This window comes from Streptomyces sp. NPDC046122 (assembly GCF_056429965.1).
This window is the reverse complement of sequence record NZ_JBWKLQ010000010.1, coordinates 114,246-170,080: the sequence shown is the minus strand read 5'-3', so window position 1 is coordinate 170,080 and position 55,835 is coordinate 114,246. Positions and strand designations below refer to the sequence as shown.

The 55,835-nt window shown below is 73.3% G+C and carries 51 protein-coding genes (2 of these 51 cut by a window edge); 31 read left to right on the top strand and 20 right to left on the bottom strand.

Annotation, left to right across the window (positions count from 1 at the left end; translation table 11 throughout):
* The 3 genes from crtI to AC07FK_RS24770 all read right to left on the bottom strand — a co-directional run.
* Positions 1-827 carry the 5' portion of a phytoene desaturase family protein gene (gene crtI / locus AC07FK_RS24780; RefSeq protein ID WP_479107127.1) on the bottom strand. Its footprint begins 655 nt before the window's first position, so the window shows 827 of its 1,482 coding nt (coding positions 1-827); its start codon is at positions 825-827; its stop codon lies beyond the left edge, outside the window.
* A complete protein-coding gene (locus tag AC07FK_RS24775) occupies positions 824-2,008 on the bottom strand; it encodes a polyprenyl synthetase family protein (protein ID WP_479107126.1) in 1,185 nt (394 codons plus the stop codon). Before AC07FK_RS24775 ends, crtI begins: the two co-directional genes overlap by 4 nt.
* A gap of 92 nt (positions 2,009-2,100) precedes the next feature.
* The gene (locus AC07FK_RS24770; protein ID WP_479107156.1) at positions 2,101-2,637 is read right to left on the bottom strand and encodes a Dps family protein; all 537 of its coding nucleotides are present in this window, start codon (positions 2,635-2,637) and stop codon (positions 2,101-2,103) included.
* Between the two features lie 335 nt (positions 2,638-2,972).
* On the opposite strand from AC07FK_RS24770, the gene AC07FK_RS24765 reads away from it, so the two are divergent.
* Entirely contained in the window at positions 2,973-3,587 is a 615-nt protein-coding gene (locus tag AC07FK_RS24765; protein ID WP_479107125.1) for a sigma-70 family RNA polymerase sigma factor, read from the top strand.
* A 38-nt stretch (positions 3,588-3,625) separates the two neighbouring features.
* Here AC07FK_RS24765 and AC07FK_RS24760 read toward each other — a convergent pair whose 3' ends face one another.
* Positions 3,626-4,846, bottom strand: coding sequence for a spore photoproduct lyase family protein (locus AC07FK_RS24760; protein WP_479107124.1), 1,221 nt, complete (start codon positions 4,844-4,846; stop codon positions 3,626-3,628).
* 3 nt (positions 4,847-4,849) lie between these two features.
* Positions 4,850-5,746, bottom strand: coding sequence for an SDR family oxidoreductase (locus AC07FK_RS24755; protein ID WP_479107123.1), 897 nt, complete (start codon positions 5,744-5,746; stop codon positions 4,850-4,852).
* A 193-nt stretch (positions 5,747-5,939) separates the two neighbouring features.
* On the opposite strand from AC07FK_RS24755, the gene AC07FK_RS24750 reads away from it, so the two are divergent.
* From AC07FK_RS24750 to AC07FK_RS24715, 8 genes are all read left to right on the top strand, one after another.
* Positions 5,940-7,451, top strand: a complete 1,512-nt coding sequence (locus tag AC07FK_RS24750) for an ABC transporter substrate-binding protein (protein WP_479107122.1) — start codon at positions 5,940-5,942, stop codon at positions 7,449-7,451.
* A gap of 86 nt (positions 7,452-7,537) precedes the next feature.
* Positions 7,538-9,319 (top strand): ABC transporter permease subunit, encoded by a 1,782-nt coding sequence (locus tag AC07FK_RS24745; RefSeq protein ID WP_479107155.1) that lies wholly within the window; start codon positions 7,538-7,540, stop codon positions 9,317-9,319.
* Positions 9,316-10,392 carry an ABC transporter ATP-binding protein gene (locus tag AC07FK_RS24740; protein WP_479107121.1) on the top strand — a complete coding sequence of 359 codons (1,077 nt, stop codon included), beginning with the start codon at positions 9,316-9,318 and terminating at the stop codon, positions 10,390-10,392. Before AC07FK_RS24745 ends, AC07FK_RS24740 begins: the two co-directional genes overlap by 4 nt.
* Positions 10,389-11,204 (top strand): ATP-binding cassette domain-containing protein, encoded by an 816-nt coding sequence (locus AC07FK_RS24735; RefSeq protein ID WP_479107120.1) that lies wholly within the window; start codon positions 10,389-10,391, stop codon positions 11,202-11,204. The genes AC07FK_RS24740 and AC07FK_RS24735 overlap by 4 nt, the downstream gene beginning before the upstream one ends.
* Complete coding sequence (locus AC07FK_RS24730) at positions 11,201-12,214, top strand: succinylglutamate desuccinylase/aspartoacylase family protein (RefSeq protein WP_479107119.1); 1,014 nt, start codon at positions 11,201-11,203, stop codon at positions 12,212-12,214. Before AC07FK_RS24735 ends, AC07FK_RS24730 begins: the two co-directional genes overlap by 4 nt.
* Before the next feature lie 310 nt (positions 12,215-12,524).
* Positions 12,525-14,423 carry an ABC transporter ATP-binding protein gene (locus AC07FK_RS24725; RefSeq protein ID WP_479107118.1) on the top strand — a complete coding sequence of 633 codons (1,899 nt, stop codon included), beginning with the start codon at positions 12,525-12,527 and terminating at the stop codon, positions 14,421-14,423.
* 190 nt (positions 14,424-14,613) lie between these two features.
* Positions 14,614-15,066, top strand: coding sequence for an aspartate 1-decarboxylase (gene panD / locus AC07FK_RS24720; RefSeq protein WP_479107117.1), 453 nt, complete (start codon positions 14,614-14,616; stop codon positions 15,064-15,066).
* Between the two features lie 37 nt (positions 15,067-15,103).
* Positions 15,104-15,811, top strand: a complete 708-nt coding sequence (locus AC07FK_RS24715) for an aspartate/glutamate racemase family protein (RefSeq protein ID WP_479107116.1) — start codon at positions 15,104-15,106, stop codon at positions 15,809-15,811.
* Positions 15,812-16,433: 622 nt separating this feature from the next.
* Here the strand turns inward: AC07FK_RS24715 and gndA are convergent.
* Positions 16,434-17,876 (bottom strand): NADP-dependent phosphogluconate dehydrogenase, encoded by a 1,443-nt coding sequence (gndA, locus tag AC07FK_RS24710; RefSeq protein ID WP_479107115.1) that lies wholly within the window; start codon positions 17,874-17,876, stop codon positions 16,434-16,436.
* A gap of 242 nt (positions 17,877-18,118) precedes the next feature.
* On the opposite strand from gndA, the gene AC07FK_RS24705 reads away from it, so the two are divergent.
* Positions 18,119-19,342, top strand: a complete 1,224-nt coding sequence (locus tag AC07FK_RS24705; protein WP_479107114.1) for a transglycosylase family protein — start codon at positions 18,119-18,121, stop codon at positions 19,340-19,342.
* Here AC07FK_RS24705 and AC07FK_RS24700 read toward each other — a convergent pair.
* Positions 19,312-20,301 (bottom strand): DMT family transporter, encoded by a 990-nt coding sequence (locus AC07FK_RS24700; protein ID WP_479107113.1) that lies wholly within the window; start codon positions 20,299-20,301, stop codon positions 19,312-19,314. The genes AC07FK_RS24705 and AC07FK_RS24700 overlap by 31 nt on opposite strands.
* A gap of 198 nt (positions 20,302-20,499) precedes the next feature.
* Here AC07FK_RS24700 and AC07FK_RS24695 point away from each other — a divergent pair, with 198 nt between their 5' ends.
* From AC07FK_RS24695 to AC07FK_RS24675, 5 genes are all read left to right on the top strand, one after another.
* Positions 20,500-21,255 carry a (2Fe-2S)-binding protein gene (locus tag AC07FK_RS24695; protein WP_479107112.1) on the top strand — a complete coding sequence of 252 codons (756 nt, stop codon included), beginning with the start codon at positions 20,500-20,502 and terminating at the stop codon, positions 21,253-21,255.
* A 33-nt stretch (positions 21,256-21,288) separates the two neighbouring features.
* Positions 21,289-22,455, top strand: a complete 1,167-nt coding sequence (glgA, locus tag AC07FK_RS24690) for a glycogen synthase (protein WP_479107111.1) — start codon at positions 21,289-21,291, stop codon at positions 22,453-22,455.
* A 17-nt stretch (positions 22,456-22,472) separates the two neighbouring features.
* On the top strand, positions 22,473-23,690 hold the full coding sequence (gene glgC / locus AC07FK_RS24685) for a glucose-1-phosphate adenylyltransferase (protein WP_479107110.1): 1,218 nt from the start codon (positions 22,473-22,475) through the stop codon (positions 23,688-23,690).
* Between the two features lie 172 nt (positions 23,691-23,862).
* On the top strand, positions 23,863-25,356 hold the full coding sequence (locus tag AC07FK_RS24680; RefSeq protein WP_479107109.1) for an SDR family NAD(P)-dependent oxidoreductase: 1,494 nt from the start codon (positions 23,863-23,865) through the stop codon (positions 25,354-25,356).
* A 366-nt stretch (positions 25,357-25,722) separates the two neighbouring features.
* Positions 25,723-25,902: a hypothetical protein gene (locus AC07FK_RS24675; protein WP_453406212.1), complete on the top strand. Its 180-nt coding sequence runs from the start codon at positions 25,723-25,725 to the stop codon at positions 25,900-25,902.
* Between the two features lie 57 nt (positions 25,903-25,959).
* Here AC07FK_RS24675 and AC07FK_RS24670 read toward each other — a convergent pair whose 3' ends face one another.
* Genes AC07FK_RS24670 through AC07FK_RS24660 form a run of 3 tightly spaced genes read right to left on the bottom strand, consistent with a single transcriptional unit; the run spans position 25,960 to position 28,427 of the window.
* Positions 25,960-26,433, bottom strand: coding sequence for a hypothetical protein (locus tag AC07FK_RS24670; RefSeq protein ID WP_479107108.1), 474 nt, complete (start codon positions 26,431-26,433; stop codon positions 25,960-25,962).
* 42 nt (positions 26,434-26,475) lie between these two features.
* A complete protein-coding gene (locus AC07FK_RS24665; RefSeq protein ID WP_479107107.1) occupies positions 26,476-27,897 on the bottom strand; it encodes a lipase maturation factor family protein in 1,422 nt (473 codons plus the stop codon).
* Between the two features lie 8 nt (positions 27,898-27,905).
* Entirely contained in the window at positions 27,906-28,427 is a 522-nt protein-coding gene (locus AC07FK_RS24660) for a DUF1990 family protein (RefSeq protein WP_479107106.1), read from the bottom strand.
* Positions 28,428-28,753: 326 nt separating this feature from the next.
* On the opposite strand from AC07FK_RS24660, the gene AC07FK_RS24655 reads away from it, so the two are divergent.
* The 3 genes from AC07FK_RS24655 to AC07FK_RS24645 all read left to right on the top strand — a co-directional run bounded on the left by AC07FK_RS24655 (position 28,754) and on the right by AC07FK_RS24645 (position 33,027).
* Positions 28,754-30,703 carry a SpoIIE family protein phosphatase gene (locus AC07FK_RS24655; RefSeq protein ID WP_479107154.1) on the top strand — a complete coding sequence of 650 codons (1,950 nt, stop codon included), beginning with the start codon at positions 28,754-28,756 and terminating at the stop codon, positions 30,701-30,703.
* Positions 30,704-30,817: 114 nt separating this feature from the next.
* Positions 30,818-32,152 carry a wax ester/triacylglycerol synthase family O-acyltransferase gene (locus AC07FK_RS24650; protein ID WP_479107105.1) on the top strand — a complete coding sequence of 445 codons (1,335 nt, stop codon included), beginning with the start codon at positions 30,818-30,820 and terminating at the stop codon, positions 32,150-32,152.
* Positions 32,153-32,166: 14 nt separating this feature from the next.
* Positions 32,167-33,027: an Fpg/Nei family DNA glycosylase gene (locus tag AC07FK_RS24645; protein ID WP_479107104.1), complete on the top strand. Its 861-nt coding sequence runs from the start codon at positions 32,167-32,169 to the stop codon at positions 33,025-33,027.
* Between the two features lie 86 nt (positions 33,028-33,113).
* Here AC07FK_RS24645 and AC07FK_RS24640 read toward each other — a convergent pair whose 3' ends face one another.
* Positions 33,114-33,803, bottom strand: coding sequence for an anti-sigma factor family protein (locus AC07FK_RS24640; RefSeq protein ID WP_479107103.1), 690 nt, complete (start codon positions 33,801-33,803; stop codon positions 33,114-33,116).
* Between the two features lie 288 nt (positions 33,804-34,091).
* Between AC07FK_RS24640 and AC07FK_RS24635 the strand changes: the two genes are divergently transcribed.
* From AC07FK_RS24635 to AC07FK_RS24615, 5 genes are all read left to right on the top strand, one after another.
* Positions 34,092-34,868: a LytR/AlgR family response regulator transcription factor gene (locus AC07FK_RS24635; RefSeq protein WP_479107102.1), complete on the top strand. Its 777-nt coding sequence runs from the start codon at positions 34,092-34,094 to the stop codon at positions 34,866-34,868.
* Between the two features lie 232 nt (positions 34,869-35,100).
* Complete coding sequence (locus AC07FK_RS24630) at positions 35,101-35,379, top strand: hypothetical protein (protein ID WP_479107101.1); 279 nt, start codon at positions 35,101-35,103, stop codon at positions 35,377-35,379.
* Between the two features lie 40 nt (positions 35,380-35,419).
* Positions 35,420-35,818, top strand: coding sequence for a hypothetical protein (locus tag AC07FK_RS24625; RefSeq protein WP_479107100.1), 399 nt, complete (start codon positions 35,420-35,422; stop codon positions 35,816-35,818).
* Complete coding sequence (locus AC07FK_RS24620; protein WP_479107099.1) at positions 35,819-37,564, top strand: sodium/solute symporter; 1,746 nt, start codon at positions 35,819-35,821, stop codon at positions 37,562-37,564.
* Entirely contained in the window at positions 37,561-38,805 is a 1,245-nt protein-coding gene (locus AC07FK_RS24615) for a sensor histidine kinase (RefSeq protein WP_479107098.1), read from the top strand. Before AC07FK_RS24620 ends, AC07FK_RS24615 begins: the two co-directional genes overlap by 4 nt.
* On the opposite strand, the gene AC07FK_RS24610 is transcribed toward AC07FK_RS24615, so the two are convergent.
* A complete protein-coding gene (locus AC07FK_RS24610; RefSeq protein WP_479107097.1) occupies positions 38,806-39,267 on the bottom strand; it encodes a hypothetical protein in 462 nt (153 codons plus the stop codon).
* A gap of 239 nt (positions 39,268-39,506) precedes the next feature.
* Positions 39,507-40,049 (bottom strand): sigma-70 family RNA polymerase sigma factor, encoded by a 543-nt coding sequence (locus AC07FK_RS24605; protein WP_479107096.1) that lies wholly within the window; start codon positions 40,047-40,049, stop codon positions 39,507-39,509.
* 304 nt (positions 40,050-40,353) lie between these two features.
* On the opposite strand from AC07FK_RS24605, the gene AC07FK_RS24600 reads away from it, so the two are divergent.
* Positions 40,354-41,502, top strand: a complete 1,149-nt coding sequence (locus tag AC07FK_RS24600) for a CapA family protein (RefSeq protein ID WP_479107095.1) — start codon at positions 40,354-40,356, stop codon at positions 41,500-41,502.
* A 94-nt stretch (positions 41,503-41,596) separates the two neighbouring features.
* Here the strand turns inward: AC07FK_RS24600 and AC07FK_RS24595 are convergent, their stop codons facing one another.
* Both AC07FK_RS24595 and AC07FK_RS24590 read right to left on the bottom strand, forming a co-directional pair.
* Positions 41,597-43,030, bottom strand: a complete 1,434-nt coding sequence (locus AC07FK_RS24595) for an amino acid permease (protein ID WP_479107094.1) — start codon at positions 43,028-43,030, stop codon at positions 41,597-41,599.
* Positions 43,031-43,141: 111 nt separating this feature from the next.
* The gene (locus AC07FK_RS24590) at positions 43,142-43,603 is read right to left on the bottom strand and encodes a universal stress protein (protein ID WP_479107093.1); all 462 of its coding nucleotides are present in this window, start codon (positions 43,601-43,603) and stop codon (positions 43,142-43,144) included.
* Between the two features lie 107 nt (positions 43,604-43,710).
* On the opposite strand from AC07FK_RS24590, the gene AC07FK_RS24585 reads away from it, so the two are divergent.
* The gene (locus AC07FK_RS24585) at positions 43,711-44,562 is read left to right on the top strand and encodes a polysaccharide deacetylase family protein (RefSeq protein ID WP_479107092.1); all 852 of its coding nucleotides are present in this window, start codon (positions 43,711-43,713) and stop codon (positions 44,560-44,562) included.
* A 58-nt stretch (positions 44,563-44,620) separates the two neighbouring features.
* Here AC07FK_RS24585 and AC07FK_RS24580 read toward each other — a convergent pair whose 3' ends face one another.
* Positions 44,621-45,280, bottom strand: coding sequence for a class F sortase (locus AC07FK_RS24580; RefSeq protein WP_479107091.1), 660 nt, complete (start codon positions 45,278-45,280; stop codon positions 44,621-44,623).
* A 310-nt stretch (positions 45,281-45,590) separates the two neighbouring features.
* Here AC07FK_RS24580 and AC07FK_RS24575 point away from each other — a divergent pair, with 310 nt between their 5' ends.
* On the top strand, positions 45,591-46,073 hold the full coding sequence (locus AC07FK_RS24575; RefSeq protein WP_479107090.1) for a hypothetical protein: 483 nt from the start codon (positions 45,591-45,593) through the stop codon (positions 46,071-46,073).
* A 102-nt stretch (positions 46,074-46,175) separates the two neighbouring features.
* On the opposite strand, the gene AC07FK_RS24570 is transcribed toward AC07FK_RS24575, so the two are convergent.
* From AC07FK_RS24570 to AC07FK_RS24560, 3 genes are all read right to left on the bottom strand, one after another.
* On the bottom strand, positions 46,176-46,721 hold the full coding sequence (locus tag AC07FK_RS24570) for a hypothetical protein (protein WP_479107089.1): 546 nt from the start codon (positions 46,719-46,721) through the stop codon (positions 46,176-46,178).
* Positions 46,722-46,950: 229 nt separating this feature from the next.
* Positions 46,951-47,715, bottom strand: a complete 765-nt coding sequence (locus AC07FK_RS24565; protein WP_479107088.1) for a bestrophin-like domain — start codon at positions 47,713-47,715, stop codon at positions 46,951-46,953.
* Between the two features lie 15 nt (positions 47,716-47,730).
* Positions 47,731-48,273: a hypothetical protein gene (locus AC07FK_RS24560; RefSeq protein WP_479107153.1), complete on the bottom strand. Its 543-nt coding sequence runs from the start codon at positions 48,271-48,273 to the stop codon at positions 47,731-47,733.
* A 263-nt stretch (positions 48,274-48,536) separates the two neighbouring features.
* Between AC07FK_RS24560 and AC07FK_RS24555 the strand changes: the two genes are divergently transcribed.
* The 3 genes from AC07FK_RS24555 to AC07FK_RS24545 all read left to right on the top strand — a co-directional run bounded on the left by AC07FK_RS24555 (position 48,537) and on the right by AC07FK_RS24545 (position 52,773).
* The gene (locus tag AC07FK_RS24555) at positions 48,537-49,529 is read left to right on the top strand and encodes an SCO0930 family lipoprotein (protein ID WP_479107087.1); all 993 of its coding nucleotides are present in this window, start codon (positions 48,537-48,539) and stop codon (positions 49,527-49,529) included.
* 224 nt (positions 49,530-49,753) lie between these two features.
* Positions 49,754-50,566, top strand: a complete 813-nt coding sequence (locus AC07FK_RS24550) for an SAM-dependent methyltransferase (RefSeq protein WP_479107086.1) — start codon at positions 49,754-49,756, stop codon at positions 50,564-50,566.
* Entirely contained in the window at positions 50,563-52,773 is a 2,211-nt protein-coding gene (locus AC07FK_RS24545) for a putative bifunctional diguanylate cyclase/phosphodiesterase (RefSeq protein ID WP_479107085.1), read from the top strand. Before AC07FK_RS24550 ends, AC07FK_RS24545 begins: the two co-directional genes overlap by 4 nt.
* On the opposite strand, the gene AC07FK_RS24540 is transcribed toward AC07FK_RS24545, so the two are convergent.
* Positions 52,743-53,660 (bottom strand): LysR family transcriptional regulator, encoded by a 918-nt coding sequence (locus tag AC07FK_RS24540; RefSeq protein ID WP_479107084.1) that lies wholly within the window; start codon positions 53,658-53,660, stop codon positions 52,743-52,745. The genes AC07FK_RS24545 and AC07FK_RS24540 overlap by 31 nt on opposite strands.
* A 92-nt stretch (positions 53,661-53,752) precedes the next feature.
* On the opposite strand from AC07FK_RS24540, the gene AC07FK_RS24535 reads away from it, so the two are divergent.
* Complete coding sequence (locus AC07FK_RS24535) at positions 53,753-54,457, top strand: succinate dehydrogenase (protein ID WP_479107083.1); 705 nt, start codon at positions 53,753-53,755, stop codon at positions 54,455-54,457.
* A gap of 1 nt (position 54,458) precedes the next feature.
* Positions 54,459-55,835, top strand: partial view of a fumarate reductase/succinate dehydrogenase flavoprotein subunit gene (locus AC07FK_RS24530; RefSeq protein ID WP_479107082.1) — the 5' portion only. The gene runs 600 nt beyond the window's last position; only the first 1,377 of its 1,977 coding nucleotides appear in the window; its start codon is at positions 54,459-54,461; the stop codon falls past the right edge of the window.

Below are 55,835 nucleotides of genomic sequence, written 5' to 3'. Positions count from 1 at the left end.
CAGGCCAGTTCCTCGCCGTCGCCCAGGCGTACGGCGGTGACGCGGCCCGCGCGGACCCGCAGGTCCGTCACCTCGCTGCCGTAACGGAACCGCGCCCCGGCGTCGCCGGCGGCGTCCGCCATCGCCACGGGCAGCGCGTGCATGCCGCCCTTGGGGAAGTAGACGCCCGCGACGGTGTCCATGTAGGCGATCACCGCGTACGCCGCGAGCGCCCGCGCGGGCGGCACCCCGGCGTACAGCGACTGGAAGGAGAACACCCGGCGCAGCCGCGGGTCCTTGATGTACCGGCCGATCTGCGCGTCCAGCCGGCCGAAGCCGCGCAGCGCGGCCAGCCGCGCCAGGTCGGGGTGCAGCAGCTGCACGGGGGAGTCGAAGTTCGTGTCGATGAACCGGCGCATCTGCGCCGCGTAGAGCGACCGCAGCCACTGCCTCAGCCTGCGGTACCCGGCCGCCTCCGCCGGCCCGGCGAAGGCCCGGACCTCCTCGGCCATCGCGTCGCCGTCGGTGTGCACGTCGAGCCCCGAGCCGTCCGCGAACAGCGCGCGGTAGGCCGGGTGCAGCTCCACCAGGTCGACCCGGGCGGCCAGCGAGTCGCCCACCGCCGCGAAGGCCTCGTCGGCGAGGTGCGGCATGGTGAGCACCGTCGGGCCGGTGTCGAGGCTGTAGCCGCCCAGGCGGGTGCGCCCCGCCCGGCCGCCCGGCTGGTCCGCGCGCTCCACCACGGTCACCTCGCGGCCGCTGCCCAGCAGATGCAGGGCGGCGGCGAGGCCGGAAAGGCCGGCTCCCACGACGACCACGCGGTCCGTGCGGCCGGGAACGGTTCTCATCGCGCGCTCTCCTCGCTGGGCGCGTCCACGCCCGCCGCCGTACGGACGAGTTCGCCGAGCGCCGCGACGGCCGCCGCGTCGCCGGGCAGGGAGGCCAGCCGGCGTTCGCCGGTACGCACCAGCCGGCCGATCTCGGCCTCGACGACGCGCCGGGCGCCGGTGCTCTCGAGCGCCGCCCTGGCCCGCCGCACCTGGGCGTCGGTCGGGTGCGGGGCCGTCGCGCGCAGTGCGTCGCCGGCCGGCGCGTCGCCGGACGCGTCCGCCAGCCGCAGGGCGACGGCGCGCACGTACGTCAGCTTCCCGTCGCGCAGATCCTCGTCGACCGGCTTGCCGGTGCGCCGCGGATCGCCGAACACGCCCAGCAGGTCGTCGCGCAACTGGAAGGCGAGCCCCGCGCAGCGGCCCGCCGCCCGCAGCGCCCGCGTGGTCGTCTCCGCGGCTCCCGCGAGCGCCGCGCCGAGCGCGAGCGGACGCTCGACGGTGTAGAGCGCGCTCTTGAGCCGGGCGATGCGGAGCGCCTCGTCGGGCTCGGTCGCACCCGTGGCGGCCGCGCGCACGTCGAGGTACTGCCCGGCGACCATCTCGGTCCGCATGGCACGCCATTCGCCGTACAGCCGGCCGCCGTGCCCGCCGGAGAGGGCGGTGGCGGTCACCAGGTCGTCGGCCCACGCGAGGGCGAGGTCGCCGACGAGGACCGCCCCCGCGGTGCCGTAGAACTCCGGCGAACCGCGCATCCCGGCCCGGTCGTGCCGCCGTGCGAAGTCCTCGTGCACGGCGGCGGCGCCCCGGCGCACCGGGGAACGGTCCATGACGTCGTCGTGGACCAGCGCGCACGTCTGGATGAGTTCGAGCGCCGCGGCGACGTCCAGCACCCGTGCCACGTCTCCCGCTCCGGCCGGACCGCCGCAGGCCCGCCAGCCCCACCAAAGGAACTGCGCCCGCAGGCGTTTGCCGCCGCGCAGGGCGACGTCCCGTACCCGCGCGGCCAGTTCGGCCGCGAAGACGGCGTCCGTCGCGGCCGCCTCGGCCAGCCGTTCGTCCAGACGGGACCGCAGGACGGCCTCCACGGCGCCGGTGACGGCGGAGTCGACCCGCGTCACCGCCGGGAAGTCACCGCCGGCCGGTCCTCCGCCGCCGTCCGTCGTGTGCGTGTCGTCCTCCGTCGTCCGGATGCCGGGCATGCGGCCCCCTTTCCGAGCGTCGCGACTGCGTCGGACACCGCTTCTTCCGCTCCGGGGGCGCATCCGGATGCGGTGATGGGTACGCCCCGTTCTCACGGCCGCCCGCGCGCCTGCTCCGCGGCCTGCGCGGCGGCCCCGCGCTCGGTCGAGGCGCCGGCGGTGCTCAGCCGCCCGCCGCTGCTCTCCAGGTGGGCCCGTACGAACCACTGGAACAGTTCGAGTCCGCGCAGCTGCTCGATCAGCATGTCCTGAGTGACCGGGTCCGGCTCGTCGGTGGCCTTCATCGCCGCCCGGTGGTCCTCGATCAGCGACGTGTAGACGACGTCGAGCGCGCCCAGGTGCTCGATGGCCTCGGCGCGGCCGATGGAGTAGTCGTCCCACGTCCGCTCGGCCACGAGCGCCCCGGGGGTGCCGTGCGGCTCGCCGCCGAGGGTGGAGATGCGCTCGGCGAGATCGTCGGTCATCGCCCGGACCTGCTCGACCTGAGGGTCGATCATCTCGTGCACGGCGATGAAGTGCGGCCCCACGACGTTCCAGTGGATGTGCTTGAGGGTCAGGGCCAGGTCGTTGAGTGCGTGCAGACGCGTCTGCAGCAGCTCGATGACCGCGCCGCCGTCCTGCGTCGTCATTCCCGGCACGGTGTAGTCGGGGTCCTTGTGGGTCACGGTCGCTCCTCGCTCGGTGGCTGCCTCCCGCCAAGGCAACCACCGGTGGTCGTGGCGCGCCCGCCCGCAGCGGGGTGCCGGTACGCCGTTGAGGTGACGGCTGCGCAACCGGTCGGCCGTGGCGGGCCGAAGCCCGCGTGACCGCGGTCCGCGACCCTCGCCGGACGTCCGTACAGGGGGGCATACGACGCACAATCGACGCGTGTTGCCCGCGTCGTTTCCGGCTGCCGAGACTGGCCCCCACCCGAGAGCGGGGCCGCCACCGGGCCGCCCGGACCCCGACGCGGAGGGAGCACATCATGACCGCCACGCCCGTGCAGGACCCGGTCAACGCTGCGCCCGCGCCCACGGACGAGACGTACGACGGCGAAGGGCTGGGCCGGAGGCTGCGGCTCGGGGACGAGCGGGCGTTCGCGGCCGTCTACCGCAGATTCGGCGCGCTCGTGCACGGCCTGGCCGCACGCTCTCTGGGAGACGTCAGGGAGGCCGAGGACGTCACGCAGCAGGTCTTCCTGGCCGCCTGGCGCGGGCGGGCCGGCTTCCGGCCCGAGCGCGGCCCCCTCGGCGCCTGGCTGGTCGGCATCACCCGCCGCAAGACCGTCGACGCCCTCGCGGCGCGCACCCGCAGGACGGAGATCGCCGGCGCCGCGGCCGCCGTCCTGCCGACCGTCGTACCGGCCGGGCAGACCCCGGAGGCCGTACTGGACCGGGTCCTCGTCGCGGACGGGCTGCGCAGGCTGCCCCGGGCGCAGCGGGAGATCCTCGGCCTGGCCTTCTACGCCGACCTCACGCAGACGCAGATCGCGCAGCGCACCGGACTGCCCCTCGGCACCGTGAAGAGCCATGCGCGCCGGGGCATGCACCAGCTGCGCCGCGGCCTGGAGGAGGCGGAGCGCGGGGCCCCTCCGGGGTGACGCGGCCCGCGTGCGGGCGCCGACCGGTCCCGCCGGGCTCAGAACGCGTAGCGGATGGTCAGCCAGGGCGCGTGCCGGTCGACGAGGGCGCGTACGGTCTCCACCGCGGCCTGCTTCGCGGCGTTGCGGTACCGCACGTTCCAGCTGCCGTTCTCGGAGCGCTTCGCCTGCTGGAGGTCGGGGCGCCAGATGGCGTCCTCCGCGCGCGGGTGCCAGGCCATGTTGACCTCGTGCAACTCCCGGTTGTGCGTCAGCATGATCACCTCGGCGGCCGCCTGGTCCTTCGCCCGGGCCGGCAGGACATCGTCCATGTGCCGGAGCAGCTCGCCCCAGGCCGCCTCCCAGCCGGGCCTGATGACGACGGGCGACATGTTGAAGTGCACCTCGTACCCGGCGTCGAGGAAGTCGCCGGCCGCGGCGATGCGCTCCTCGACGGGGCTGGTGCGGATGTCCAGCAGCCTGGAGTCCTCCGGCGGCATCACGGAGAACCGGATACGCGTCCGTCCGCGCGGTTCGAGCAGCAGCAGGTCGGGGTTGACGAACTTGGTGGCGAACGACGCCTTGGCGGTCGGCCAGCGGGTGAACGCGTGCACGAGATCGGCGGTGTTCTCGCAGATCAGCGCATCGACGGAGCAGTCGTTGTTCTCTCCGATGTCGTAGACCCAGGCGCTCGGATCGCACTGGTTCGGCTCAGTCTTGGGGCCCTGGGCGGCGACGTGGCGGGCGAGGCGGGCGACGATGCGGTCGATGTTGGTGAAGACGGTGACCGGGTTGGCGTAGCCCTTGCGCCGCGGCACGTAGCAGTACGCGCACGCCATGGCGCATCCGTTGGCGGCCCCCGGCGCGATCCAGTCCGCCGAGCGGCCGTTGGGCCGTACGGTGAGCGTCTTCTTCTCGCCCAGCACCAGCACGGTGCTCTTGACCCGCACCCACCGCTCCGCGTTGCCCTCGTTGCCGTGCAGGTCCGGGATGCGCCAATGGGAGTCGACGGGCACGACCTTCGCGTCGGGGAAGTCCGCGAGGATCCGGCGGCCGCGCGGCGAGGCCGCCGCACCGGGCTCCGCGTGGATCTCCCGTACCGACAGCATCCGCCGCGCCTGCGCCGAGTCGCGGAACAGCGGCCCGGCCGGCCGTCGCGCCTCCGGGCCCGTCCGGATCTCCTCCACGCCGAACAGCGCGTCGGGCTCGTCGTCCGGTACGCCGCCGGACGGCGCCGGGGTGTGCCTGTCCGCTCCGGGATCCGTCCTGTCCTCAGCCATCGCTCACGTCCCGCCGCCCGGGACCCCCGGACCGAGCGCGGCCGCCCGGCCGCCGGCCCCCAGCAGTCCGGTCGCCGCGAGCGGCGACTCCTGTTGCAGCCGGGGCAGCTCGCGCTTCGCGAGCAGCGTGACCACCGGGGGCATCGCCGCACGGACCGCCTGGGCGGCGCGGAGCCAGCCGGGTACGTACACGGCGGCGCGGCGCCGTTCGACGGCCCGCACCAGGCGCGCCGCCACCGTCTGCGCCGGGTAGACCTTGCGCGCGGGCTTCGGCATGTGCGCCCGCAGCTCCCGCAGGACGGGGTGCTGGTCGGCGTCGCGGACCATGTCGGTGTCGGTCCAGTTGATGTACGCGATGCCGACCCCGACGCCCTCGTGCGCGAGCTCGGCACGCAGCGTGTGGGCGAACGACTCGACGCCCGCCTTGGACGCGCAGTACGCGCTCATCATGGGCGCCGCCCCGATGGAGGCCAGCGACGCGATCTGGAGGTAGTGGCCGCCGGTCGCCCGCAGGTGCGGCAGGAAGCTGCGGGCGGTGACCGCGCTGCCGATCAGGTTGACCTCGATCACCCGGCGCCAGAGCGCCGGGTCCGACTCCGCGAAGGGCCCGCCCTCGGCCACCCCGGCGTTCGCGACCACCACCGAGGCGGGCCCGAGGCGCTCGCGGACCTCCGCCGCCACCTGCGCCATCCCGTCGTCGTCGGTGACGTCGACGGCCCAGCACACCGCCCGCCCGTCCAGCCTGTCGCGCACCTCGGCCAGGGTCGACTCCTCCCGGCCCAGCAGGGCCACGGTGGCCCCGCGCCGGGTCAGTTCCAGTGCCATCGCGGCACCGAGGCCGCGGGCGGCGCCGGTGACGACGGCGGTGCGGCCCTGCAGAGGACGTGCGGTGCCTCTCACGTGTTCCTCCTGGCTGGGAAGAGCCGCCGGGACGGCGGGTCCGGTCCTCTCACCATAGGCAGCGGACGCGCGGCCCGCCGCTGCACGTTGCCGGGGCGGCGGCGGTGGGCCACGACGCGTTAGTTGAATATGATTATCATCTGCTACTGTCCCCGTCGCGTACGACACCCGTTCGACGGAGATGGAAAAGTCCTTGCACAGCCCCAGGGCCCTGCCCCTTGCCGTCCCGGCGACGCTCGCCTCCGCGCTGCTCCTCACGGGTTGCTTCGCGCCCGGCCCGTCCGGGGGGTCCGACGGGTCCGGCCGGTCCGCCACCGGTGACAAGCGCGTCAGGGTGGCCATGATGCAACCGCCGCGTTCCGGCCTGTCGCCCCTCAGCGACGACGCCTTCAAGCTCTCCCGCTGGAGCACGGCCGAGACGCTGGTGACCCTCGACACGAACGGCGATCCGAAGCCCGCCCTCGCCGAGAAGTGGCGCAGGACCGGCGAGAAATCCTGGGCTTTCACCGTCCGCGACGGCGTCACCTTCCACGACGGCACCGAGCTCACCGCCCGGGACGTCGTACGGTCGCTCGACGAGGCCGCCCACGCGGCCCCCAAGCCGCGCATCCTCGACGGCGTGGACCTCACGGTCACCGCCCGGGGCGACACCGTCACCGTCACCACCGCCGACGCGGACCCGCTGGTCCCGCAACGGCTCTCCTCGCCGCAGCTGTCGATCCTGGCGGCCAGGGCGTACCGGGGACGTACGGTGAATCCGGTCGGCGCCGGCACGGGCGCGTTCGTCCTGAAGAAGGTGAACGGGACCAGCTCGGCCTCCCTCGACCGCTACGAGGACTACTGGGGCGGCAGGGCGAAGGCGGCGGGAATCGACGTGCGGTTCGTGCCGGACGGCACCGCGCGCGCCGCCGCGCTGCGTACCGGCGAGGCCGACATCGTCGAATCCGTGCCGGTCTCCCAGGCGTCGCTCCTGGAGGAGGACCGGATCACCGAGGTGCCGATGCCACGCACCAACACGCTGTACCTCAACACCCGGCGCGGAGCGTTCACCGACCCGGCGCTGCGCGCCGCCGCCCGCGAGGCGCTCGACCCCGCGGCCCTGGTCGAGGGCGTGTACGAGGGGCGGGCGGACGTCGCCGAGGGACTGCTCGGCCCGGCCGTCCCGTGGGCCAAGGAGCGCGCCGGACGCACCCGCGCCGCCGCACCCGCCGACCCCGGAGGGAAGACCGTCGTCATCGGCACCTTCACCGACCGGGCGGAGCTGCCCGAGGTCGCCGCCGTGCTCCAGCAGCAGCTCCAGAAGGCGGGCTTCAAGGTGAGGCTGGAGATCCGCGAGTACGCCAACATCGAATCCGACGCCCTCGCCGGGAAGTTCGACGCCTTCGTCCTGTCCCGCGCCACCGTGCTGGACTCCGGTGACCCGGCGGCCTACATGTACAGCGACTTCGCGAGCGACGGCTCCTTCAACGTCTCCCAGCTCGACGACGAGAAGGTCGACGCGGCGCTCGACACGGCCACCGCCGCCTCGTCCGGCGCGGCGCGGCGCAAGGCCGTCCTGGCGGCGGAGACGGCGATCCTGAACACCGACGCCGCGATTCCCATGCTCCACGAGCGCGTCGTCCAGGGCGACGCCGAAGGTGTCGTGGCGTCGGCGAAGGACCCCCGCGAGCGGCTGCTCGTGACGGTCGACACGTACGTCAAGTGAGGACCGCGCGACAGGTACGCCGAGTGAAGACCGTGCGACACATACGCCGAGTGAAGACCGTGCGACACGTACGTCGGAACGGGACCCTGCGACACCCGCGCGTCGCGGGGACCGCCGCCCGTACGGCCGCCGCCCGCGTTTTGACCCTCGCCGCCGTCGTGGCGGCCGTCGGACTGCTGCCCTGGCTGTCCGGCAAGGACCCGGCGCTCAGCGTCCTGCGCGCCCGGTCCGCCGAGCAGGAAGCCACCGCGGAGGCGTTGGCGGCCGTCCGCGACGACCTCGGACTCGGCTCCGGTCCGCTGTCCCACCTCGGTGGCCGGCTCGCCGGGGCGGCCCGCGGGGACCTGGGCGCCTCCTGGGTGTCCGGGACCGACGTCCTGCCGTCGGTGCTCTCCGGACTCGGGGTCTCGCTGACGCTCATGGCGGCCTCCCTGGCCGTGGCGCTGCTCGTCGCGGCCGCCCTGACCGCGGCGACACTGGTACGCGGTGCGCGCGGCATGCCGCGCGGCCGGGCCGCCACCGGCGGGGCGCCCGCGGCGATGCTGGCGTCCGTCCCCGAGTTCCTGCTGGCGACCGTGCTGCTGATCGTGCTCGGCGTGTGGCTGGGCCTGCTGCCCACCTCCGGCTGGCAGGGCCCGCGGTCCATGGTGCTGCCCGCGCTGGCCATGGGCCTTCCCGCCGGAGGTCTGCTCGGCCGGCTCGTCGACGACGCCCTGCCCGCCGTGTTCGCCGAGCGGTGGGCCGGTCTGTGGCGCGCCTCGGGCGTCTGCCCCCGGCGCATCGCATGCGCGGCGCTGCGCCGTTCCGTGCCCGCCGTCGTACCGCAGTTCGGCCTCGTCGCCGTCGGCCTGACCGGTGGCGCGGTCGCCGTGGAGACCGTCTTCGCGGTGCCCGGCATCGGCCGGTCGGCGCTGGGCGCCGCCAAGGCCCAGGACCTGCCCCTGCTCCAGGCCGCGGTGCTGGCCCTGCTGCTGCTCGGTCTCGCGGCGGGCGCGCTCGCCCATCTCGTACGCGCCCGGCTGCTCGGCCCCGGACTGCGGGACGCCGCTCTCGCGCTGCCCGCCCCGCCGCGGGTCCGCGCGGGCAGGGCGGCGCGGGCCGTGCCCGTGGTTCTCGCGGCCGTCCTGCTGGCCGTCACCGGGTGGGGGCTGCTCCGGGACCCGCTGACCGTCGACGCCGCCGCCCGGCTGACCGCGCCCTCGTGGGCGTACCCGCTGGGCACCGACGGCCTCGGCCGGGACGTGCTCGCACGGCTCGGGCACGGCGCGGCCTCGACCCTCGCGGTGGCACTGGCGGTCTGTCTGAGCAGCTACCTGTTCGCACTGTCGATCGGCTTCCTGCCCGCCTTCTCGGCCGGTGCGGCCGACATCGCCAACGCCCTGCCGCCGGTCGTCGCGGGCATCCTCGTCGCCGCCGTCCTCGGACCGGGCGCCACCGGGGCGTCCGTCGCCGTCGCGCTGGTCTCCTGGCCGCCGCTGGCCGCGCACGCCGCCGCACTCGTCCAGGAGACGCGGGCGGCCGGCTTCCTCACCGCGCAGAAGGCGATCGGGTCCACCCCGCGCCGCATCCTGACGCACCACATCCTTCCGGCCGTCGCCGGGCCGGTGGCCCGCCACGCGGTCCTGCGCCTGCCCGGCATCGCCCTGGCCCTCGCCTCGCTCGGCTTCCTCGGCCTGGGCGCCCAGCCGCCCGCCCCCGAATGGGGCCTGCTGCTGGACGAGTCACGGGCGTACGTCGAACGCGCGCCCTGGGCCGCGCTCGCTCCGGCGGCCGCCCTCGCGCTGCTGGCCGGCTGCGCGGTGTCGCTGGGCGCCTGGACCGGAGCCGGCCCGCGCGCCGGCGCCCCGCGCGCCGGGACGGCGTCATGAGCGCCCGCCCCACGCTCCTGAGCGTGCGCGACCTGCGCGTGGCGTTCCCCGCCGCCGGGCGGGACGTGGCCGCGGTGCGCGGTGTGTCGTTCGACGTGCACGAGGGCGAACTGCTGGCCGTGGCCGGCGAGTCGGGGGCCGGCAAGTCGCTGACCGCCGCGGCCGTGCTCGGCCTGGCGCCGCACACGGCCCGGATCAGCGGCAGCGTCCGGCTGCGCGAGCGCGAACTGCTGCGCGCGCCCCGCTCGGTGTACGCCGGGCTGTGGGGGCGAAGCCTTGCCCTCGTACCGCAGGACGCGCTCTCGGTGCTCAGCCCCGTGCACACGGTCGGCCACCAACTCGCCTCCGCCGTGCGTTCCGTGCGGGGTCTCGGCCGCAAGCAGGCGCGGGCGGCCGCCGTGGCCGCGCTGGACCGGGTGGGCATCGCGGACGCCGAGCGCCGGGCGGACGCGTACCCGCACGAGTTCTCCGGCGGCATGCGCCAGCGCGCCGTCATCGCGATGGCCACGGTCAACGAACCGGAACTCGTCGTCGCCGACGAGCCGACCACCGCGCTCGACCCCGTAGTGCGGGAACAGGTCCTCGGCGTACTGGCGACGCTGCGCGAGACGACCGGCACGGCGGTGCTCCTGGTCACGCACGACCTGGCGACCGTGGCCGGGTACGCCGACCGGCTCCTGGTGATGTACGCCGGACGCGTGGCCGAGTCCGGGCCGGCCACCCGGGTGCTGACGAGGCCGCGCGCCCCGTACACCGCGGGACTGCTCGCCTCCCTGCCGCCCGCCGAACCGGCCGCCGACCGGCGCCTGCCGGCCATCGGCGGCACCTCGCCCGCGCCCTCGGACCTCGCGGAACTCTCCGGCTGCGCCTTCGCGCCGCGCTGCCCGCTGGCGGGGGAGCGGTGCCGTACGGACGAACCGGAACCCGTGGCGGTGACCGGCGACGCGGGGCGCCTGGTGGCGTGCCATCGCTGGCCGGACGTACCCGCCCGCGCGCGCGACCTGTTCGTAGCGACCGGTGGCGACGTACCCGCCCGGTCGCGCGACCCGCTCGCCGGGACCGGTGGCGCATGAGCGACGCACTGCTGACCGTACGCGGACTCACGGTCCGTTATCCCGTACGCGCGCGCCGCGCCGCACCGGTGCTCGCGGTCGACGACGTCTCCTTCGACGTGTCCGCCGGGGAGACTCTGGCGCTGATCGGCGCGTCGGGCTCGGGCAAGTCGAGTACGGCGGCCGCCGTGCTGATGCTGCGCCGCCCGGACGCGGGGGAGGTCAGGTTCGACGGACACGAGCTGACCGGGCTGGACGAGCGTGAACTGCGCCCCCTGCGCCCGCGGATCCAGCCCGTCTTCCAGGACCCGTACGGCTCGCTGAGCCCCCGGCTGCGGATCCGCGACGCGGTGGCCGAGCCGCTGCGCGTCCAGGGGCGGTGGGACCCCCTGACCGGCCCGAGACGTGTGAACGAACTGCTGGAGACGGTGGGCCTGGACCCCCGGCTCGGCGACCGGCTGCCGCACGAGCTGTCCGGCGGGCAGTGCCAACGGGTGGGCGTCGCCCGGGCGTTGGCCTGCGAACCGCGGCTGCTGGTGCTCGACGAGCCGGTGTCGGCGCTGGACCCCTCGGTACGGGCCGGCGTGCTCAACCTGCTCACCGACCTCCAGGAACGCCTGGGCCTGGCGTACCTGTTCATCTGCCACGACCTCGCCCTCGTACGCCACTTCGCCCACCGGGTCGCCGTGATGCACGGCGGCCGGATCGTGGAGACCGCGCCCGCCGGGGCCCTGTACGACGCCCCGGCCCACGCCCGCACACGCCGGTTGCTCGAGGCCGGCGCCGCCCGGCCGGCCACCCCTGCGCCGGATCTTCCCCGAGGAGCGGCATGAGTACGCCGACGGGCCCGCCCGCAGCCCTGGCCGTCGGCACGCTCAGTGCCGCGCCCGGAACCACCACCCGCGGCTCAGTCCGGGCCGACCTCGGCGTCCGCACCGTGGACGTTCCGCTGACCCTGGTCAACGGCGCCCGGCGCGGGCCGCGCGTCGTCGTCACAGCGGGCATGCACGGCGGCGAGTTCACCGGAATCGAAGCGGCGACCGAACTCTCGGCGTCGCTGAGGCCGCAGGAGGTGAGCGGCCAGGTGATCGTCTGCCCGGTCGCCAACCCCCCGGCCGTGTACGGGGGACGGCTCGGCGTCTCCCCGCTCGACGGCGTCAACATCAACCGCGTCTTCCCCGGCGAAGCGACGGGCGCCCCGACCGAGCGGCTCGCGGCCCGGCTCTTCACCGACCTGATCACGGGTGCGGACGCGTACGTCGACCTGCACTCCGGCGGCATCGACGAGACTTTGCGCGACTTCGTCGGCTACCGGCTCACCGGCGACCCGGGGCTCGACGAGCACACCCGCCGGCTGGCTCACGCCCTCCGCATACGGGACGTGATCCTCGGCCCGAACGCCGACGGCGGCAACAGCCACGCGGCCGCCGCCCGCCACGGCATCCCCGCCCTCCTCGTCGAGACGGGACAGCGGGGCGACCGCGATCCGGCCGTCGCCCGCGGCCTGACGGATGCCCTGTACGCGCTCCTGTGCGAACTGCGCGTACTGGACCGGCCGGTACGAGAGCCGGCCGAGGCAACCGAATGGGTCTGGGCCGGAGCCGCCACCGCCCCGACAACCGGCCTCTGGTACCCGGCCTGCACCGCCGGGGACGACGTGACGGCGAACGAGATCATCGGCCGGATCACGGACCCGGCCACCGGCCGCGACCACCCGGTCCCCGCCCCGGCGACCGGCCGCGTCTTCTACGCCATGCACGCCCTCACGGTCGCGCCCGGCGCCGAACTGGCCGCCGTAGCCGCGCCACATCGCCCCGACCCGTCCACGGCCGGGTCGGCGTGAGCGGAGTTCGGGGGGAGCACGGAATGCATCTGTGATGACCGCGGAGAATCGGCCATCGATCTCCTGCTTCGGTGCTGACGATGCGTTCCGTCTGTGCGATGGACGCAGTACCCGGTGAGACCACGTCAGGGTTACCGCTGCTTGAGGCGCCACGGGCAGTGCCGGAATGCGCTCGCGGAACTCATGGACGGATGCGTCCGCTGCGTACGTTGCACGCAGTGTGTCCGGTTCTCGCCCGTCCGCGTTAAATGCCTGGACTGAGGACCTCCCCCGACGGGACACTTCCGACTTCCGAGCCACGGGGAGCGTGATGGGGACAACAGGTACGCGGGGGCCTGCGCCGAGCAGGGGCGCGGTCGTTCTGGCTCTTCGCCGCTACGGCCGGGAACTGCTGCGACTGCGACGGCTCGCTCTTCCCGCGCTGCTGCTGCCGGCCGTGGGCAACATCGGCATCCGCTACGTCGCCCCCCTCCTGATCGCCAAACTGGCAGGACAGGCCGCCGACGAAGGCGGTCTCACGCTCAGCTCGGCGCTGCCGTACGTGCTGGGCTTCGGCGTGACGCTGCTGCTCGCCGAGGCCGTGTGGCGGGTCGGCCAGCACTGTCTGAACCGCGTGGACGCCCGCGGCATGGAACACCTGTACGTGAGCGGCATGGACGAACTCCTCGCCAAGGACGCGGCGTTCTTCCACGACAACTTCACCGGCTCCCTGACCAAAAGGGTGTTGAGCTTCGGCAAGCGCTTCGAGGACTTCGTCGACACTGTGACGTACCGGATCGTGGGCAGCCTCGTACCCCTGTTGTTCGGCGCCGTGGTCCTGTGGAGCTACGAACCGATGCTCGTCGTCGGCCTCCTCGTGATGATCGCGCTGACCGTGGTGGCCGCGACACCTCTGATCCGTCGTCGGCAGAGGCTGGTCAACGACCGTGAGGCGGCGATCGCCCGGGTCTCCGGCCACGTCGCCGACAGCCTCGTGAACATGGAAACCATCCGGGCGTTCGCGGCCGAGCGACGGGAGGCCGACGAACACCGCAGCCGTGTGGCGGACTCCCGGCGCCTGACGCTGAAGTCGTGGGACTACGGCAATCTGCGCGTCGACACCCTGATCGCTCCCATGGCCGTTCTGACCAATGTGCTGGGCCTGTTGGTCGCCATCGCCTTCGGTGGCCCGGGCCAGGGAGTGGAGGAGGTGGTCGTCGCCTTCACCTACTACTCCCACGCGACCCAGATCATGTTCGAGTTCAACCAGATCTACCGGCGTCTGGAAAGCTCGATGACCGAGGCCGCTCAGTTCACGGAGCTGCTGCTGGATCCGCCCACCGTGCTCGATCCGACGGACCCCGAACCGCTCGCACAGCGGCACACGGGCATCCGCTTCGAGGCGGTGACCTTCGCCCACGCGGGCGCGAAGCCGATCTTCCAGGCACTCGACCTGGACGTGCCCGCAGGCGCACGGATCGGTCTGGTCGGCCGGTCCGGCGGCGGCAAGACCACACTCACCCGGCTCCTGTTGCGGATGTCGGACATCGACGACGGACGCATCCTGATCGGTGGTCAGGACATCAGCCGGCTGCGTCAGACCGACCTGCGCTCACTGATCGCCTACGTCCCGCAGGAACCCGCCATGTTCCACCGCAGCCTGCGGGACAACATCGCCTTCGCCCGGCCCGGTGCCACTGACAGGGAGATCCACGCCGCTGCCGCGGCCGCCCACGTCACGGAGTTCGCCGACCAACTCCCCGACGGCTTCAGCACTCTGGTGGGGGAGCGGGGAGTGAAACTCTCGGGCGGCCAGCGCCAGCGCGTCGCCCTGGCCAGGGCCATCCTGCGCGACGCCCCGATCCTGCTGCTCGACGAGGCGACCAGCGCGCTGGACTCGGAGAGTGAGCTCCTCGTCCAGGACGCCCTGTGGCGGTTGATGGACGGACGTACGGCCCTCGTGGTCGCCCACCGTCTGAGCACGGTCGCCGGCATGGACCGTCTCGTCGTCCTCGACCGCGGAAGCGTCGTCGAGCAGGGCACCCACGAGGAGCTGCTCACGGCGAAGGGTGCCTACGCCAAGCTGTGGCAGCACCAGTCCGGCGGCTTCCTCGGCGAGAGCGCCGAGTCGGCCCTTGGGCGCACCGCCCCAGGGGCCGGCCCTAGCGGGGTGCCCGGCCCGGCCGGCCCGGCGCCGGACGGGGACCGCAGGACGGCAGTGTCCGGGTAGGCGCACGCACACCCACCCCACCACCGGCCGATCGCCGGCGTCCGGGCTCAACGTGTGGGCCGCTGCGTCCTCCGCGGAAGAGCGAAGCGATGTTCCTCACACTCTCCGAGTCGGGCGCGTGCCGGTTGTAGAGTGGGCACCGCCTTTGACCAGCAAAAAGCTGGCAGGGAGCCGCCTTACAGGAGTGCAAATGCTGCGCACCATGTTCAAGTCCAAGATCCACCGGGCCACCGTGACGGAGGCCGACCTCCACTACGTCGGTTCCGTGACCATCGACGCCGATCTGCTCGACGCCGCCGATCTGCTGCCCGGGGAACTCGTCCACATCGTCGACATCACCAACGGCGCACGCCTGGAGACGTACGTCATCGAGGGCGAGCGCGGTTCCGGTGTGATCGGCATCAACGGGGCCGCCGCGCATCTGGTCCACCCCGGCGACCTGGTCATTCTGATCAGCTACGCCCAGGTCGACGACGCCGAGGCGCACGCCCTGGAGCCGCGCATCGTGCACGTCGACGCGGACAACCGGATCGTCGCGCTCGGCGCCGACGCGTCCGAGCCGGCGCCGGGCGGCGACACCCTCCGCAGCCCGCACGCCGTCGCGCGCGCCGGTGCGCGGGAGGCGTCCGCCATCACGGCTTAGCGGCGAAGCCCAGCACAGCCCGGCCTAGCATCGCGGCATGCTGACCCTGCTGCACACCTCCCCGGTCCACGTCCCCGTCTTCGACACCCTGTGCGACCGGGAGCACCCCGGCCTCGCACTGCGCCACGTCGTCGACGAGGAACTGCTGGCTCTGGCCCGCTCCGGCAGGCCCGGCGCCGCGGACCGCGCCGTCGGCGCGGCGCTCACCGAGGCTGTGCGGGCCGGGGCCACCGCCGTGCTGTGCACCTGCTCCAGCATCGGCGCGGCGGCGGAGGGGTACGCCGCACGGCTGGGCGTTCCGGTGCTGCGGGTGGACCGCCCGATGGCGGCGGCCGCCGTAGCCGCCGCCCCGGAGCGCGAAACCGTCCGCGTCGCCGTCGTCGCCTCCGTGGACAGCACGTTCGGGCCGACGTGCGACCTCGTACGCCAGGAGGCGGACGCGGCGGGACGGTCCGTCGCCCTCCGCACCGTGCTGGTCGACGGCGCCTGGCGGTACTTCGAGGCTGGCGACCGGACGCGCTATGTCGACCTCGTCGCCGAGGCCGTGGACGCCCTCACCGACGTGGACGCGGTGGTCCTGGCCCAGGCGTCCATGGCGGACGCCGCCGCCCGCACCCGGGCCCGCCCGGCCGTACCCGTACTCTCCAGCCCCGCACCCGGTCTGCGCGCGGCGGCGGCGGTCGCCCGGCCGGACCGCGCGGCGCGGGGGCCCGCCACCGCGCTGGCGGGCGGAAGCCGGCCGTAGCGGCCGTCGCGTCCCGCGCGCCGGTGGAAATGCGATGCGCACGAGGCGCGGGCCGTTGTCCGTGGGGCCGCTGGGGCTGCGATGCGTACGGCGCCCCGGGCCGTGTGCGCGGCCGCTGGACCGCGATGCGCACGAGGCCCGGGCCGTTGTCCGTGCGGCTGCTCGGGACGCGGTGCGTACGCCGCTCGGGCTGTGTCCGCGCAGCCGCTCGGGTCGGGATGCGTATACCGCCCGTGCCTGATCCGCGCGGCCCACCAGGTGTGGCCCCGGCGGGCGAGGGCAGTCGCAGCGGGAGAAAGTGGTCTTGATCCCGTCACCCGACGGCCACTCAGGGAGGCCAGCCATGACGCATCCGCAGCCGGTACCACCGTCCCCCACGCCGCCCCCCGGCCCCGTACCCGGACCGGGCCCCGGCCCGCTCCCCGACCCGGGGCCCCTGCCCCACCCCGGCCCGGGACCCGGACCGGGCCCGGAGCCCACTCCCGACCCCGGCCCCGCCCCCACGCCGGAGCCCGGCCCCGGGCCGGTTCCGCCGGGACCGGCGCCGGATCCGATCCCCAAGCCGCCGGGGCCCGACCCCGTACCCGACCCGGAGCCCCAGCCGGGACCGGCCGGACCCTGATCAGCCGGTGCGCACCTCCGACCGGTCACCGCCCCAGAGGGTGTGGAACGAACCCTCGCGGTCGGTGCGCCGGTAGGTGTGCGCCCCGAAGAAGTCGCGCTGCCCCTGGGTGAGGGCCGCGGGCAGCCGTTCCGCGCGCAGCGCGTCGTAGTACGCCAGCGCCGCCGAGAAGCCCGGCGTCGGCACGCCCCGCAGCGCCGCCCCTGCCACCACCGCGCGCCAGTCGTCCTGCGCCGCGCCCATCTCCTCGGTGAACCCCTTGTCCGACAGCAGGCTCACCAGCCCGGGCCCGGCGTCGTACGCGGCCCTGATCCGGTCGAGGAACGCGGCCCGGATGATGCAGCCCGCGCGCCAGACCGCGGCCACGGCCCCGAGATCGATGTCCCAGCCGTACGTCTCGCTCCCCGCCCGGATCTGGTGGAAGCCCTGCGTGTACGACACGACCTTGGACGCGTAGAGCGCCTGCTCCACCTGGTCCGCGAAGGCGGCCGCCTCCGCCTCGGAGAGCGGGGCGGCCGTGGGGCCGGGCAGGTCCCGCGAGGCCCGGCGCAGGTCCGTGTGCCCGGACAGCGAGCGGGCGAAGACCGCCTCCGCGATGCCCGACACCGGAACGCCCAGGTCGAGCGCGATCTGGACCGTCCACCGGCCCGTGCCCTTCTGCTCGGCCTCGTCGGCGACCACGTCGACGAAGGGCTCGTCGGTGGTGTCGTCGATGTGGGACAGCACCTCGGCGGTGATCTCGATCAGGTACGAGTCGAGCCGCCCGGTGTTCCACGAGCGGAACGTCCGGGAGATCTGCTCCGGGCCGTAGCCCGCGACGGCCCGGAGCAGGTGGTACGCCTCGGCGATGAGCTGCATGTCGGCGTACTCGATGCCGTTGTGCACCATCTTGACGAAGTGCCCCGCCCCGTCCGGCCCGACATGGGTGACGCAGGGCGTGCCGTCCTTCGCCTTCGCGGCGATCCTCTCCAGCAGCGGTCCCAGGGACGCGTACGACTCGGCCGACCCGCCCGGCATGATACTCGGGCCGTGCAGCGCGCCCTGCTCACCGCCGGAGATGCCCGTACCGACGAAGTGGATACCGCGTTCCCGCAGCTCCCTCTCGCGGCGCCGGGTGTCCTCGAAGTGCGCGTTGCCGCCGTCGATGACGACGTCACCGGGCTCCAGCAGCGGCGCGAACTGCCGGATCACCGCGTCCGTCGGCTCGCCCGCCTTCACCATGACGACCAGGCGGCGCGGCCGTTCCAGGGCCGCCACGAAGTCCTCGGCCGTCTCGGCCGGTACGAACGCGCCCTCGTCGCCGAATTCCTCGACGAGGGCGCGGGTCCTGGCCGCCGTCCGGTTGTGCACCGCGACCGTGAGGCCGTTGCGTGCGAAGTTGCGGGCGAGGTTGCCGCCCATCACCGCGAGCCCCGTTACACCGATCTGGGCCTTGTCACTCATGCGTGAGCTCCTGGGGTGTCCGTGTCTGCGTCCGTGGGGATACGTGCCGACGGACCCGGCTGTTCATTCGATCTTCGTGCCGCGCGACGGCTTCCGCACCCCGGGCCGGTCCGGCCGGACGGCCGAAGGGCCAATATGCCAGCGGCAGGGGTGAGTTCGGCGTACAAGCCCTTGTCTCGGAGCGTACGGTGGCCCTACTTTGCGTCGTGTCCGACGCGTGACGTGAGTGGGGGGAACCGAGCATGGCCGCATCCGGTCGACACCGCCGGTACCAGCCGAGCCGTATCAACCGTGCATCGCTCACGGTCACGGCCGGCGGCGCCGGGATCGCCCTGCCGCTGGTCGCGCCGGGAGCGGCCGACGCCGCTTCGGTGGACGTCTGGGAAAAGGTCGCGGCCTGCGAGTCGACGAACAACTGGCAGATCAACACGGGCAACGGGTACTACGGCGGTCTGCAGTTCAAGCAGTCCACCTGGCAGGCGTACGGCGGCACGGCCTACGCCCCGCGCGCCGACCTGGCCGACAAGGACGAGCAGATCGCCGTGGCCGAGAAGGTGCTCAAGGGGCAGGGGCCGACGGCGTGGCCGCTGTGCTCCGTACGGGCCGGCCTGACCCGCGGAGGCGAGGCGCCGGACATCAGCACCGGGCCGAAGGCCGCCCCGGACAGGACGGCGCAGCCCAGGAAGGCGCCGGCCACCACCGCCCACGGCGCGAAGGATCCCGGCCGGGCGAAGGGCGAGGCGAAGAAGGACCGGCCGGGGAAGGACGCGGCGAAGGCGAAGGGGAAGACGTACACCGTCGCCGGCGGCGACACCCTCTCCACCATCGCGGACGACCAGGACGTCAGAGGCGGCTGGCAGCGTCTGTACGCGGCCAACCGTCAGGTCGTCGGCGGCGACCCGGACCTCATCCTCCCCGGACAGCGCCTGACGCTCGACGGCTCCCGGACCGACGGCGGGCGGAAGTCCGGACCCGCCAAGAGGGCGGGGGAGCGCACCGGCAGGGGGAGCGAGGCCGAGCGCGCCCCGGCTCCCCGGCCGCCCCAGAAGGAGACCAGGTCCCGGGGCCTCACGGCTCCGGTCGACACCGGACCCAGTACGCCCTACCGCGCGGCGGGTTCCTCCTGGGCCAAGGGCTACCACACCGGGGTCGACTTCCCGGTGCCCACCGGAACCGCGGTGAAGTCGGTCGCGTCAGGCCGGGTCGTCTCGGCCGGCTGGGGCGGGGCGTACGGCTACCAGGTCGTCGTGCGGCACGCCGACGGCAAGTACAGCCAGTACGCGCACCTCTCCGCGCTCACCGTCCGCGCGGGCCAGAACGTCGGCGCCGGCCAGCGCATCGGCCGCTCCGGCTCGACCGGCAACAGCACCGGCCCCCACCTCCACTTCGAGGTGCGGACCGGGCCCGGTTACGGTTCCGACATCGACCCGCTGGCCTACCTCAGGGCGGGCGGCGTCACCGTCTGAGTCCGGGAGCGGGACGTCACGGGGCTGGTGGTACTGCGACCTGCCGCGAATCTCGCCTGGGCCGTGGGCACGGGAAATACCGGCGCCTGCGCCGGCACGCCCGGAGGCCGCCGCTCGGCGTGCGCCCCCATCCGCTCGGTCGTCAGCAGGATGAGACCGCCGGCCGCCACCACTCCGCAGCCCAGCGCCAGCGCCGTGCCGGTCGCGCCGTACCGGAAGTGCTCGCCGAACAGGGTGATGCCGACGGCGGCGGCGACCACCGGGTTGGCCACGGTGACCGTGGCCAGCGGGGCGGCCAGCCCGGCGCCCCGGTAGGACGCCTGGGAGAGCGCCATGCCGGCGGTGGCGAGCCCCGCGATCGTCAGCAGGCTCGGCACCTGCCCCGCCAGGCCGCCGGGACCGCCCGACGCCGCCCAGTCGACCGCCACGGTCTTGGTGAACACCGAGCCGATGCCGAACGCCACGCCCGCCGCCGTCGCCAGCAGGACGCTGCGCACGACGGCACGGTGCACCCGCTGCGCCACCAGGAACAGCACCCCCACCCCGCCGGCCGTCACCAGCGTCACGGCCGTCCGCTCCCCGGCGTCCAGCGACTGCGCGTCCGCGGTGCCGGTGAGCGACAGCAGGCCCGCGAGACCGGCCGACGCCATGATCGCCCCGCGCCAGGCGGCGGCGCCGGCCCGGCGCCGCACGAACACGGCCGCCATCGGCAGCGCGAAGACGATGGTCAGTGCTCCCAGCGGCTGGACCAGGGACAGCGGCCCGTACGCCAGAGCTCCGACGTGCAGCAGCGCGCCGACCCCGTTGAGCGCCACGGCGGCCCACCACGCGCCGCGGCGCAGCGGGGCGTACGGGCGGGCCGGGGTCGTGGCCGCGACGCGCTCCTGCACGATGGCGCCGGCCGCGTACGCGACAGCGGAGACCAGCGCCAGCAGCACGGACAGCGCGAGAGCACTCATGGGCTCCACGATGTCTCCTCGAAGCGTTCGCGTCGTCGTCCTTGAGCACGCATTGCGGCGTACTGCCGAAGGAGTACGGAGGTCCGGCCGGCGTCCTCCTCGCGGTGCGGATCTCCCCTCCCCGGGGCGGAGGACAGCGGCCCCGCGCCGTACGAAGGCGTCGTGTGACACTGGCCCGGGCGGAAGGGCGGGGAAACCATGGAAAGTGCGGACGGGGCGGGCCGGGTGGACTGGGCGCAAGTGGCCTCGGTGGGCGGGTTCTTCGCGCTGCGCACGGGAACGCCCGACGGGGGCGCTCACGTGCCGCTCGCGCGGATCTACGCGGGTGACACGGCCCCGCTGGCGTTCCGCGTCGACAAGGTCGCCGCCCGGCTCGGCGCCCCCGAGCGCAGAGTCGCCGCGTCCGTCGCGCAGCTGGGGCTCGCCGCCCGGCTGTGGTCGCTCGCCCTGGGCCCGGCCGCGCTGTACGGCGAGTTCCCCGCCCTGCCGCCGGCCGGGCTGTGGTGGGACGCCGACCGTACGTCGCCGGACGACCTGTGGCTGACGGCGCCGTCGCGCCCGCTGCCCGCCACCGCCGAGCACATCCGCGAGGTGGTCCAGTACGGCCATCTCGTACCTCTCGCGGACGCCTTCCGGCGGGACGGGCGGATCTCCCGCGCGCTGCTGTGGGGCAACGCCGGCTCTGCCCTGGCCGGCGCCGCACGCGAACTCCACTCCTGGGCGCGGACGAACGGGCGGCCCGAAGTGGGCGAGCGGGCCCGCGCGCTGGCCGCCGAGCTCTTCCGTGACCCGGACCTGCGCGGCACCGGCACTCTGGACGGCGCGGCCTTCCGCCGCCGCAGCTGCTGCCTCTACTACCGCTGCCCGTCCGGCGGCGTGTGCGGCGACTGCGTGTTCGCACGCGCTCCGCGGCGCCCGGTGCGGCGGTCTTCCGCACAGCCCGTATCTGAGTGACCATCGGGGGAGGGCGACGACGGGGGGACCGCGGTGAAGGTGGGACTGCTCACCCGTGAGTATCCGCCGGACGTCTACGGCGGAGCCGGGGTCCACGTCGAGTTCCTGGCACGCGAGTTACGCGCCCTCGCCCAGGTGGAAGTGCACTGCTGGGGCGCCCGTGAGGCCCTCGCCGGAGTCCAGGGCCACCGTCCCGACGACGCCCTCGGCCACGCCAACGAAGCCCTGCGCGCCTTCTCCGTCGACCTGAGGATGGCCGCCGCGCTCGAAGGGTGCGACCTGCTCCACTCCCACACCTGGTACACCGCCCTCGCCGGCCACTTCGGCAAGCTGTTGCACGGCGTCCCGCACGTCATGACCGCGCACTCGCTGGAGCCCCTGCGCCCCTGGAAGGCCGAGCAGCTCGGCGGCGGCTACGCGCTGTCCGGCTGGGCCGAGCGCACGGCGATCGAGTCCGCCGACGCCGTCATCGCCGTCTCGCACGGCATGCGCGCCGACATCCTGGGCAGCTACCCGGCCCTCGACCCCGGCCGGGTGCGCGTCGTGCACAACGGCATCGACACCGCGCTCTACCGGCCCGATCCGCGCACGGACGTGCTGGAGCGCACCGGCATCGACCCGCAGCGCCCGTACGCCCTCTTCGTCGGCCGGATCACCCGCCAGAAGGGCGTTCCCCACCTGCTGCGGGCCGCCCGGCGTCTGGACCCGGGCACGCAGCTCGTCCTGTGCGCCGGCGCCCCGGACACCCCGGAGATCGAGCGGGAGTTCCGCGACCTCGTCGACGAGCTGCGTCGCACCCGCGAAGGCGTGCACTGGATCGAACGGATGCTGCCGCGCCCCGACGTCGTCCAGCTCCTCACCCACGCCGCCGTGTTCGTCTGCCCTTCGGTGTACGAACCGCTCGGCATCGTCAACCTGGAGGCGATGGCGTGCGGCACGCCCGTCGTCGCCTCGGCGGTGGGCGGCATCCCGGAGGTCGTCGAGCACGGCGGCACGGGACTGCTCGTGCCGTACGAGGAGGCGCGGCCGGCGGTCTTCGAGGCGGACCTGGCCGCCGCCGTCGACCGGCTGGCGGGGGACCGGGACACGGCACGGCGGATGGGCGCGGCGGGCCGCGAACGCGCGGTGCGGGAGTTCGGCTGGGACACCGTGGCACGACGCACGGCGGCCGTGTACGAGGAGATCCTCAAGTCCAAGTAGCGAGCAGGAGGCGGCAGATGCGCGGTGGACCTTCGGTGCTCGGGATCGTACTGGCGGGCGGGGAGGGCAAGCGGCTGATGCCGCTGACGGCCGACCGGGCCAAACCGGCGGTGACGTTCGGCGGCACGTACCGGCTCGTCGACTTCGTCCTGTCCAACCTGGTGAACGGCGACATCCTGCGCAACTGCGTGCTGACGCAGTACAAGTCGCACTCGCTGGACCGCCACGTGACCACCACCTGGCGCATGTCCAGCCTTCTGGGGAACTACGTCACCCCCGTCCCCGCCCAGCAGCGGCTCGGCCCGCGCTGGTACCTGGGGAGCGCCGACGCGATCCTGCAGTCGCTCAACCTCGTGTACGACGAACAGCCCGACTACATCGCCGTGTTCGGGGCCGACCACGTGTACCGCATGGACCCCCGGCAGATGCTGCGGCGCCACATCGAGAGCGGCGCGGGCGTCACCGTCGCCGGCATCCGGGTGCCGCGCTCCGAGGCGTCGTCCTTCGGCGTGATCACACCGGCCGCCGACGGCACACGGATCGAGCGGTTCCTGGAGAAGCCGGCCGACCCGCCGGGCCTGCCGGGCGACCCCCGGCGCGTCTTCGCCTCCATGGGCAACTACATGTTCACGGCCAAGGTGCTCGTCGACGCCCTGCACCGGGACGCCGAGGACGGAGACTCGGCGCACGACATGGGCGGATCGATCCTGCCCATGCTGACCGAGCGCGGGGTGGCGCAGGTCTACGACTTCGACGACAACCACGTGCCGGGGGAAAGCCCGCGCGAGCACGGCTACTGGCGCGACGTCGGCACCCTGGACACGTACTACGACGCCCATATGGACCTCATCTCCGACCAGCCGCAGTTCAGCCTGCACAACCGCCGCTGGCCTGTCTACACGCACCCCGGCCAGCTGCCCCCGGCCCGCTTCGTGTCCGGCGGCATCGCGGGCGAGTCGATCGTCAGCGCCGGCTGCTGCATCGGCGGCCAGGTCACGCGCTCGGTGCTGTCGCCGGGAGTGGTGGTGGAGGAGGGAGCCGTGGTGCAGGGGTCCGTGCTGCACGACAACGTCCGCATCGGCCGGGGAGCGGTCGTCAGGGGCTCGATACTCGACAAGAACGTCGACGTGCCGCCCGGAGCGACGATCGGTGTGAATCCGGAGCGGGACGAGCAGCTCTACACCGTCTCGAAGAAGGGCGTCATCGCACTCGGCAAGGGCCAGGTGGTGTCCTGACCGTCGTCCGTCCGCCGCCCCCGTACCCTCTGTGCCCGTGTGAGATGCGTCGCTGCGCGCCCGTCGCGGGGGGAAGGGGTTTGGCGCTGGGCCGCCCGCTTACGTAAAGTTCGGATTTTGGAAGTTCCCGAGCGGCACAAGCAGCACGAGCGACACGAGGACAGCAGCGGCGATGACGGTGACAGAGGACAGTCCGGCGGCGTACGGCGACATCCCGGACGGCCAGGACACCCCGGCGTTCGGCCCCGGCATCGACCCGGACCGCATGGCCGTCTGCCTGAGCGTGCTCGACGAGCTCGACAAGCTGGACGTCGACCACCCCGACGCCGTCGCGGTACGCCGCGCCACCGCCGGCATCTACCGGACCGTGAAGCAGCGCCGCCGCCAGGAGCGCCGCGCCGCGAAGACGGCCCACGACCGCGCCGTCACGCACGCCACCGCCACCGGCTCCGCCGACCGCATCGACGACGAGACCCAGGGCGTACTGCCGTCCTCCACGGCCACCGCCGAGATCGCCGGCATACTCCAGCGCCCCAGGTCCTGCTACATCTGCAAGACCCGTTACGTCGAGGTCGACGCCTTCTACCACCAGCTGTGCCAGAAGTGCGCCGCCGAGAACCGCGCCCGCCGCGACGCCCGCACCGACCTGACCGGCCGCCGCGCGCTCCTCACCGGCGGCCGCGCCAAGATCGGCATGTACATCGCGCTGCGGCTGCTGCGCGACGGCGCGCACACCACCATCACCACGCGCTTCCCGAACGACGCGATCCGCCGTTTCAAGGCGATGCCGGACAGCGAGGAGTGGATCCACCGCCTCAAGATCGTCGGCATCGACCTGCGCGACCCGGCCCAGGTCGTCGCGCTCGCCGACTCGGTCGCGGCCGAGGGCCCGCTCGACATCCTGATCAACAACGCCGCCCAGACCGTACGCCGCTCCCCGCGCGCGTACAGCGAGCTGATCGCCGCCGAGTCCGCCCCGCTGCCCGCCGGTGAGCTGCCGGCCGCCGAGGTCATCGGGGCCTTCGGCTCCGGCGCCCAGCTGTCCCTGCCGACGGCCCGGCCCGAGGGCCTCACCGCCCAGGAGGTCACCGACCTGGCGCTGGTCACGGGCTCGGCGTCGCTCGCCCGGATCGAGGCGGGCACGGCGATCGACGCGGGCGGCCTCGTCCCCGACCTGGACGACACCAACAGCTGGATCCAGACAGTTTCCGAGGTGGACCCGGTCGAGCTGCTCGAGGTGCAGCTGTGCAACTCGACGGCGCCGTTCATCCTCATCAGCCGGCTGCGTCCGGCGATGGCCGCGGCCGCCGCCCGGCGCAAGTACGTCGTGAACGTCTCCGCCATGGAGGGCGTCTTCAGCCGCGGCTACAAGGGCGCCGGGCACCCGCACACCAACATGGCCAAGGCCGCGCTGAACATGCTCACCCGTACCAGCGCCCAGGAGATGCTGGAGTCGGACGGGATCCTGATGACCGCCGTGGACACCGGCTGGATCACCGACGAGCGCCCGCACCCCGACAAGATGCGGCTCGCCGAGGAGGGCTTCCACGCCCCGCTCGACCTGATCGACGGCGCCGCCCGCGTGTACGACCCGATCGTGCGCGGCGAGGACGGCGAAGACCTCTTCGGCGTCTTCCTCAAGGACTACGCGCCCGCCAACTGGTAGGACTTCCGGCACAGGTCCGGTGTACGACGCCCCCCGGGGCCGTCGTGCGCCGGACTTCCGTGTTTCCGGCCCTGTGGCGTCCGCGCCCGCCTGCGGTCCCGGGCCCGGACCGTCGCGGGCGGTCTCGGGATGAACGGGACACGAAGGGCAGCAGGCCGAAAGGTGACGTAAACCATCGAGCGGAACCGCGCTCATATGGGTACTCTGTTGGACACGGACCGCCTCACCAAGGCCACTCCCGTCTGAGTAACCGGCGCCACCGCGACCGTAATGCCCCCATATTCCTGACCCATCGGGCGCCCGGTCGCCGCCGGCCCAGGCCACGGCGACACGTCCGACGGGTTACGCGACACAGAGGAGTGCGCGGTGACGCCAGAGATGACAAAGCAGGACAAGCGATCGCACGACGGCGAACGGGCCCAGGCCCGTCGCCGCAGGCCCGACGAACTGGGCAGCCTCGAAGTGTGGTCCCGCTCCGCCCCCATCCGGCTTGCGGGGTACGAGGAGGACCTGGCGGAGCCGCACATCCTGCCGGGGATCGACTGAGCGAACCGGGTACGACCGCGTCCCCCCGCCGCGCCGGCGGGGGGACGCGGTCGTCGGTCAGCGGCGAGGGCCGGCGGGCGGGGGCTCGACCTCCAGGAAGCGCCGCTTGCGCGGCCCGCGGTACAGCAGCGCCGTCCAGCCGAGGCGGCCGAGCTCGCCGGCGCACCGGGCCAGCGCCTCCTGCTCCTCCCGAGCGGCGCCGCCGCCCGGCGGCCCGAGCCACTCCACCCGTGCCGTGCCGGGGCGCTCGCCCGCGCCGACGCGGTACCCCGTCGCGGTCCGCGCGCCGGAAGCGTCCACGGCCGACGCGGGGATGCCCGCCGCCTCCAGTACCAGGGCCACGGAACGCACCGCCTGCCGGACCTCCCACGCCGCCGGCACGGCCTGCGGGTCCCCGGCCTCCGTGTTCGTCAGGCGTCTGATCTGCATCAGCCCCTCGAACGCTACCCGCACCTCGGCGCCCCGCCGCCCTTCGGACGCCCCGGGCGCCGGCCCGTCGCCGGTCGCCGCCTCGAACGCTCCCGCCGTCATCGCCCCCGCCTCCCCGCGTTCCGGATGGAACGCCCGATTCTGTCAGGGCGGCGCCGTGCGGGCGAGCGCCATCGGGGGCCGGAACTCGCGCACCAGGGTGCGGTGCCACCACGCGCCCGTCGCTCGCAGCTCGCGCCAGGTGGTGAAGCGGTAGCGGTAGACGCGGGCCCTGACGTGGGTGGGCGGAGCATCGGGGAAGGGGTTGCCGCGCAGCAGCCGCAGCGTCGCCGGATCGCCGGTCAGCAGCCGCTCCACGAACGGGTCGAACCAGGCGTACGCGTACGCGGGGGAGAGCGCCGCGAACCACATCATCCAGTCCAGGCGCAGGTGGTACGGCGCGAACTGGCGCGGCAGCCTGCGCGGATCACCCGGCTTGCCCTTGAACTCGTACGCACGCCACACCGTGCCGCGGTGCACCACCGGTTCGTCCGTGCCCTCGACGACGATCTCCTGCCGGACCCGGCTGATGCTGCCGAACGCGCCGTACGCGTTGACCAGGTGGAGCGGGTCGTACGAGCGGTTCATCGCCTGGCGGCGCGAGAGCAGATTGCGGGCGGGCCGGTAGCTGAGCGCGACCAGCAGCGCGGTGACGGCGACGACCACCACCTCGTACCAGAGGGGGGAAGCGGGCAGGGCGGGCGCGGCGACCCACGGGGAGAAGTCGACCACGGAGAGCGCGAGGACGATGGTGAGCCAGTTCAGCCAGGCGAAATTGCCGGACAGCACCAGCCACAGCTGGGTCAGGACCATCAGGCCGGCGGCGGCTCCCGCGACCGGCTGCGGTGTGAAGAGGAGCACCGGCACGAGCAGTTGGGTCACGTGGTTGGCCGCCACCTCCACCCGGTGCAGCGGCTTGGGGAGGTGGTGGAAGAACCAGCTCAGCGGGCCCGGCATCGGCTGGGTCTCGTGATGGAAGTCCAGGCAGGTGAGCCTGCGCCAGCACAGGTCGCCGCGCAGCTTGATCAGCCCCGCGCCGAACTCCACCCGGAACAGCACCCACCGCAGGAGCCACAGCACCAGCACCGGAGGGGCGGTGCGCTCGTTGCCCAGGAAGATCGCGAGGAAGCCCGCCTCCAGGAGCAGCGACTCCCAGCCGAACGCGTACCAGGTCTGCCCGACGTTGACGATCGACAGGTAGAGACCCCACAGGGCCGCCCACATCAGCATGGCGGTCCACAGCGGCCACCGGTCCGCCGCGCCGGCCGCGAGCGCGGCTGCGAGCAGTGCGCCCGCCCACGCGCACGCGGCGAAGAAGCGGTCCGAGTAGTGCAGCCGGAAGAGGGTGGGCGACTGGCGGCCGGGCACCCGCCGGAGGAATGCGGGCACCGGCAGGATGCCCCGGGAGCCGATGAGCGCCCGGAACTGGAGGGCCGCCGTGAGGAACGCGACCAGATACACGGCGGCCAGGGCCCGCTGGAAGACCAGCCGGCTCAGCCAGTAGTCGGGCTCGGTGAACCACTCCATCACGCCCATTATCGGCGGACGGGCGCTCCCGTGGCGATCCGCCGCAGGGTCCTGCCGAGGCGCCGGGCGTACCAGTGCTGGAAGACGGGCACCAGCGGACCGGCGAGGCGGGCGTACCAGGCGGCCGGGAGGCTGAACGCGGTGACGGTGAACCACACCGTGCCGTCGTCCGCCAGCTCCACGACGAACGACTCCTCGCCGCACTCCGGGTGCCGCCCGGTCGTCCCGTACGCGAAGCCCGTGCGGTCCTTCTCGTACGCGGTCCAGACCACCTCGCACGGCGCGGTGATGCGCAGCGGGCCGGCGCCGAGCGAGCACTCGACGGCGGCGCCCGGTTCGGCCCGCGCCGCGTCCGCCCGTACCCGCACGCCCGACGCCCGGTGCATCCGCCACGTGGTCACCGCCGCGCCCGCCGCCTCGAAGGCGGCGCGGCCGGAGCCCACCGCCGCGCGGTGGCGCAGGTGGTGGTAGCCGGCGGGCAGCGGCGTTCGCAGGGTGGCGCCGGTCTCGGGGTAGGTGAGCCTGCTCATGCGGTGGTCTCCTTCGGCCGTTCCCGGGCCCGGCGCGCAATGGGCTCGGATTTGAACGTGTTCAAGTAGCAGTGGGACGACTCTACGGGGTGAGTTGAACGCGTTCAAGTCGTCGTTCCCCGGTGCGCCGTTTTCCCGCGGCCCCGCATGCGCGAGCCGCGGACCGCGCCTAGCGTGGGTCCATGGACGCGGGCGAAGGGGGCGGGGAGGCGGCGGAGTACTGCCGGTGCTGGGAACGGAAGGGCGGTGTGGCCTGCTGCTTCTTCGAGGTCTACGGCTCCACCCTCGGCCTGGGCGGATTCGACTGGGACCTCGACAGCGGCACCATGCGGATGGACGCTTCCGCTCTGGCCGTCTTCGACATGCCTGCCGGGGAGTACTCCGGCCGCCCGGAGGATCTCGGCGTGCGCGTGCCGCCCGCCGAGGCCGCCCGGCTCGACGCCCTGGTCGCCCAGGCGCTGAAGAACGGCAGCGTCACGTACGGCGCCTACTTCCGGATCCGCTGCCGCGACGGGGCCCTGCGCTGGACCCACACGCAGGGCGCCGTGCGGCGCGACGCCGACGGCCGGCCCCGGCGCATCATCGGCATCGTCCGCGACGCCACCCAGGAACTGGCCGACTCCACGGACCGGCTCGAACACGACGCCGAGAGGCGCCGCAGGACCAGCGTCGTCCAGGGCACCACGGCCGCCCTCGCCCACGCGCGCACCGTGCAGGACGTCATCGACGTGCTCAACGACTCCCAGGGCCTGGAGAACCTCGGAGCGGCCAGTCTCGTCATGGGGCTGGTCGAGGCGGGCCGCATCCATCTCGTCGCCGACGGTCCCGACGGCTCCTTCATGCCCGGCACCCGCTACACCCGGATCGACGAGCAGTACCCGATGAGCGAGGTGGTCCGCACCCTCGCGCCCCGCTTCATCGAGTCGCCCGAGGAATTCGCCGCCTCCTACCCGATGCTGTGGCCGCACATCAAGAACCTCGGCATCACTTCCGCCGCCTATCTGCCGCTGATCGCCCAGGCCCGGCCGGTCGGCGCGCTCGGCCTGCTCTACGGCGACCGGATCGGCTTCACCTCCGACGAACGCAACGTCCTGATCGCGCTGGGCAGCAGCATCGCGCAGAGTCTCCAGCGGGCCATGCTCTTCGAACAGGACAAGGACCTCGCCGAGGGTCTCCAGCAGGCCATGCTGCCGCGCCGCATCCCCTCCGTCCCGGGCGCGCAGATCGCCGTCCGCTACCGCTCGGCCCGCCTCGGCCGCGACATCGGCGGCGACTGGTACGACGTGATCCCGCTGCCGGGCGGACGCGTCGGCACGGTCATCGGCGACGTACAGGGGCACGACACGCACGCCGCCGCCGTCATGGGCCAGCTGCGCATCGTGCTCCGCGCGTACGCCGCCGAGGGGCACACCCCGGCCACCGTGATGGCCCGCGCCTCCGTGTTCCTCCACGAACTGGACACCGAGCGCTTCGCCACCTGCACGTACGCCGAGACCGACTTGACCACCGGGGTCGTCCAGCTCGTGCGCGCCGGGCACATCGACCCGCTGATGCGCCACGTGGACGGCACGTGTCGCAGACTGCCCGCCGCCGGCGGCCTGCCGCTCGGCCTGTCGGCGGAGTTCGGCCAGCTCGAATACCCGGTGTCGACCATCGAACTGGACCCGGGACAGACGCTGCTGCTGTGCACCGACGGGCTCGTCGAGCTGCCGGGCGCGGACCTCGACGACGGCATGCAGATGCTGTCCGCCCTCGTCCACAGCGGTCCCCGCGACCTCCAGCAGCTGGCCGACAAGCTGTGCGAGGTCGTGGACGAGCGGGGCGGTGAGGACGACGTGGCGCTGCTGCTCCTGCGCCGCAAGGGCGCGGACGTGCCGCAGGCGGGCGGGCGGCTCCAGCAGCACGTCGCGCAGAACGACCCCGAGGCACTCCGTTCGGCCCGGCACATGGTCCGTGCGGCGGTACGGGCCTGGGGCGCGCGGGACCGGGCCGACGAGATCGAGCTGGCCGCCGACGAGCTGATGACCAACGCGCTGATGCACACCGACGGCGGGGCCATCATCACCGCGCGGGTGCTGACGGGCGCGCAGCGCCGGCTGCGCATCGAGGTCGAGGACCGTTCCAGCGCGCTGCCGCGCCGCCGGGAGGCGGGGGAGTCGGGCGTGTCGGGGCGGGGGCTGATGCTGGTCGACCGGCTCGCGGACGTCTGGGGCGTGGAGTCGCGGGGGAGCGGCAAGTGCGTCTGGTGCGAGTTCGTCGTACCCGACCGGCGGTGAGCGTCCCTGTCCGACCAGTCGGTAACCGTTTGTGGTCAGGTCGTACTTGACCGTGACCGGCCGTCCGGGATTGACTGCGGACTCTCCACCGGCCTCCGACGACGTGAGGGCTCCTTGAGCACCGAGCTTCTGGCACCTCTTGATCTGGCCTTCTGGCACCTCGAATCCACCGACCACCCCATGCATCTGGGTGCCCTCGCCTTCTTCGACGGGCCGGGCGACGGCGACTCCGTCGCGAAGCTGCTGGCCGAGCGGGCCGCCGCGATCCCCCGGCTGGGCATGCGCGTGCGCGCCGTCCTGCTGCCGGTCGGCGGGGCGGCCTGGTCGGCGGCCGAGGACTTCGACGTACGCCGGCACGTCCGGCGGATCAGGCTGCCCGAGAACGACTTCGAGGCCCACGCCACCCACATCGCCGGCGCACTGATGGAACAGCCGCTCGAACGCGGCCGGCCGCCCTGGGAGATGTACGTCCTGACCGCCGGCGACTCCGGCGCGTTCGCCGTACTCGTCAAGCTGCACCACGCCCTCGCGGACGGCATGCGCGCCGTCGCCATCGGCGCGGGCATCTTCGACCAGATCGCCGGCGCGAGCGCGGCCGGCGCCCGCCGGGAACGCGGCGTGCCGCCCCGCTCCTGGCTGCCGGGCCCGCACCAGGTGGTCGGCTTCGCCCGGGACCGGATCGAGGAGGTCGGCAGGGCCGTCGGCATCGGCGCCTCCGTCATGCGGGCCAGCCGCTTCGACCCATGGGGAGCCAGCGCCTTCGCTGCCGGATCCAGCGGGACGCGGCGCCTCGGCACCGCCGTGCTGGGACTGGAGGACGTACTCACCATCCGCAGGGCGGCGGGCGGCACCGCGAACGACGTGCTGCTCGCCGTCGTCGCGGGCGCCCTGCGCCGCTGGATGCTGGAGCGCGGCGAACCGCTGCCCGGCGCCGACCCGCGCGCCCTGGTGCCGGTCTCCCGGCGCAGGCCCGGCAGCGCCGCGGCCTCCGGCAACAAACTGTCCGCCTACCTCGTCGGCCTGCCCGTCTCCGAGGCGGACCCCTGGGCGCGTCTCACGGCGGTGCGCCGGACCATGGACCGCAACAAGGCCGAGGGGCCGGGACGCGGCGCGGGGGCGGTCGCCGTACTGGCCGACCACCTGCCGCCGCTCGCCCACCGGTTCGGCGCCCCGCTCGCGGGCAGCGCGGCGCGGATGCTCTTCGACCTGCTCGTCACGAGCGTGCCGCTGCCCCGCTCCGCCCTCTCGCTCGGCGGCACCCCGCTGCGCGCGATCCACCCGATGGCTCCGCTGGCCCGCGGCCAGTCCCTGGCCGTCGCCCTCACGACGTACGGCGGCCGGGTGCACGCCGGGCTGGTCGCGGACGCCAAGGCGGTCCCCGACCTGGACCGGCTGACCGGCGGCCTGATGGACGAGCTGGCAGCCCTGCTGCGGGCCGCCACGGGCTGAGGCACGCTGGGAACATGCCCGAGCTGCCGGAAGTCGAAGCCCTGCGAGAGTTCCTCGACGAGCACCTGGTCCGCCGGGAGATCACGCGGGTCGTCCCGGTCGCCGTCAGTGTGCTCAAGACGTACGACCCGCCGCCCTCGGCGCTGGAGGGCGCGGCGGTCACCTCCGTGGGCCGGCACGGCAAGTTCCTCGACATCGGCGCGGGCGGCCTGCACCTGGTGACCCACCTCGCCCGGGCCGGCTGGCTGCGGTGGAAGGACGAACAGCCGGCCGAGCCACCGCGCCCGGGCAAGGGCCCGCTCGCGCTGCGCGTGGTCCTGGCGGACGGGGCCGGGTTCGACCTCACGGAGGCCGGCACGAAGAAGAGCCTCGCCGTCTACGTCGTACGCGCCCCCGCCGAGGTGCCGGGCATCGCGCGGCTCGGCCCGGATCCGCTCGCCGGCGGCTTCGGGCGCGACCGGTTCGCGCGACTGCTCGCGGGCGAACGGCGGCAGCTCAAGGGAGCCCTGCGCGACCAGAGCCTGATCGCCGGGATCGGCAACGCGTACAGCGACGAGATCCTGCACGCGGCGAGGATGTCCCCCTTCAAGCCGGTCGCGAACCTCACCGACGAGGAGGTCACGGCGCTGTACGAGGCGATGCGCACCACCCTCGGCGAGGCCGTGGAACGCTCGCGCGGGGTGGCCGCCGGCCGGCTGAAGGCGGAGAAGAAGAGCGGACTCAGGGTGCACGGCCGCACGGGGGAGGCATGCCCTGTCTGCGGCGACACCATCCGCGAAGTGTCCTTCAGCGACTCGTCGTTGCAGTACTGCCCGACCTGCCAGACGGGCGGCAAGCCCCTCGCCGACCGCCGGCTGTCGCGCCTGCTCAAGTGAGGTCGGCGGCGTAGGCCGGGGCGGCGACGCGCGCCCGGCCCGTACGCCCCGGAGGTCCCGGAACCGGACCCGACGACGGCCCCGGCTCAGTCCCCGAGCGTCACCAGACGCCTGCCGTCCACCGTGCGGACCTCGAAGCGGTCGATCTCGGAGCCGCGCAGGGCCGCGCCGCCCTCCGTGCGCAGCGGCTCCTCGTGGCCCTCGACGCCGGGCATGCCGTAGCCGCCCTCAGGCACCGCCCACGTCGTGACCGTCTGTTCCTCGCCGTCCTTGCCCACGGCGACGAGTTCGCAGGTCAGGGGCCCCGAGACCCGCGCCAGTTCGAGCCCGACCGCCGCGCCCCAGCCCCGTTCGCTCAGGGCGACCGCCGCCCGGACCCCGGAGGCCGGATCGGTGGCGGCGTACCGCCGCACCGGGCCGTCGTCGTCACCGGCCCCCGGCCGCAGGCCGAGCGCCGCGACCGGGCCGCCGATGATCAGCACCGCCGCCGCGGCGACCAGCCGCAGACGGCGCCTGCTCCGGCGCCGGCGGCCCGCCTCGACCACGGCGAGCAGCCGGTCCAGCAACCCGGCGGTGGGGGGCTCGGGCAGCGGCGCGGGGGCGCCGCCGGCATGGGCGTAGGCGGCCAGCGTCGACTCCAGTCCGGCGAACTCGCCGAGACGCACGGCGCACGTGGCGCAGTCGGCCAGGTGTTCCTCGAAGCGGAACGAATCCGCTGGATCGAGGACGCCGAGCGCGTACGCGCCGACGTCCCGATGCCGCTGGTTCCTGCTCATGGGGCAATTCCTAGGGGGCTCGCGTGGTTCGTGGGGTAACCGACAGGTCGTCCTGAGGTACGCACATCGCGGCGTTTCTGCTCATGCCGAGCGCCGGCCGGGGCGGATTTCTCCCCGCAATCCCGGGCCAGGGGCGGTCGGCGTGCTCCGGCGGGTGGCCGGCCCGCGGTTCCCGCGCGCGCTCCGGGCGGTCGGGGCGCACCGCGCGGGGCGCCGGGGGCGGCCCTTTCGCCGCGAAGCCGCCGACCCGTATGTCCAGGTCACGCCGCCTGCTCCTACACTCCCCCCATGTTGCGCGCACTGGCTGTCGACGACGAACGACCGGCTCTGGAGGAACTCCTCTACCTGTTGCGCGCCGATCCCCGGGTCCGCAGCGCCGAAGGGGCCACCGACGCCACCGGGACCCTCCGCCGGATCAACCGCGCGCTCGACGCCGGCCCCGACGGCGACGACGCCATCGACGTCGTCTTCCTCGACATCCACATGGCCGGGCTCACCGGGCTCGACATCGCCAGGCTCCTCGGCGGGTTCGCCCGCCCGCCGCTCATCGTCTTCGTCACCGCCCACGAGGGCTTCGCCGTCCAGGCCTTCGACCTCAAGGCCGTGGACTACGTCCTGAAACCGGTACGCCGCGAACGCCTCGCCGAAGCCGTACGCCGCGTCTGCGACCAGGTCGAGGCGAGCCCCGCTCCGGCGACGGCGGCTCCGCCCGCCGTCGCGCCGCAGACCTTCGCCGACCAGATCCCCGTCGAACTGGGCGGCGTCACGCGGTTCGTCGCGATCGACGACATCGCGTACGCCGAGGCGCAGGGCGACTACGCGCGCCTCCACACGCGCGCCGGCAGCCACCTCGTGCGCATCCCCCTCTCCACCCTCGAGGAGCGCTGGGCCGCGCGGGGCTTCGTCCGGATCCACCGGCGCCACCTCGTCGCCCTCGGCCGCATCGACGAACTGCGGATGGACGCGGGCGCGACGACCGTGCGCGTCGGCGACGCCGAGCTCGCCGTGAGCCGCCGCCACGCGCGCGAGCTCCGCGACCTGCTCATGCGCCGGGCGCGCGGCTGACCGCCGCCGGGGAACAGCCGAGCGCGGCCACCCGTCCCGGCCGCCCGGACCGCGGCCGCCGGGCAGCCGCCAGGAGTCGACCGCCGCCCCGCCTTTCCCCCGACCGCCGGTCCTGCTCCGGACGCCGTTCACCGCCGTACCCCCGCCGCTTGCCGCTTCCGGTCCGCCGGCCGTCCGTACGGCCCCCGCCCGCCGCATACGCTCGGCCGGGCCACCGTGACAAGGAGCCCGGATGTCCGAACTCGACGCGCTGCTGGAGGAGCTCCGCGGCCTGCCGCCGACCAGGCCGGCCGACGCGCGCGATCTGGAGGCGCTGCTCACCGGGGTCAAGAGCGCGGCGGGCCGCTGGGCGGACGTACTGGACGAGGTCCGGGAGGCCGCCCGGGACCTCGCCGGCCCGCGCACCGCCGCCGCCCTGGAGATCGCCTTCCGCCGGGCCGAGGAGTCGTACGCCGAGCTGGAATTCGCGCTCGACGACTGCGGCGGAAGCGCGCGAAAGCCCGGCCGCTGACCCCTACCCGGAGTAATCGCCGCTGCGTAGACTCGCGCCGATGTCCGCAGATCAGCCCCGCCAGGAGCGGCCACCACGCCGCGAGACCGTCACCGGTGTGCCCCGCAGCGCCCGCCGGCCGCCGGGGCACGCCCCGGCGCGGTCCGAGATCACCGAACAGACCTCGCTGGGCGCGACGTACGTACGGTCCCTGATGCGCAGCCAGCTGCGGACCGCGCTGATCTCACTGGGCGCCCTCGTCCTGCTCGTCGGCTCGCTGCCGCTGCTGTTCTCGCTCCCGGAGGTCTTCACCGCGTCCGACCTGCCGTCGCCCGCCCCCTTCGTCTGGGCCGCGCTGGGCGTGGCGGTCTATCCCGTCATGTGGCTGATCGCCCGCTGGTACGTGCGGCGCGCGGAGCGCAACGAACGCGCCTTCAGCAAGCTCGTCGAAGGGCGCTGAGTGAACCAGGCGTACGCGGTGGCCGCCGTCACCGCCGTCGTGCTCACCACCGTCCTCATCGGCGCGCTCGGCCTGCGCATATCCCGGACCACCTCCGACTTCTACGTCGCGTCCCGCAGCGTCAAGCCGGGCCTGAACGCCGCCGCCATCAGCGGCGAGTACCTGTCCGCCGCCTCCTTCCTCGGCGTCGCCGGACTCGTCCTCCTCCAGGGCCCCGAGATGCTCTGGTACCCGGTCGGCTACACCGCCGGATACCTCGTGCTCCTCGTCCTCGTGGCGGCCCCGCTGCGCCGCTCGGGCGCGTACACCCTCTCCGACTTCGCCGAGGCCCGGCTGGAGTCGCCCCAGGTCCGCAGGCTCGCCAGCCTCTTCGTCGTGGGCATCGGGTGGCTCTACCTGCTGCCCCAGCTCCAGGGCGCGGGCCTGACGCTGGAGATCCTCACCGGCGCTCCCGACTGGGTGGGCGGCCTCGTGGTGGCGCTCGTCGTGACCGGGGCGGTGGCGGCGGGCGGGATGCGCAGCATCACCTTCGTGCAGGCGTTCCAGTATTGGCTCAAGCTCACCGCGCTGCTCGTGCCCGCGTTCTTCCTCGTCCTCGCATGGCTGGGCGACGACGCGCCGCGCGCCCGGTTCGCGGAGCCCGCCACCTTCCGGCAGCACACGGTCGTGACGGTCGACGACACCGTGCGCGTCGACCTCGACCGGCCGCTGCGCGTCACCGTCACGGGCACCGTCGACGACCGCCGCCACGACGGCGGGCCGGTCTCCCTCGACGCGGGCGTCCACCGCATCGGCGCCGGTACGGAGCTGGGCTTCCCCGCGCACTCCCGGGTTCCGGAGAAGGCGGGCACCGACCGGACGGGCGCGTCGAGCTGGTCCCAGCCGCTGGCCAGCAGCCGCGAGGAGCACCCGCTGTACGCGACGTACGGCCTGATCCTCGCCACCTTCCTCGGCACCATGGGGCTGCCGCACGTCGCCGTCCGCTTCTACACGAGCCCCAACGGCACCGCCGCCCGCCGCACGACCCTCGTCGTACTCGGCCTGATCGGCGCGTTCTACCTGCTGCCACCGGTGTACGGCGCGCTCGGCCGCGTCTACGCCCCCGAACTGTCCCTCACCGGCGAGGCCGACGCCGCCGTCCTCGTCCTGCCGGACCGGATGATCGGCGGCGTCGGCGGCGACCTGCTGGGGGCGCTGCTCGCGGGCGGGGCGTTCGCGGCGTTCCTGTCCACCGCATCGGGGCTGACCATGTCGGTCGCGGGCGTCCTCAGCCAGGACGTCCTCCCGTCCCGGGGCGTACGCCAATTCCGGCTCGCCACCGTCCTCGCCATGGCGGTGCCGCTCGGTCTCGGCATCGTGACGGTCAACGTGCCGGTCGCCGACGCCGTGGGCCTCGCCTTCGCCGTGTCCGCGTCCTCCTTCTGCCCGCTGCTCGTGCTGGGCATCTGGTGGCGCGGGCTCACCCCGCCGGGCGCCGTGGCGGGGCTGGTGGTCGGCGGCGGGGCCGCGCTGACCGCCGTCATGGCGACCCGGGCGGGGCTCCCCGCGGGCGGCTGGGCGCATTCGCTGCTGGCCTGGCCCGCCGTCTGGTCGGTGCCGCTCGGATTCCTGACCATGGTGCTGGTGTCCCTCGCGACCCCGGACCGCATACCCGCCGGGACGGCCGCGACCCTGGCCCGGCTCCACCTGCCGGAGGACCTGATGGCGAAGGACGGCGCGGGCACGGCCGGGGGAGCGCGGCGATGACCGGCATCGAGATCGCGGCGGTGGCCGCCGCGGGCGTCGTCCTCCTCGCCGTGGGCGCCGTGCTCGGCCGCGTCACCGCCCGCCACGGACGCGGCGAGGACCTCGACCTCGGCACACCCGTCGAGCGCGCCACCTTCCACACCCTGCACACGGCCTCGCTCGCCGCGCCTCCGCTGCGCGCGGGCCTGACCGGGGACACCGCCCGCAAGGCGGCCCGCCGGCTGCGTTCCCTGCTCGGCACCGAGGCGCTGTGCCTGACCGACCGCGAGAGCGTGCTCGCGTGGGACGGGCCGGGCGGCGATCACCACCGCGAGGCGGTGATGCGCCGCGTGCGCGAGATGCTCGACTCCGGGCGGAGCCAGAGCGTACGCACCGACTGCGACGACCTCCAGTGCCCGCTGCGGTGGGCCGTGATCGCCCCGCTGACCGGTGAGGAGGGCGTGCTGGGCGCGCTCGTCGCCTACGGGTCACGGGAGTCGGCGGTCCTGGTCCGGGCCGCGACCGAGGTGGCCCGCTGGGTGTCCGTCCAACTGGAGCTCGCCGAGCTGGACCGCTCGCGCACCCGCGTCGTCGAGGCGGAGATCCGCGCCCTGCGCGCCCAGATATCGCCGCACTTCGTCTTCAACTCGCTGGCCGCGATCGCCTCGTTCGTACGCACCGATCCCGAGCGCGCCCGTGAACTGCTCCTGGAATTCGCGGACTTCACCCGCTACTCCTTCCGCCGGCACGGCGATTTCACCAACCTCGCCGACGAACTGCGCTCCATCGAGCAGTACCTGGCGCTGGCCGGCGCGCGCTTCGGCGACCGGCTGAAGGTGACCCTCCAGGTCGCGCCCGAGGTGCTGCCCGTCGCGCTGCCGTTCCTGTGTCTCCAGCCGCTCGTGGAGAACGCCGTGAAGCACGGACTCGAGGACTCCACCGACGAGTTCAAGGTGACCATCGCGGCCCGGGACGCGGGCGCGGAGGCCACGGTGGTCATCGAGGACAACGGCGTCGGCATGGACCCCGAGCGGCTGCGGCGGATCCTCGCGGGCGAGCACACCGCTTCGTCCGGCATCGGCCTGTCCAACGTCGACGACCGGCTGCGCCGGGTGTACGGCGACGACTACGGCCTCGTGATCGAAACCGGCGTGGGCGCGGGCATGAAGATCACGCTGCGCTTCCCCAAGTACCGCGCGGGGGTGCACCCGTCGGCTCCCGCCGGGCAGGGCCGGCGTTCCGCACCGCGGGCGGGGCAGTGATCAGAAGAGGTGGATGGCCAGATGGCCGAGCGGCAGTCCCAGCTGCCAGGCCGGCATCCACACCTGGTCGCTCTCGTCCACGCCGAGATCCGCCGCCTGGTGCCAGGGGACCGCGCCGCCGAGGTCGGCGGCCAGCAGCTCCGTGCCGCTGAGCCAGCGCCACGACGCCAGGGCCAGTTCGAGGTCGGGACCGGCGGTACCGCCGCGCCGGGCCTCGGCGGTGCGCGCGGCGAGCCTCTCCTGTACCCAGATCTCCCAGGGGTGGCCGTACGTGGTGAGCGACAGCCACTCGTCGAGGCCGGAGACGACCCGGATGCCGGACAGCTCGTCGGAGCAGTCGGACAGATAGACGGTCAGCGCCAGGGTCTCGCGGCCAGCCCGGTACTCGATCGTGCCGGGCGGGATCAGATGGCCCGTACGGAGCAGCTCGTCGGCGATGTACTCGGCGTACAGCCAAGCCATCGGTACCGCGAGCCTGTCTCCGCTGGTGCCATTCGTACTCTCGGGCAGCACAGCACTCCACCTTCTCCCGGGCTGATCTGTTCCGTGTTCCTGCGGGGGCACCGCCGAGCCTTCACTCTCAGACACGTACGGCGTGCGGTCTTTACTCAACTTGACGCCGCCGTTTCGAAATCGGCCTGCTCTGCACGGGTACGGAAGGTGACGATCGGACCTGCGGGGCGCGTGGTGCGCAAGTTGCCTCAGGCGGCGTCGCGGCCGTACCCGGGAAGTACCTTCCGCAGCGCGCGCAGAGCATAGTACGTACGGGACTTGACCGTGCCCGCCGGTATCCCGAGCGCTTCCGACGCCTCGGCCACGGAACGGCCGCGGAAGTAGACCTGGGTCAGCACTTCGCGGTGCTCGCCCGGCAGCGCGCGCACGGCCCGGCGGACGTCGAGCACGACCACGGAGCGTTCCACGTGGTCGTCGGGGAGCGCCGACTGCTCCAGCACGTCGTCACCGACCTCGTGCGGCCGGGAACGGCGGGCCCGCCGGGCGTCGATCGCGAGCCTGCGCCCCACCGTGAAGAGCCAGGGGCGCAGCGAGTCGTGGTCGCTCGCCAGCGCCTCGGGGTGCTGCCAGGCCCGGACCAGGGTCTCCTGGAGGAGGTCCTCCGCCCGCTGCCTGTCCCCGTAGGTGAGGCTCAGGAGGAAGCAGAAGAGGGCCTTGCCGTGCTCGCGCTGGAGCTCGGCGATGTCTCGTTCGTCGGTGTGCTGCGTGAGGGAGGAAGCGGAGGAAGTCACCGTTGACGCCCCTTCGGGAGACCGGGTGGCCGATGGCCTGACGGCGGCGAAGATAACCGCCGTCCGACCGGTGCGCGGGGGTGCGGGACGCGGCGGCCGAACGGGCGGCAGCGGCCGTGCGGTGAGCGGTCGAACGGTGCGACGAATGGCACGACGAACGGTCGGGCCGCAGGTCCGCTCCGGTGACCGGGACGGCCGTGGCCCTCGACTTGCGGAAGTCCCCCATATCGGTTTGTTTCGCCATAAGTAATACAAGACGAAAGTCGGTCTGATGGTGAAGCGAAAATTGCGGGGGGCTACGGTCATGGCCGCGCTGCTGATCGGCGGCGTCGCCGCGTGCTCCGGACCGCCGGCGAAGTCCTGGCCGCCGGGCTCCGACCGCTCGGCCCCTCTGGCGGCGGGCGCGGGCCGGGCCCAGCAGCGGGGCTTCACCCTGGTCGCGTCGGGCGATGTGCTGCCACACGCGTCGATCATCCGGCAGGCCGCGGCGGACGCGGGCGGCGAGGGATACGACTTCGCGCCGATGCTGGCGGGGGTCAAGCCGGTGGTCTCGGCGGCCGACCTGGCGATCTGCCACATGGAGACCGTGTACGGGGCGGACGGCGGCCCGTACACCGGATACCCCGACTTCAAGTCGCCTCCCGAGGTGGCCAAGGGGCTGAGCGTCACGGGGTACGACTCCTGCTCCACCGCCTCGAACCACAGCCTCGACGCGGGAGCCGAGGGCATCGACAGGACGCTCGACACGCTCGACAAGGCCGGCGTCCGGCACGTCGGATCGGCCCGGACGGAGGCCGAGTCGCGGGAACCGGCGTGGCTGAAGGGAGGCAGTGCGAAGGTCGCCCAGCTGGCGTACACGTACGGCACGAACGGCTATCCGATGCCCGAGGGCCGTCCGTGGGCGGTGAACATGATGCACGAGGACAGGATCGTCGCCGACGCACGGGCGGCGAGGAAGGCGGGCGCCGACGTGGTCGTCGTCTCGCTGCACTGGGGTACGGAGTGGCAGGACGCGCCGGACGAGCAGCAGGTGCGGCTGGGCAGGGCGCTCACCGCGTCGAAGACGGACGGCCGGCCGGACATCGACCTCATCATCGGCACGCACGCGCACGTCCCGCAGGCGTACGAGAAGGTCAACGGCACCTGGGTCGTCTACGGCATGGGCGACCAGATCGCCGGTGCGATGGTCAACCACTCGGGCGCGTTCGACCCGCGCGGCAACCAGGGCACGATCGGCCGCTTCACCTTCGCGCCGCCGGAGCGGGAGGGGCAGCGGTGGGAGGTGAGCAGGGCGGAGTTCATCCCGCAGTGGTTCGACACGGACGCCGGGCGCGTGCGGAACCTGAACGCGGCGATCGAGGAGGGCGAGGACCACACGGCGGTGCGCGACAGGATCCGCGAGGTGGTGCTGAGCCGGGACGCGGGGAAGGACGGCCTGCGGATGGGCCGGTAGGCCCCTCGGCGGCCCGGTCCGCGCCGGGACCGGCCGCCGCAGCCGCCGCGCGGGCGGGGCACCGCGCGGCGGCTCTCGGCGTCCGCCCCGCGGCCTACTCCTTGCCGCCCGCGCCGGCCCCCGGCTGCTTCGCAAGCGCCGACTTCCGGTACGAGTACCCGAAGTAGATCACCAGCCCGAGCGCGAACCACACGGCGAACCGGAGCCAGGTCTCCGAGGCCAGATAGGTGATCAGCCAGATCGAGGCCACCACCCCGATCGCCGGCACCAGCGGCATGCCCGGCGTACGGAAGCTGCGCGGCAGCTCCGGGCGCCGGTAGCGCAGCACGATCACCGCGGTGCACACCACGGCGAACGCCAGCAGGATCCCGATGTTGGTCAGTTCCGCCGCCTCGCCGATCGGCAGGAACCCGGCGATCAGGGCCGACGCGAGGCCCACGATCCACGTCACCCGCACCGGCACGTGCCGCGTCGGGTGCGTCTTGGCGAACCAGCGGGGCAGCAGCCCGTCGCGGCTCATGGAGAACCACACCCGGGTCACGCCCAGCATGAACGTGAACATGACAGTAAGGATGCCGATGATGGCTCCCACCGCGATCACGTCCGCGAGGGCGCCGAGCCCCACCGACTGGAACGCCGTCGAGAAGCCGCTCTCCGGGTCGATCTCCGTGTAGTTCTGCATGCCCGTGAGCACCAGGGTGGCCAGCACGTACAGCGCCATCGAGATGGCGAGCGAGTACATGATCGCCTTCGGCATGTGGCGCTGCGCGTCCTTCGACTCCTCGGCCGCCGTCGACATGGCGTCGTACCCGAAGACCGCGAAGAAGACCGTCGCCGCACCGGTGAAGGCACCGCCGACCCCAAAGGGGAAGAAGGGGGTGTAGTTGCTGGTGTTGATGTGGAAGAAGCCGACCGCGATCACGAGGAGGACGACCAGGACCTTCAGCACCACCACGACCGTTTCGAAGCGCGCCGCGTTCTTGATGCCCAGCGTCAGCAGGTACGCGATGAACAGGCACAGCACGGCCGCGATCAGATCGACCCGGTGGCCGCTGCCGGTGCCGGGAGCGCCCAGCATCCAGGTGGGCAGCTCGGCGCCCAGGTCCTCCAGCAGGAAGTTGAAGTAGCCGGAGATGCCGATCGCGACCACCGCCACGATGGCCGTGTACTCCAGCAGCAGGTCCCAGCCGATGAACCAGCCCGCGAGCTCGCCGAGGACCACATAGCCGTAGGTGTACGCCGAACCGGCCTTCGGGATCATGCCCGCGAACTCGGCGTACGAGAAGGCCGCCGCCGCGCTCGCGACGCCGGCGATCAGGAAGGAGATCAGGACGGCGGGGCCCGCCGTGCCGTTGGCGACCGTGCCGGCGAGAGTGAAGATGCCCGCGCCGATGATGCCGCCGACGCCGATCGCCGTGAGCTGCCACAGTCCGAGCGTTCTGGTCAGCCGCTCACTGGTGTCCCCCTCCTCGACCTGCTCGATCGGCTTGCGGCGCAGGATGCCCTGTCCCGCCCGGAGTCCGCGCATGAGTCATACCTCCGCACACGGCTGACGGCTGATGGCGGCTCATGATGGCCCAGCGGTGGGCGCGGGAAAAGGCGGCGTAGGCCAAGTGGCGTCCTGTGCCGTCGGGGGCGGTCACGGCACGACGGTGACCGGCCAGCGCCCCGCCTTCACCAGCCGCAGCGCCACGGAGCCGATGAACCGGTGGCCCGCCGACTCCGACGCCCCGACGACCACGGCGTCGGCCTTGAGCTCGTCGGCCGCGGTCACCAGGCCGTTGTACGGATCACCGCGGAAGGTGTGGAACTCCCACCGCACTTCGAACGTGCCCTTCGCCCGCTCCGCCGCCGTGCGGACCTCCGCCATCAGGTCGGCGGCGATCTCCTCGGTCGTCGTCGCGACCGGCACCCCCAGCGAGGCCCCGGCCGGCATCAGCGGCTGTACGTACACCAGGGCCAGCAGCGCGTTCTGCCGCCGCGCCAGGCCCGCCGCGTAGGCCACGGCCCGCATCGAGGAATCGCTGCCGTCCAGGCCCGCGACGATCACCTTGGGGCCGTCGGTGCCGCGTTCGAACCGGTGGCGCTGCTGCTCGGTCACAACAGCGAGGCTATCGGGCGCGCAGCGGCTCGTCCCATCGGGTACTTCGGCCCCCGCCGCCGGTGTGGGTCGGGCCCGGCGGTCTTCGGCCGTGCGAGCTATTAGTCATGAAAAACGATCAGATGCCACCGCGGCGGCGGGCGATGCTGCGCCTGGCCGCCTGCCTCGGAGCCGCCACCGCCGTCCGCCTCCTCGGCCCGGATCCGGCCCAGACCCCGGTACGCCACCCCCCGGGGCGGCCGCTCCCGGCCGCCGGGCCGCAGGCCGGTGCGCCGGTCAGGGTCTCGGCGTACCGGCTGCGGCCCATGACGGCGTACGTCCCGCCCCGCACGGCGCCGGCCCGGCTGCCGGTGCGCCGCAAGCCCTTCCTCCGCATGGCGGGGACGGGCCGCAGCATGGTGCTGACCTTCGACGACGGGCCCGACCCGCGCTACACCCCGGCCATCCTGCGGACGCTGCGGCGCTACGACGTGCGCGCGATGTTCTTCGTCTGCGGGGAGATGGCGGCGGAAAACCGGGACCTGCTGCGCGAGATGGCCGAGGACGGCCATGTCGTGGGCAATCACTCCTGGTCGCACCCGCTGGTCACGCGGCTGTCACCGGCGGGCGTCCGCGCCGAGCTCGGGCGCACCAGCGACATCGTCGAACGGACCGTCGGTCACGCGCCCGCCTGGTACCGCGCACCCTACGGGGCCTGGAACCGCCGCTCGTTCGAGATCGGCGCGGAGCTGGGCATGGAGCCGCTCGGCTGGACCCTCGACACGCTCGACTGGCGCGAGCCGGGCACCGGGTTCATCGTCCGCCGGGTGCGCTCCGGCGCGGGCCCCGGGGTGGTGGTGCTCTCGCACGACGCGGGGGGCGACCGCCGGCAGAGCGTGGCGGCGCTGCGGACGTACCTGCCGGAACTGCTCGACCGGGGCTACCGGCTCACGGTGCCGGGCACCCCCACGCGGGGGTGAGCGCCTGGCCCGCTCGCTGTGGCTGCCGCACCCCGGACGCCCGCCGGCCGCCGCCCGCTCAGCGGGTGGCGACCAGGCGGGCGAAGACGACGACGTTGCCGGCGTAGCCGCTCGTCTTCGAGTAGCCGCCGCCGCAGGTGATGACGCGCAGCTCGGGCCTGCCGGTGTCCCCGTACACCCGGGGGCCGGGGAAGTCCTCCTTGGAGAACACCTCGACGCCGTAGACCTCGAAGACGCCCGCACGGCCGTCGTAGCGCTCCACCACGATCCGGTGGCCCTTCTTGAGCGAACCCAGGTTGTAGAACACGGCCGGTCCCACCGCGTTGTCGACATGGCCGACGATCACCGAGGTGCCGCTCTGGCCGGGGGAGATGCCGTTCTGGTACCAGCCGGCGAGGTTGGGGTCCTGCGGCGACGGCGCGTCGATCCAGCCCTCGTCGTCGAGCCCCACGTCCACGATGGGCGCGTTCACGCGGATGTCGGGCAGGCGGATGCGGGAGGCGGGGGCGTACGGCAGCGGCCGCACGGAGCTGTGCGAGGTGCGGGCGCCGGTGACCTCGGAGGGGCTGTCGAGGGCGGCGGCCGATGCGGGCTGCGGGGGGCCGATGGACACGTCGGCGCCGTTGCGCATCAGCGCGAGGCCAGTGAGCATGACGAGCGCCAGGACCCCCCAGGGCGAGCGTTTTCTCGGCTCGGAGCCGTTGTACTCCTGGCCCATTGTTCTCCCTTCGACGCGTCTGTACGGACGCTACGTGCGCGGGGTGGGGGCTGCGAGACGTGAGGGGCGAACGGGTGGCGCGGTGTCCGCGCGGTGACCCATCCGGGTAACTCGTCGTACAAGATATCTGACGGTCTGTGACCTGCGGCTCCGTCAGATCCGGGCGCGCCGCACCGGCGTGTCGCCTCACCGGGGTGGACCAGCCCGACATGCGGTAATCGGAGCGCCCGGTGAGTGTTCGTCATGGGAGGCGTTCTCGTCGATCTTCCCGGAGCACCGCTCCGGGGCGCCGTCCCGTGGAGGTTCTACGATGCGTGTCTCACGCGCCTGTCTGGTGACCGCGACCGCCCTTGCGGCGGTCGGACTCGTCGCCCCCACCGCCAGCGCCACCAACGGCCCTCGCAACGTCAACGTCAACCCGTTCTCGGTCCACCAGGGCGGCGTGCTGACGGTCAGCGCCTCGGGGTGCGGCCACGGCGGCACCGTGACGTCCAACGCCTTCCAGCGGCCCGCCCACCTTCCGGCGAGCGACACCACGTCGTTCGCCACCGCCAAGATCCGGCACAACGCCACCCCCGGCCACTACAACCTGGCCGTCAAGTGCAACGACAACGCAATGGTGGCGACCCACCAGTTCACCGTTCTGGCGGGCCGGGGCGCGCGCGGCGGCATCGGCGGCTCGCTCGGCCCTTCCGACACGGAGATGAAGGTCGGCGCCGGGCTCGTCGCCGCGTCGGCGGTCGGCGGCGGCCTCTTCATCGCACGCAGGCGCCGGCTGAACCGCGGCGTCTGAGCGCCCGGCCGTCCGTGGCGCGTACACGTGTGAACGCCCGTCGCCCCGCGTCCTTACGAGGACGCGGGGCAACGGGCGTGCGGGGCTTCGGGCCGCCTTCCGTCAGTGCTGGCGGCCGCTGCGGCGGCGCAGTACGAACACGACGCCTCCGGTCGCCGCGACGACCAGCGCCGCACCGGCGGCGATCTCCCCGGCGTTCATGCCGCCCTGACTGCCGCCCACGCCGCCCCTGGCGGGGCCGAGCGGAGAGGGAGTCGCCGTGGCCGTGGCCGTGGTGGTCGTGGTCACGGTCGGGCTGGGCCTGGGCGCGCCGGCGATGGTGAGCTGCGACGTTCCTTGACGGCCGTCGTCATGGCAGGTGTACGTGATGGTGTACATGGCTCCGCGTTTGGCGTCCCAGTCGACCCTGGCCGTCGCGGTGCCTCCCTTGGGGACCGTGACGGTGTCGAACACGGCCGAGGACGCTTCCGCGTCGCTTTCGCACCCCGATACGAACAGCGTGACCTGTCCGCCGGCGGCGATGGTGGACGGCGTGGCGGTGCCGACCACCGCGGGACCTCTGGTGTCGACCGCCGAGGCGGCCGGGGCGGTGAGTGAGAGAGCGGCGAGGCCGAGCGCGGCGGCCGATGTCACACGTATCGCGCGCATGGACAATCCTCCGGGTCCTCGAGGAGCAGCGGCGGAATTTTTATCCACACATGGCAGGAAATGCGCCTCGATATCCCGAACGCTAGGAGCGGTGGCGGCGGCGCGCGATCACAGTCGCGCAAATGGGGTATCGGCGTACGCCACCCGGTGCACCGCCCGGAGCCGTCGGCCCCGGCGGTGCACGGCCCGTTGGGTGCCGCGCGCCGCCGCCACCGTCCTCGCCGCCCGGCTACGGGGACGCCTCCGGGAACAGGTCCAGGAAGGGCCCGGCCGTGGCGGACAGACCGCGGCCGAAGGGGGCGTCGAAGTCCCAGATGAGGAAGAGCAGGAAGGCGATCAGGGCGCTGTAGAGGCCGGCCAGCAGCAGTTCCCGTCCGGTGCGGCGGATCTGGAGCGTGAAGATCAGGCCCACCGCCACCAGGGCCCCCACGATGAGACCGAACCAGACGACGCCGGGCATGGTGGCCTCCGCGCCCGCGCCGCGCGCGCCCCGGGCGTCGTCGGCGGTGGCCACCTGGTCGACGAGGGGCTGGTACGCCTGGCCCTCGTGGTCGGTCCTCGGTTTGTAGTCGGTGACGTCGCGGCGCACCTGTTCCAGGAGTTCGGTGCCGCGCTCGGTGAGGCTGCCGTGCTCGGCCATGTGCTGCCACTCGGTGTTGACGACGTACGTGACGTACGCGTCGACGTCGTCGCGGATACGGGCCCGGACGTCGGCGGGGTAGACCTCCGAGCGAGCCCTGACCTCGTGCAGGGCCTGGGCCTCCTGGCGTACGGACTCCTGGGCGGCGCTGCGGCCCTCCCAGACGCCCGCGATGGCCAGACCGAGGACGATCGCGTAGACCACGCCGATCATCATCGTCATGTACTCGATGACGTCCGGGGTCTCGGAGGGATCGTCGTCGTCGCCGACGCGGCGGTGGTTGATGACCGTGATGGTGAGGACGACCGCGCAGGCGGACGCCATCGCGATGCTCAGAACGAGCCATTCCGACATGGGATTCTCCGTCGGCTATCGGGAGCGGGGGCGCAGGACGGCGGCGGCGAAAACCGCGGGGGCCGTGACGAGCAGGGTGAGGGAGACCAGTGACGGGCCGTTCTGCGGCTCCTGACGGGTGGCTTTGCGGTACACGGGGATGGCGACCGGCTTGGCGGACGGCGGCTTCGGCTTCGGCTTGGCCGACGGTGAGGGCGTGGGCGTGGGCTTGGGCCGGGGAGGCGGCGCGGGCGCGGGCGGCGGCGCCGGAGCGGGCGGCGGTGGCGGAGGGGGCGGCGCGGGCGCCTCGGGCTCCGGGGGCGCCGGGGGCGGTGGAGGCGGTGGCGGCGGGGGAGGCGGCGGAGGTGGCGGCGGCGAGGGAGGCGGCGGCGGGGGTGGCGGTGGCACCGGCTTGGGAGGCGGCGGCGGTTTCGGTGTCGGGCCCGCCGTGCAGTCCGTGCTGCCGCCCACGGCGACCGCCGAGCCCGACGACGCCTCGCCGCCGCGCGAGACGGAGGCGTACGAACAGCTGTCGGCCGCGGCCGGTGCGGGGCTCAGCAGCAGCCAGAACAGGGTCACGGCGGCCAACAGGCGTCCTGAGAGGGGTGGGTGCACGTCCGGGAGCATGGACCCGGCAGATCACCGGCACGCGGCCATTCGGCCCAATTCGCCTGATGGGCGGGATTCTGCGTGCTTTGCGTTTGAGATCGTTCGGGCCGCTGCGGCGGTCATTCCGAAATTTCTGCGAACGGGTTGAACGCCCGGGCACCCGCCGCCCGTACCTAGGGCCATGAGCGACGCACTGGAGCGCCGCACCACACCCTCGGTACACAGGAGTCCACATGAAGACCTGGCGGAACGTCTCGCTCGCGGTGACGGCGGCGGCTGTGATGGCGCTGACGACGGCGTGCGGTCAGGACACGGTGACGGAGTCCCCCAATGGCCAGGCCGTGGGCAACGCCAACCCCGCGGCGCAGCCGGCCGACGGCGGCTACGGCTCGGACAAGAGCGGCTACGGCGACGCCGGCGGCGAGGCCGCCGCGTCCAAGTCCGCGGGACAACTCGCCGTCTGGGACAGCAAGAAGCTGGGCAAGGTGCTCACCGACAGCGAGGGTTTCACGCTCTACCGGTTCGACAAGGACACCGTCAGTCCGCCGAAGTCGAATTGCGAGGGCGACTGCGCGAAGGCATGGCCGGTCGTGCCGGCGAGCGACGCCACGGCCGCACCCGGGACCGACGCCTCGCTGCTCGGCGAGGTCGAGCGGGCGGACGGCACCAAGCAGCTCACGGTCGGCGGCTGGCCCATGTACCGCTTCGCCAAGGACGCCAAGCCGGGCGACGCCAAGGGGCAGGGTGTGGGCGGCACCTGGTTCGCCTCCGCCCCCGACGGCAAGAAGGCCGCAGCGGGCGGTGCGGGCGGCGGTGACGCCGAGGCCGGTGGCGACGAGGCGGGCGGGGCCGAGAAGGCCGACCTCGCGGGCATGTCCGTCCGCAAGGACCCCAAGCTCGGTGACATCGTGGTGGACTCCAAGGGCATGACGGTCTACCGGTTCGAGAAGGACTCGGCCTGGCCCATGAAGACCGCCTGCACCGGCGCCTGCCTCGAGAAGTGGCCGGTCGTCCCGCCGGTCGAGAAGAACGACACCGAGGGCATCCTCAAGAAGGGCTTCGTCGTCTTCGACCGCCCCGACGGGATCAAGCAGCAGACGATCGACTGCTGGCCCGTCTACACCTTCTCGGGAGACGCGAAGCCGGGTGACACCAACGGCCAGGGTGTCGGCGGCACTTGGTACGCGGTCTCGCCCGAGGGCAAGATGGTCGGCGCGCCCAAGTAGGTCGGCGTCCCCGCGCTGCGGCGCCCGGCCGCACCGGCCCGTTCCCGCCCCGTCCGGCGGGAGCGGGCCGGTCGTTCGTGCCGCACATGCCGGTGGCGTGTGACCGAGAACGGACCGCTAATTTCCGTTTTTGCTCGCTCTGATGCCTGCCGATCAGTAGCCTCGGCTCGAACACCGGTCTAGGTCATGACCGGCCGTACCGTGGCGATGAGTTGGAGACATTGATGGAGCGACCCGCCTGGGCACCCCAGGGCATCGACCTCACGGTGCCGAGCGTGTCCCGGATCTACGACTACTACCTGGGCGGTTCGCACAACTTCGAGGTCGACAGGGAAGCAGCCCGCAAGGCCATGGAGTTCCTGCCGGGCCTTCCCAAGATCATGCAGGCGAACCGCGCCTTCATGCGGCGCGCGGTGCGCTTCGCGCTCGACGAGGGCGTCAACCAGTTCCTCGACATCGGATCGGGCATCCCGACCTTCGGCAACGTCCACGAGGTCGCCCAGGCCGCCGACCCCGAGGCCCGGGTCGCGTACGTCGACCACGACCCGGTCGCGGTGGCGCACAGCCGGGCCGTGCTCGCGGGGAACGAGCGGGCCGGCATAGCCGCCGCCGACCTGCGCAAGCCGCAGGACATCCTGAGCAGCCAGGTCGTCGGCGAACTCCTCGACCTCGAACGGCCCGTGGCGCTGCTGCTCGTCGCCGTACTCCACTTCGTCGAGGACGCCGACGATCCGCGGGCGGCCGTCGCGGAGCTGCGCGACGCCCTCGCCCCCGGCAGCCTCCTGATCCTCACCCACGCCTCGTACGAGGGCATTCCGCTTCCCGCGCAGCAGGTGGGCGGCACGGTCGGGGTCTACAAGGACATCAAGAACCCGCTGATCATGCGCTCCCACGAGGAGGTCGCGCGGTTCTTCGAGGGATTCGAGATGGTCGAGCCGGGACTCGTCCAGATGGCCGAGTGGCGGCCCGAGACCCCGCTCGCGCAGGAGGATCCGTTCGCCTTCTCGGGCTTCGCAGGAGTGGGACGCAAGGCGTGAGCGTGCCATCACGGGCGCCGGGGCCCCGCCCCGGCCGGGCTGCGGAGCGTGCCCCGGCGCCCGGTTCCGAGGATCAGGACGACCGGGACGGCAGACTCGGGCGGTTCGCGACGATCTGGAGCCGGGCGGTCTTCCCCGTCACCGCCACCTCCCTGACGCGCCCCGAGGTGGAACGTCATCTGCTGCCGCTCGCACGGAAGTTGAGCGACGCCCTCCACCGGCGGCCCTTCGACACCGCGCCCGCGCACGAGGTCGGGGCAGCCCTGGTCGCGGCCCACTGCACCGACCCGGACGCGCTCGTCCGTACGCTCGGCGTCGTCGACTCCTACCTGGTGCTGTACTGCGCCGGGGAGAACGACTCGCCCGCGCAGACGGAGGAGCACCGGGCCCGCTGCGCCCGCCTCCAGCACGCCCTCTCGGCCGGCTTCGCGCAGGCCCTGCGCCAGCGGACCCTCGCCGAGCAGGAGGCCCTCGCACGGTCGTCGCTCCTGGCGAGCAGCGAGGCGCAGCGGGCGCTGCACGCCACCGAGACCCGCCTGCGCGCGGTCTTCGAGGGCGCGGCGATCGGCATCGGCATCGCGGACCTCGACGGCAACGTCCTGGAGGTCAACGAGGCGCTCATGCGGATGTTCGGCGGCATGGACCAGTACATGCGCGGCCGGAAGGTCAGCGAGTGGGTCCACCCGGAGGACACGCCGCACGTGTGGAAGCTCTACGGCGAGCTGGTGCGCGGCGAGCGGGAGAGCTACCGGGTCGAGAAGCCGTACTACCGCACCGACGGCACCGTCCTGTGGACCAATCTCACGGTCTCGCTGCTGCGCGACGCCGACGGCCGGCCGCAGTACCAGCTCGCCCTCATGGAGGACACGACCGAGCGCCGGCTGCTCAATCTGCGCCTGCGCTACGAGGCCACCCACGACGCCCTGACCGGACTGCCCAACCGGACGCTGTTCTTCGAGCGCCTGGAGAAGGCGCTGTCCGCGGGGGACGGCATGCGCTTCGGCCTGTGCTACCTGGACCTCGACGGGTTCAAGGCGGTCAACGACAGCCTCGGCCACTCGGCCGGCGACCGTCTGCTGGTGGAGGTCGCCGACCGTCTGCAGAGCTGCGCCACCGCGCCCGGCGAGATGGTGGCCAGGCTCGGCGGAGACGAGTTCGTGGCGCTCACCACGGGCCCCGACACCCGCCAGGAGGTGGACGATCTCGCCGCGCGGATACTGAACGCGCTGTCGTCCCCGATCCGCATCGAGGGCCGGGACCTGACCGTGCGCGGCAGCATCGGCATCGTCGAGGGACCGGCGGGCGAGCGCGGTCCCGCGGAGGTGCTGCGCAGCGCCGACATCACCATGTACCGCGCCAAGTCGGCGGGCGGCAACCGCTTCGAGACCGCCGACGCGGAGGCGGACGCTCGCGCCATCACCCGCCACGGCCTCACCAACGCCCTGCCCGCCGCGCTGGAGCGGGGCGAGTTCTTCATCGAGTACCAGCCGCTCGTGCACCTCGGCGACGGCAGCGTGCACGGCGCGGAGGCGCTGGTGCGCTGGTGCCACCCGCAGCACGGCGTCCTCGGCCCCGACCGGTTCATCCCGCTCGCCGAGCACACCGGGCTGATCGTTCCGCTGGGCCGCTGGGTGCTGGAGGAGTCCGTACGCCAGGCCAGGTTCTGGCAGAAGCGGCACTCCGACGGCGGGCCGCTGCGGATCAACGTGAACCTCTCGCCGATGCAGCTGCACCATCCGGGCCTGGTCTCGGACACCGTGGACGTGCTGGAGCGGGCGGGTCTCGAACCGGGCGCCCTGTGCCTGGAGGTCACCGAGTCGGCGCTGATCGGCGCGAACGACGACCTGCTCAAGCCGCTGCGCCAGCTCGCCGAGATGGGCGTGGACATCGCGCTGGACGACTTCGGCACCGGTTACTCCAACCTCGCCAATCTGCGCCGGCTGCCGGTGAGCGTCCTCAAGCTGGACCGGTCCTTCACCCAGTCCATGCAGCAGCACCCGGCCGACACCGTCGACGTGAAGATCGTCGAGGGGATCGTGTCCCTGGCGCACAGCCTGAAGCTGGCCGTGACGGTGGAGGGCGTCGAGACGGGCGCGCAGGCGGCCCAGCTGCGCGAGCTGGGCTGCGACACCGCCCAGGGCTGGTACTACGCCAGGCCCGGCGCGCCCGACCGCATTCACACCCTGCTGCTGGCCGACGCGGTCTGACCGGCCCGGGAGGCGAGGAGCACCTTCTGGAGCTCGCGGGCCGCGCGCGGCGGGGCCACGTCACTGCGGTGCGCGAGCGCGATCGTGCGCTGCAGGCCCGGCCGGGCCAGGGGCGTGACCCGCAGGTCACGCCCCGCCCGCGCGGCCACCATGCGCGGCACGACCGCGAGCCCGAGCCCGGCCCGTACGAAACCGAGGACGGCGTCCATCTCGCCGCCCTCGACGGTGAAGGACGGCTCGAAGCCCTCGGCGCGGCAGGCGGCGACGGTCAGCTCGCGCAGGTCGTACCCGTGCCGGAACATCACCAGCGGCTCGCCCTCCAGATCCGCGACGCGTACGGACCTGCCCCGCCCGGGGCGCGGGACCGAGGAGGCGGAGACCACGACCAGGTCCTCGTGCAGCAGCTCGACCGTGGTCAGGGCGGGGGACGGCGTGGGCAGCGGCAGCACGACCAGGGCGAGGTCGAGCGCGCCGCGGGCCAGCTCCCGTACGAGGTCGTGCGAGCCGCTCTCCTCGATGAGCAGCTGGATGCCGGGATGCAGATCGTGGAAGGTGCGCAGGACGTCCGGGAGCAGCCCGGTGCACAGGCTCGGCGTCGCGCCTAGGCGTACCCGGCCGCGCCGCAGCTGGGCGAGCTCCTGCACCTCGTGGCGGGCGGTGTCGGCGTCCGCGAGGATGCGGCGGGCGAGCGGCAGCAGGGCCTCGCCGGCGTCGGTGAGGGCGATGTTGCCCCGGGCGCGGGTGAACAGGTCGGCGCCCATCTCCTTCTCCAGGGCGCGGATCTGCTGCGAGAGGGACGGCTGCGAGACGTGCACGCGCTCCGCGGCGTGCGTGAAGTGCAGGGTCTCGGCGACGGTCACGAAGTACAGGAGCTGCTGGAACTGCATGGGGCCACGATATCCACGATAGTTATTACCTATGGACATGAGCCGGACCATGTCTTGGACCTCTGAGGCCTTCCGGCCCTACCGTCGGTGCCATGGCACTGGCAACGCGGACGGACCGACGACCGTCCCTCACCCGCTCGCTCTGGGGATCGACCGTCGGAAAGAAGACGGTGATGGCCGTCAGCGGTCTGATCATGCTGATGTACCTGGTCGCCCACATGCTCGGCAACCTCAAGATCTTCTTCGGTTCCGGCGAGTTCAACGCGTACGCGCACTGGCTGCGGACCATGGGCGAGCCGCTCCTGCACTACGAGTGGGCGCTGTGGGTGGTGCGCGTGGTGCTGCTGGCGGCCGTGGTGCTGCACGGCGTCGCGGCCTACCAGCTCAGCCGGAGGGACATCGCCGCGCGGCCGAGCAAGTACGTCCACAGGCGGCGGCGGGCGAGCTACGCCACGCGCACCATGCGCTGGGGCGGGATCATCCTCGCCCTGTTCATCGTGTGGCACCTGCTGGACCTGACGACGCTCACGGTGAACGAGAACGCGCAGCCCGGCCGCCCGTACGAGAACGTCGTCGCGACCTTCAGCACCTGGTACGGCAACGCCGTCTACCTCGTGGCGATGCTCGCCGTCGGACTGCACGTCCGGCACGGCTTCTGGAGCGCCGCGCAGACGCTGGGTGTGGGCAACGCCCGGCGCGACCGGATCCTCAAGACCCTGGCCAACGGCCTCGCGCTGGTACTGACCGCCGGATTCGTCTCCGTACCGGTCGCCGTCATGACTGGAGTGGTGGGCTGACATGAGCGAGTACACGGACTTCACGGACTACGCCGACTACACGGCTTACGCGACCGGTGCGCCGGTGGTCGACACCAAGGCGCCCTCCGGGCCCGTCGCCGAGCGCTGGGACACCCGCCGCTTCGAGGCGAAGCTCGTCAACCCGGCCAACCGCCGCAAGCACACCGTCATCGTCGTCGGCACGGGTCTGGCGGGCGGCGCGGCCGGCGCCACGCTCGCCGAACAGGGCTACCACGTGGTCCAGTTCTGCTACCAGGACTCGCCCCGCCGCGCCCACTCCATCGCCGCGCAGGGCGGCATCAACGCGGCCAAGAACTACCGCAACGACGGCGACTCCGTCCACCGCCTCTTCTACGACACCGTCAAGGGCGGCGACTTCCGCGCCCGCGAGTCCAACGTCCACCGGCTCGCGCAGATCTCCGTCGAGATCATCGACCAGTGCGTCGCGCAGGGCGTGCCGTTCGCCCGCGAGTACGGCGGCCTGCTCGACACCCGCTCCTTCGGCGGCGTACAGGTCTCGCGCACCTTCTACGCCCGGGGCCAGACGGGCCAGCAGCTGCTGCTCGGCGCCTACCAGGCGCTGTCGCGGCAGATCGCGGCCGGGAACGTCGAGATGCACGCGCGCACCGAGATGCTCGACCTGATCGTCGTCGACGGCCGGGCGCGCGGCATCGTCGCCCGCGACCTGATCACCGGCCGTGTCGACACGTACTTCGCGGACGCCGTGGTGCTCGCGAGCGGCGGCTACGGCAACGTCTTCTACCTCTCCACCAACGCCAAGAACTCCAACGCGACGGCGATCTGGAGGGCCCACCGGCGCGGCGCGTACTTCGCCAACCCCTGCTTCACCCAGATCCACCCCACCTGCATCCCGCGCTCCGGCGACCACCAGTCCAAGCTCACCCTGATGAGCGAGTCGCTGCGCAACGACGGCCGCATCTGGGTCCCCAGGGCGCAGGGCGACACACGTCCGCCCGGCGAGATCCCCGAGGACGAGCGCGACTACTACCTGGAGCGGATCTACCCGTCGTTCGGCAACCTCGTGCCGCGCGACATCGCCTCGCGCGCCGCGAAGAACGTCTGCGACGAGGGGCGCGGCGTCGGCCCCGGCGGCCAGGGCGTCTACCTGGACTTCGCCGACGCGATCCGCCGCCTCGGCCGCAAGGCCGTCGAGGAGAAGTACGGGAACCTCTTCGAGATGTACGAGCGGATCACCGCGGAGAACCCGTACGAGGTGCCCATGCGCATCTACCCGGCGATCCACTACACGATGGGCGGCTTGTGGGTCGACTACGACCTCCAGACCACCGTCCCCGGCCTCTTCGCCATCGGCGAGGCCAACTTCTCCGACCACGGCGCGAACCGACTCGGCGCGTCC

Coding starts and splice junctions, on each gene's coding strand:
- AC07FK_RS24615 (WP_479107098.1), top strand. CDS start 37,561: ATGACCGGCATCGAGATCGCGGCGGTGGCCGCCGCGGGCGTCGTCCTC.
- AC07FK_RS24665 (WP_479107107.1), bottom strand. CDS start 27,897: ATGGAGTGGTTCACCGAGCCCGACTACTGGCTGAGCCGGCTGGTCTTC.
- AC07FK_RS24705 (WP_479107114.1), top strand. CDS start 18,119: ATGGCCGCATCCGGTCGACACCGCCGGTACCAGCCGAGCCGTATCAAC.
- AC07FK_RS24550 (WP_479107086.1), top strand. CDS start 49,754: ATGGAGCGACCCGCCTGGGCACCCCAGGGCATCGACCTCACGGTGCCG.
- AC07FK_RS24595 (WP_479107094.1), bottom strand. CDS start 43,030: ATGCGCGGACTCCGGGCGGGACAGGGCATCCTGCGCCGCAAGCCGATC.
- AC07FK_RS24700 (WP_479107113.1), bottom strand. CDS start 20,301: ATGAGTGCTCTCGCGCTGTCCGTGCTGCTGGCGCTGGTCTCCGCTGTC.
- AC07FK_RS24775 (WP_479107126.1), bottom strand. CDS start 2,008: ATGCCCGGCATCCGGACGACGGAGGACGACACGCACACGACGGACGGC.
- AC07FK_RS24655 (WP_479107154.1), top strand. CDS start 28,754: ATGCGGATGGACGCTTCCGCTCTGGCCGTCTTCGACATGCCTGCCGGG.
- AC07FK_RS24715 (WP_479107116.1), top strand. CDS start 15,104: ATGCTGACCCTGCTGCACACCTCCCCGGTCCACGTCCCCGTCTTCGAC.
- AC07FK_RS24680 (WP_479107109.1), top strand. CDS start 23,863: ATGACGGTGACAGAGGACAGTCCGGCGGCGTACGGCGACATCCCGGAC.
- AC07FK_RS24565 (WP_479107088.1), bottom strand. CDS start 47,715: ATGTCGGAATGGCTCGTTCTGAGCATCGCGATGGCGTCCGCCTGCGCG.
- AC07FK_RS24555 (WP_479107087.1), top strand. CDS start 48,537: ATGAAGACCTGGCGGAACGTCTCGCTCGCGGTGACGGCGGCGGCTGTG.
- AC07FK_RS24735 (WP_479107120.1), top strand. CDS start 10,389: ATGAGCGACGCACTGCTGACCGTACGCGGACTCACGGTCCGTTATCCC.
- AC07FK_RS24575 (WP_479107090.1), top strand. CDS start 45,591: ATGCGTGTCTCACGCGCCTGTCTGGTGACCGCGACCGCCCTTGCGGCG.
- AC07FK_RS24695 (WP_479107112.1), top strand. CDS start 20,500: ATGGAAAGTGCGGACGGGGCGGGCCGGGTGGACTGGGCGCAAGTGGCC.
- AC07FK_RS24540 (WP_479107084.1), bottom strand. CDS start 53,660: ATGCAGTTCCAGCAGCTCCTGTACTTCGTGACCGTCGCCGAGACCCTG.
- AC07FK_RS24580 (WP_479107091.1), bottom strand. CDS start 45,280: ATGGGCCAGGAGTACAACGGCTCCGAGCCGAGAAAACGCTCGCCCTGG.
- AC07FK_RS24640 (WP_479107103.1), bottom strand. CDS start 33,803: ATGAGCAGGAACCAGCGGCATCGGGACGTCGGCGCGTACGCGCTCGGC.
- AC07FK_RS24635 (WP_479107102.1), top strand. CDS start 34,092: ATGTTGCGCGCACTGGCTGTCGACGACGAACGACCGGCTCTGGAGGAA.
- AC07FK_RS24645 (WP_479107104.1), top strand. CDS start 32,167: ATGCCCGAGCTGCCGGAAGTCGAAGCCCTGCGAGAGTTCCTCGACGAG.
- AC07FK_RS24535 (WP_479107083.1), top strand. CDS start 53,753: ATGGCACTGGCAACGCGGACGGACCGACGACCGTCCCTCACCCGCTCG.
- AC07FK_RS24570 (WP_479107089.1), bottom strand. CDS start 46,721: ATGCGCGCGATACGTGTGACATCGGCCGCCGCGCTCGGCCTCGCCGCT.
- AC07FK_RS24610 (WP_479107097.1), bottom strand. CDS start 39,267: ATGGCTTGGCTGTACGCCGAGTACATCGCCGACGAGCTGCTCCGTACG.
- AC07FK_RS24765 (WP_479107125.1), top strand. CDS start 2,973: ATGACCGCCACGCCCGTGCAGGACCCGGTCAACGCTGCGCCCGCGCCC.
- AC07FK_RS24585 (WP_479107092.1), top strand. CDS start 43,711: ATGAAAAACGATCAGATGCCACCGCGGCGGCGGGCGATGCTGCGCCTG.
- AC07FK_RS24730 (WP_479107119.1), top strand. CDS start 11,201: ATGAGTACGCCGACGGGCCCGCCCGCAGCCCTGGCCGTCGGCACGCTC.
- AC07FK_RS24600 (WP_479107095.1), top strand. CDS start 40,354: ATGGCCGCGCTGCTGATCGGCGGCGTCGCCGCGTGCTCCGGACCGCCG.
- AC07FK_RS24740 (WP_479107121.1), top strand. CDS start 9,316: ATGAGCGCCCGCCCCACGCTCCTGAGCGTGCGCGACCTGCGCGTGGCG.
- AC07FK_RS24625 (WP_479107100.1), top strand. CDS start 35,420: ATGTCCGCAGATCAGCCCCGCCAGGAGCGGCCACCACGCCGCGAGACC.
- AC07FK_RS24770 (WP_479107156.1), bottom strand. CDS start 2,637: ATGACGACGCAGGACGGCGGCGCGGTCATCGAGCTGCTGCAGACGCGT.
- AC07FK_RS24725 (WP_479107118.1), top strand. CDS start 12,525: ATGGGGACAACAGGTACGCGGGGGCCTGCGCCGAGCAGGGGCGCGGTC.
- panD (WP_479107117.1), top strand. CDS start 14,614: ATGCTGCGCACCATGTTCAAGTCCAAGATCCACCGGGCCACCGTGACG.
- AC07FK_RS24760 (WP_479107124.1), bottom strand. CDS start 4,846: ATGGCTGAGGACAGGACGGATCCCGGAGCGGACAGGCACACCCCGGCG.
- gndA (WP_479107115.1), bottom strand. CDS start 17,876: ATGAGTGACAAGGCCCAGATCGGTGTAACGGGGCTCGCGGTGATGGGC.
- AC07FK_RS24660 (WP_479107106.1), bottom strand. CDS start 28,427: ATGAGCAGGCTCACCTACCCCGAGACCGGCGCCACCCTGCGAACGCCG.
- glgC (WP_479107110.1), top strand. CDS start 22,473: ATGCGCGGTGGACCTTCGGTGCTCGGGATCGTACTGGCGGGCGGGGAG.
- AC07FK_RS24630 (WP_479107101.1), top strand. CDS start 35,101: ATGTCCGAACTCGACGCGCTGCTGGAGGAGCTCCGCGGCCTGCCGCCG.
- AC07FK_RS24670 (WP_479107108.1), bottom strand. CDS start 26,433: ATGACGGCGGGAGCGTTCGAGGCGGCGACCGGCGACGGGCCGGCGCCC.